Annotated in this window: 46 protein-coding genes (1 of these 46 only partly in view); 29 read left to right on the top strand and 17 right to left on the bottom strand. The window is 70.6% G+C overall.

The features are described from left to right. Positions 1-222, bottom strand: the beginning of a protein-coding gene (locus ACI2K4_RS06895) for a ribokinase (protein WP_404510282.1). Its footprint begins 684 nt before the window's first position; the window shows 222 of its 906 coding nt (coding positions 1-222); the start codon lies at positions 220-222; its stop codon lies off the left edge, out of view. A gap of 123 nt (positions 223-345) precedes the next feature. Between ACI2K4_RS06895 and ACI2K4_RS06890 the strand changes: the two genes are divergently transcribed. Next, positions 346-1,329, top strand: coding sequence for an LLM class flavin-dependent oxidoreductase (locus ACI2K4_RS06890; protein WP_404509412.1), 984 nt, complete (start codon positions 346-348; stop codon positions 1,327-1,329). A 52-nt stretch (positions 1,330-1,381) separates the two neighbouring features. Here the strand turns inward: ACI2K4_RS06890 and ACI2K4_RS06885 are convergent, their stop codons facing one another. The 3 genes from ACI2K4_RS06885 to ACI2K4_RS06875 form a co-directional block, all read right to left on the bottom strand. Beyond that, entirely contained in the window at positions 1,382-1,573 is a 192-nt protein-coding gene (locus tag ACI2K4_RS06885) for a hypothetical protein (RefSeq protein ID WP_404509411.1), read from the bottom strand. Between the two features lie 220 nt (positions 1,574-1,793). Next, positions 1,794-2,030 carry a DUF397 domain-containing protein gene (locus tag ACI2K4_RS06880; protein WP_404509409.1) on the bottom strand — a complete coding sequence of 79 codons (237 nt, stop codon included), beginning with the start codon at positions 2,028-2,030 and terminating at the stop codon, positions 1,794-1,796. Positions 2,031-2,035: 5 nt separating this feature from the next. Further along, positions 2,036-2,890, bottom strand: a complete 855-nt coding sequence (locus ACI2K4_RS06875; protein WP_404509407.1) for a helix-turn-helix domain-containing protein — start codon at positions 2,888-2,890, stop codon at positions 2,036-2,038. A gap of 484 nt (positions 2,891-3,374) precedes the next feature. On the opposite strand from ACI2K4_RS06875, the gene ACI2K4_RS06870 reads away from it, so the two are divergent. Then, entirely contained in the window at positions 3,375-3,722 is a 348-nt protein-coding gene (locus ACI2K4_RS06870) for a hypothetical protein (protein WP_404509406.1), read from the top strand. Next, positions 3,719-4,252 (top strand): hypothetical protein, encoded by a 534-nt coding sequence (locus tag ACI2K4_RS06865; protein ID WP_404509405.1) that lies wholly within the window; start codon positions 3,719-3,721, stop codon positions 4,250-4,252. Before ACI2K4_RS06870 ends, ACI2K4_RS06865 begins: the two co-directional genes overlap by 4 nt. A gap of 227 nt (positions 4,253-4,479) precedes the next feature. On the opposite strand, the gene ACI2K4_RS06860 is transcribed toward ACI2K4_RS06865, so the two are convergent. Further along, entirely contained in the window at positions 4,480-6,114 is a 1,635-nt protein-coding gene (locus tag ACI2K4_RS06860) for a cellulase family glycosylhydrolase (RefSeq protein WP_404509404.1), read from the bottom strand. A gap of 127 nt (positions 6,115-6,241) precedes the next feature. Further along, a complete protein-coding gene (locus ACI2K4_RS06855; RefSeq protein WP_404509402.1) occupies positions 6,242-7,168 on the bottom strand; it encodes an ABC transporter ATP-binding protein in 927 nt (308 codons plus the stop codon). 55 nt (positions 7,169-7,223) lie between these two features. On the opposite strand from ACI2K4_RS06855, the gene ACI2K4_RS06850 reads away from it, so the two are divergent. Both ACI2K4_RS06850 and ACI2K4_RS06845 read left to right on the top strand, forming a co-directional pair. Further along, on the top strand, positions 7,224-8,315 hold the full coding sequence (locus tag ACI2K4_RS06850) for an ATP-binding cassette domain-containing protein (RefSeq protein ID WP_404509401.1): 1,092 nt from the start codon (positions 7,224-7,226) through the stop codon (positions 8,313-8,315). After that, positions 8,312-9,316 carry an ABC transporter permease gene (locus tag ACI2K4_RS06845; protein ID WP_404509399.1) on the top strand — a complete coding sequence of 335 codons (1,005 nt, stop codon included), beginning with the start codon at positions 8,312-8,314 and terminating at the stop codon, positions 9,314-9,316. Before ACI2K4_RS06850 ends, ACI2K4_RS06845 begins: the two co-directional genes overlap by 4 nt. Before the next feature lie 60 nt (positions 9,317-9,376). Here ACI2K4_RS06845 and ACI2K4_RS06840 read toward each other — a convergent pair whose 3' ends face one another. Continuing rightward, entirely contained in the window at positions 9,377-11,065 is a 1,689-nt protein-coding gene (locus tag ACI2K4_RS06840; RefSeq protein WP_404509397.1) for an N-acetylmuramoyl-L-alanine amidase, read from the bottom strand. Positions 11,066-11,188: 123 nt separating this feature from the next. Beyond that, on the bottom strand, positions 11,189-12,364 hold the full coding sequence (locus ACI2K4_RS06835) for an ROK family protein (RefSeq protein ID WP_404509395.1): 1,176 nt from the start codon (positions 12,362-12,364) through the stop codon (positions 11,189-11,191). Positions 12,365-12,540: 176 nt separating this feature from the next. Here ACI2K4_RS06835 and ACI2K4_RS06830 point away from each other — a divergent pair, with 176 nt between their 5' ends. From ACI2K4_RS06830 to ACI2K4_RS06820, 3 genes are all read left to right on the top strand, one after another. Further along, entirely contained in the window at positions 12,541-13,992 is a 1,452-nt protein-coding gene (locus ACI2K4_RS06830) for a glycoside hydrolase family 3 N-terminal domain-containing protein (protein ID WP_404509393.1), read from the top strand. A 70-nt stretch (positions 13,993-14,062) separates the two neighbouring features. Then, a complete protein-coding gene (locus tag ACI2K4_RS06825; RefSeq protein ID WP_404509392.1) occupies positions 14,063-14,860 on the top strand; it encodes a phosphatase PAP2 family protein in 798 nt (265 codons plus the stop codon). A 366-nt stretch (positions 14,861-15,226) separates the two neighbouring features. Then, positions 15,227-16,303, top strand: a complete 1,077-nt coding sequence (locus ACI2K4_RS06820; protein WP_404509391.1) for a polysaccharide lyase family 1 protein — start codon at positions 15,227-15,229, stop codon at positions 16,301-16,303. 243 nt (positions 16,304-16,546) lie between these two features. On the opposite strand, the gene ACI2K4_RS06815 is transcribed toward ACI2K4_RS06820, so the two are convergent. Both ACI2K4_RS06815 and ACI2K4_RS06810 read right to left on the bottom strand, forming a co-directional pair. Next, entirely contained in the window at positions 16,547-17,788 is a 1,242-nt protein-coding gene (locus ACI2K4_RS06815; RefSeq protein WP_404509389.1) for an alginate lyase family protein, read from the bottom strand. 199 nt (positions 17,789-17,987) lie between these two features. After that, positions 17,988-18,650, bottom strand: coding sequence for a GNAT family N-acetyltransferase (locus tag ACI2K4_RS06810; protein WP_404509387.1), 663 nt, complete (start codon positions 18,648-18,650; stop codon positions 17,988-17,990). A gap of 122 nt (positions 18,651-18,772) precedes the next feature. Between ACI2K4_RS06810 and ACI2K4_RS06805 the strand changes: the two genes are divergently transcribed. Together ACI2K4_RS06805 and ACI2K4_RS06800 are read left to right on the top strand one after the other, a co-directional pair. Further along, complete coding sequence (locus ACI2K4_RS06805) at positions 18,773-19,531, top strand: aminoglycoside adenylyltransferase domain-containing protein (protein ID WP_404509385.1); 759 nt, start codon at positions 18,773-18,775, stop codon at positions 19,529-19,531. A 166-nt stretch (positions 19,532-19,697) separates the two neighbouring features. Beyond that, positions 19,698-21,806, top strand: a complete 2,109-nt coding sequence (locus ACI2K4_RS06800; RefSeq protein ID WP_404509384.1) for a glycogen debranching N-terminal domain-containing protein — start codon at positions 19,698-19,700, stop codon at positions 21,804-21,806. Positions 21,807-21,876: 70 nt separating this feature from the next. Here ACI2K4_RS06800 and ACI2K4_RS06795 read toward each other — a convergent pair whose 3' ends face one another. Beyond that, positions 21,877-22,641 (bottom strand): SDR family NAD(P)-dependent oxidoreductase, encoded by a 765-nt coding sequence (locus tag ACI2K4_RS06795; protein ID WP_404509383.1) that lies wholly within the window; start codon positions 22,639-22,641, stop codon positions 21,877-21,879. Positions 22,642-22,927: 286 nt separating this feature from the next. Between ACI2K4_RS06795 and ACI2K4_RS06790 the strand changes: the two genes are divergently transcribed. From ACI2K4_RS06790 to ACI2K4_RS06775, 4 genes are read left to right on the top strand one after another with little or no spacing between them, the layout of a single operon-like run. Continuing rightward, positions 22,928-23,413: a formate dehydrogenase subunit gamma gene (locus ACI2K4_RS06790; RefSeq protein WP_404509381.1), complete on the top strand. Its 486-nt coding sequence runs from the start codon at positions 22,928-22,930 to the stop codon at positions 23,411-23,413. Further along, positions 23,410-24,969, top strand: coding sequence for a formate dehydrogenase beta subunit (locus ACI2K4_RS06785; protein WP_404509380.1), 1,560 nt, complete (start codon positions 23,410-23,412; stop codon positions 24,967-24,969). Before ACI2K4_RS06790 ends, ACI2K4_RS06785 begins: the two co-directional genes overlap by 4 nt. Further along, positions 24,966-27,782, top strand: coding sequence for a formate dehydrogenase subunit alpha (gene fdhF / locus ACI2K4_RS06780; protein ID WP_404509379.1), 2,817 nt, complete (start codon positions 24,966-24,968; stop codon positions 27,780-27,782). The genes ACI2K4_RS06785 and fdhF overlap by 4 nt, the downstream gene beginning before the upstream one ends. Before the next feature lie 2 nt (positions 27,783-27,784). After that, positions 27,785-28,024, top strand: coding sequence for a formate dehydrogenase subunit delta (locus ACI2K4_RS06775; RefSeq protein ID WP_404509378.1), 240 nt, complete (start codon positions 27,785-27,787; stop codon positions 28,022-28,024). Between the two features lie 58 nt (positions 28,025-28,082). Here ACI2K4_RS06775 and ACI2K4_RS06770 read toward each other — a convergent pair whose 3' ends face one another. After that, positions 28,083-30,311 (bottom strand): MMPL family transporter, encoded by a 2,229-nt coding sequence (locus ACI2K4_RS06770; protein ID WP_404509377.1) that lies wholly within the window; start codon positions 30,309-30,311, stop codon positions 28,083-28,085. A 355-nt stretch (positions 30,312-30,666) separates the two neighbouring features. Between ACI2K4_RS06770 and ACI2K4_RS06765 the strand changes: the two genes are divergently transcribed. The 3 genes from ACI2K4_RS06765 to ACI2K4_RS06755 all read left to right on the top strand — a co-directional run bounded on the left by ACI2K4_RS06765 (position 30,667) and on the right by ACI2K4_RS06755 (position 33,382). Further along, positions 30,667-31,254: a TetR/AcrR family transcriptional regulator gene (locus tag ACI2K4_RS06765; protein ID WP_404509375.1), complete on the top strand. Its 588-nt coding sequence runs from the start codon at positions 30,667-30,669 to the stop codon at positions 31,252-31,254. Positions 31,255-31,364: 110 nt separating this feature from the next. Further along, positions 31,365-32,249: an ABC transporter ATP-binding protein gene (locus ACI2K4_RS06760; protein WP_404509373.1), complete on the top strand. Its 885-nt coding sequence runs from the start codon at positions 31,365-31,367 to the stop codon at positions 32,247-32,249. After that, positions 32,246-33,382, top strand: a complete 1,137-nt coding sequence (locus ACI2K4_RS06755) for an ABC transporter permease (RefSeq protein WP_404509372.1) — start codon at positions 32,246-32,248, stop codon at positions 33,380-33,382. The genes ACI2K4_RS06760 and ACI2K4_RS06755 overlap by 4 nt, the downstream gene beginning before the upstream one ends. Positions 33,383-33,397: 15 nt before the next feature. Here ACI2K4_RS06755 and ACI2K4_RS06750 read toward each other — a convergent pair whose 3' ends face one another. Both ACI2K4_RS06750 and ACI2K4_RS06745 read right to left on the bottom strand, forming a co-directional pair. After that, on the bottom strand, positions 33,398-34,399 hold the full coding sequence (locus ACI2K4_RS06750) for a TolB family protein (RefSeq protein WP_404509371.1): 1,002 nt from the start codon (positions 34,397-34,399) through the stop codon (positions 33,398-33,400). After that, positions 34,396-35,730 (bottom strand): MFS transporter, encoded by a 1,335-nt coding sequence (locus ACI2K4_RS06745; protein WP_404509370.1) that lies wholly within the window; start codon positions 35,728-35,730, stop codon positions 34,396-34,398. The genes ACI2K4_RS06750 and ACI2K4_RS06745 overlap by 4 nt, the downstream gene beginning before the upstream one ends. A gap of 253 nt (positions 35,731-35,983) precedes the next feature. Here ACI2K4_RS06745 and ACI2K4_RS06740 point away from each other — a divergent pair, with 253 nt between their 5' ends. Continuing rightward, positions 35,984-37,384, top strand: coding sequence for a DNRLRE domain-containing protein (locus ACI2K4_RS06740; protein WP_404509368.1), 1,401 nt, complete (start codon positions 35,984-35,986; stop codon positions 37,382-37,384). Between the two features lie 179 nt (positions 37,385-37,563). Next, a complete protein-coding gene (locus ACI2K4_RS06735) occupies positions 37,564-39,879 on the top strand; it encodes a collagen binding domain-containing protein (protein ID WP_404509367.1) in 2,316 nt (771 codons plus the stop codon). Positions 39,880-39,961: 82 nt separating this feature from the next. Here the strand turns inward: ACI2K4_RS06735 and ACI2K4_RS06730 are convergent, their stop codons facing one another. Further along, the gene (locus tag ACI2K4_RS06730) at positions 39,962-40,747 is read right to left on the bottom strand and encodes an FkbM family methyltransferase (RefSeq protein ID WP_404509365.1); all 786 of its coding nucleotides are present in this window, start codon (positions 40,745-40,747) and stop codon (positions 39,962-39,964) included. A gap of 23 nt (positions 40,748-40,770) precedes the next feature. Beyond that, positions 40,771-42,444 (bottom strand): sulfatase, encoded by a 1,674-nt coding sequence (locus ACI2K4_RS06725; protein WP_404509363.1) that lies wholly within the window; start codon positions 42,442-42,444, stop codon positions 40,771-40,773. A gap of 393 nt (positions 42,445-42,837) precedes the next feature. Here ACI2K4_RS06725 and ACI2K4_RS06720 point away from each other — a divergent pair, with 393 nt between their 5' ends. From ACI2K4_RS06720 to ACI2K4_RS06690, 7 genes are all read left to right on the top strand, one after another. Continuing rightward, the gene (locus ACI2K4_RS06720) at positions 42,838-44,082 is read left to right on the top strand and encodes a hypothetical protein (RefSeq protein ID WP_404509362.1); all 1,245 of its coding nucleotides are present in this window, start codon (positions 42,838-42,840) and stop codon (positions 44,080-44,082) included. 1 nt (position 44,083) lies between these two features. Then, a complete protein-coding gene (locus ACI2K4_RS06715) occupies positions 44,084-44,944 on the top strand; it encodes a hypothetical protein (protein WP_404509361.1) in 861 nt (286 codons plus the stop codon). A gap of 270 nt (positions 44,945-45,214) precedes the next feature. Beyond that, on the top strand, positions 45,215-45,997 hold the full coding sequence (locus ACI2K4_RS06710) for a hypothetical protein (RefSeq protein ID WP_404509360.1): 783 nt from the start codon (positions 45,215-45,217) through the stop codon (positions 45,995-45,997). 72 nt (positions 45,998-46,069) lie between these two features. Next, the gene (locus ACI2K4_RS06705) at positions 46,070-48,874 is read left to right on the top strand and encodes a WD40 repeat domain-containing protein (protein ID WP_404509358.1); all 2,805 of its coding nucleotides are present in this window, start codon (positions 46,070-46,072) and stop codon (positions 48,872-48,874) included. An 11-nt stretch (positions 48,875-48,885) separates the two neighbouring features. Beyond that, positions 48,886-49,584 (top strand): hypothetical protein, encoded by a 699-nt coding sequence (locus tag ACI2K4_RS06700; protein ID WP_404509357.1) that lies wholly within the window; start codon positions 48,886-48,888, stop codon positions 49,582-49,584. A 199-nt stretch (positions 49,585-49,783) separates the two neighbouring features. Beyond that, positions 49,784-51,010: a hypothetical protein gene (locus ACI2K4_RS06695; protein WP_404509356.1), complete on the top strand. Its 1,227-nt coding sequence runs from the start codon at positions 49,784-49,786 to the stop codon at positions 51,008-51,010. A gap of 140 nt (positions 51,011-51,150) precedes the next feature. Beyond that, positions 51,151-52,383, top strand: coding sequence for a helix-turn-helix domain-containing protein (locus ACI2K4_RS06690; protein ID WP_404509354.1), 1,233 nt, complete (start codon positions 51,151-51,153; stop codon positions 52,381-52,383). Positions 52,384-52,562: 179 nt separating this feature from the next. On the opposite strand, the gene ACI2K4_RS06685 is transcribed toward ACI2K4_RS06690, so the two are convergent. After that, complete coding sequence (locus ACI2K4_RS06685; RefSeq protein ID WP_404509352.1) at positions 52,563-53,240, bottom strand: hypothetical protein; 678 nt, start codon at positions 53,238-53,240, stop codon at positions 52,563-52,565. Between the two features lie 284 nt (positions 53,241-53,524). Between ACI2K4_RS06685 and ACI2K4_RS06680 the strand changes: the two genes are divergently transcribed. Genes ACI2K4_RS06680 through ACI2K4_RS06670 form a run of 3 tightly spaced genes read left to right on the top strand, consistent with a single transcriptional unit; the run spans position 53,525 to position 57,619 of the window. Next, positions 53,525-54,823 (top strand): hypothetical protein, encoded by a 1,299-nt coding sequence (locus ACI2K4_RS06680; protein WP_404509351.1) that lies wholly within the window; start codon positions 53,525-53,527, stop codon positions 54,821-54,823. Further along, entirely contained in the window at positions 54,810-56,552 is a 1,743-nt protein-coding gene (locus tag ACI2K4_RS06675) for a phosphoribosyltransferase (protein WP_404509349.1), read from the top strand. The genes ACI2K4_RS06680 and ACI2K4_RS06675 overlap by 14 nt, the downstream gene beginning before the upstream one ends. Then, the gene (locus tag ACI2K4_RS06670) at positions 56,549-57,619 is read left to right on the top strand and encodes a hypothetical protein (protein ID WP_404509347.1); all 1,071 of its coding nucleotides are present in this window, start codon (positions 56,549-56,551) and stop codon (positions 57,617-57,619) included. The genes ACI2K4_RS06675 and ACI2K4_RS06670 overlap by 4 nt, the downstream gene beginning before the upstream one ends. The last annotated feature ends 52 nt before the right edge of the window (positions 57,620-57,671 follow it).

The following is a 57,671-nucleotide window of genomic DNA, read 5'->3' as shown; positions in this document are numbered from 1 at the left end:
GGCCTTGAGCGTCACACCGAACGAGTCCGAGCCGATCGCGCCCAGGAACACCCCGGATGCCCCGGCCCTGGTGGCGGCGATCGCCTGGTTGGCACCCTTGCCACCGGGCACCATCACAAAATCGGTGCCGAGCACCGTCTGACCGGCCGCCGGCAGCACCGGCGTCATCGCGACCAGATCCATGTTGGCGCTGCCCACGACAACGACCCGGGGTCGACTCATCGGCACCTCCTCCTGGTCGAACCTGGTCCCCTGCTGGTCGAGCCGCTGGTCGAGCCGCCGGTCCGACACGAACCATGATTCTAGAGGCGGCGGTCGGAGCCGTTTTCTGGCAGGCTGCCGAGGATGGGAGACAGGTCAATCGGGGTCATGTACCGCTGCGACAGCCCGCCGGAGCAGCTTCCGGCGTACGCCCGACTGGTGGAGCGGCTCGGCTACGACGAGTTGTGGGTGGTCGAGGACTGCTTCTTCACGGGTGCGGTCTCGGCTGCCGCGATCGCCGCCTCGGTCACCGAGACGCTGAAGATCGGGATCGGCATCCTGCCGGCCGCGTTCCGCAACCCGGCCCTGGCCGCGATGGAGCTGACCAACCTGGAACGTGTCTTCCCCGGCCGGATCCTGCCGGGCTTCGGGCACGGCATGCCCGACTGGGTGCGCCAGGTCGGCGCCCACCACCCGTCACCGCTGGCGGTGCTCGGCGAGACGGTCAGCGCGGTACGCGCCCTGCTGGCTGGCGAGACCGTCACGGTCGACGGTCAGTACGCGAAGCTCGACGGGGTGAAACTGGAGTTCCCGCCGGCCGAGCCGCCCGTGATCTCGACCGGCGTACGCGGCGCGAAGTCGCTGCGGCTCTCCGGACGGGTGGCCGACGGCACCATCCTGGCCGAGTGCGCGAGCCCGGCGTACCTGCGCTGGGCCCGGGAGCAGATCGACGCCGGCCGGGCCGACGCCGGGCGTACCGACCCGCACCGGCTCACCGTCTACGCGTTCCTCGACTTCGACGAGGGGCGGCAGGACGCCCGTCGCGCCGTCGCCGGCCGGCTCGTCGGCGGGCCGCCGCTCTCCCCCGCCGACGACGACCTGGCCGACGAGATCGCCGCCCTGGTCTCCGCCCACCCCGAGGTGGACAAGCTCGCCGAGGCGCTACCGGAGCACTACCTCGACCGCTTCGCGGTATCCGGTACGCCCGAACAGTGTGCCGCCTCGGCGACCGCGCTCGCCGAGGCCGGCGCCGACTCCGTGGTCTTTGTTCCCCCGAACGACCCCCAACTGGCCGTCACCCAGATCACCCTGGCCGCCACCGACCTCCTCCCCCGCCTACGGGGATAACACCACCCACCCGTCCGAGCCCGAGCCACCCCCACCCGAGGGGTTGGGGTGGTTAGGGGAGGTCGGTGATCAGGAAATTGGGCAGGGCCAGGTCGGCGGCCGAGGTGAGAGGGAAGGTGCCGCCCAGCGTTTCCGGTGTCCAGCCGGCGATCAGGGCGTACCGGATCATCGCCGTCACGTCCTCGGCGACCGGATAGGGGTACGCCTCGGAGTCGGACCGTGGCGTCGACCCGGGTCGCGTCACGAGGTCGGCCTGTAGTGCGCGGCCGTTCTTGCCAGCGCCCCCAGACCCGAACCCGGATGTAGCGCAGGCTCCGTCCGCCGGGGCGGTGAGCAGACCCGATGTCGGCCTTCCAGGTGAACTCTCGCCCGTCGACGTGCAGCTTGCGCAGCCGTGATCTCACCCGTCAATGCTCGCAGTCCGGTCGAGGGACCGAGCCCGGACCGGGCGCTAGCAGCAGGGGCTAGCCGCGCTCGAACGAGGTGGACCGGACACCAGCCAGGAAGGCGGTCCACCCGGCGCCCGAGTAGACGAGAACATGACCGGAGGGGTGATGACTGTGCCGTACGGCCACCCGCCCACTGCCATCCAGGATCGGCCCCGCCTCGACACAGTTGCCACTGCCGTTGCCACTCCGGCTACTGATGTGCCAGGCCACGGCCGGCAGCTTGACCGCGGTCAGCCAGGGTCCTGCCACCATTTCGCTCACTCCAAGCGTCGTTCCAGCTCCGACAGGAACGCGAGTGCGGCTTGCTCTCGCAGTGCCACGTTGCGCAGCCGATCGTACGCCCGAACGAGGCGCTCGGCCTTATCGCCTTCCACCACCAAAGTTCCAGCGGCGGTGGCTACGCACGCGGCCGAGGGGTAGGGCTGAGCCATCCGGAAGACATCGAAGGGTCCGTCCGGGCTCGCGTGAGCACCCGCCGCAGCCGGCAACACCATGATCTCTACGTGCTGGTGCCCCGCCAGCTCACGCAGGCGACTGAGCTGCGCCCGCATCACCTCCGGTCCGCCGACCGCGCGATGCAGGGCACCTTCATCGAGGATCGCCGAGAATTTGAGACCGGCACCGACATCCAGGCGACGCTGTCGCTCGATCCGCAGCTCGACGAAGCGAGCAACCTGCGCCGTCGACGCCTCGATGTCGGCAGCGCTGATCAGCGCGTGCGCGTACTCCCGTGTCTGCAAGAGCCCAGGGATAACACCCATCTGGAACGAGTAGATCGCTGTAGCGCGGCTTTCCAGCCATACCCAGTCGATCAGCGAGCCCACAACGTCCGCGCTGAAGCCATCCCACCAGCCCTTCTGCCAGGCATCTTTGGCCATCGTGGTCAGGTCGGTTCGACGCCTCGGGTCGTCCACACCACAAATGTCGAGGTACGCGAGAACCTCCGGCACCCGAGCCGCCACGACACCCGACTCCAAGCGACTGACAGTGGACGCATTACGAGTGATGTAGTCACCAACATCCTTGAGCGTGAGCCCTGCCGTCTCCCGCATCTCACGGAGTTGCTGACCGAGCCACTGCGCTCGCAACGTCGATGCCTGTTCCCTCGCCATCGCCCCTCCACCTCTGATCCCGACCGCAAGAACAGCATGTTCCAGAATCGGGCACAGCGCAAGCTTGCGAATCCTTGAATATCTGTGCATGCTGACGGTAAGCAACGGTCACGTTGAGTGATCAACTCGAAGTAAGAGAACGGGCCGGGGTGGGTGTCGGTTTGGCGGCCACTCCCATCCCCGGCCCGCGACGAGTCGAAGGGAAGCAATCAATGGACCGCGTCCCGGGGAACGACTCCCCTTGTGTCTACCACCCACGCTCCGACGAACACAGCCCCACCTCGCCGTGGCGTTCCGTAGCAGGTGGACGCCCCTGTCCTCGTCCCGTCGACCCGGTGGTGCGCTGACCCGACAGCGCACCACCGGCTGAGCCGGGTCGGGCGTACGGCAGCAGTCGTACGGCAATGCGGCGTCCGGACACGGCAACCTGCTGCCGTGCCGGTGGTGCCGTACGCCCGACCCCGCCCAACGGGAGGGGCAGCCGATGACCGTCTACCGATCGAACAGTCAACTCTGGCGGGACGACGCGGATGCCGACGCGGCCCGCGACATCCTCGCCGCTCACGTACCCGTCGAGGAGACCGGGCTCTGCGCGGTCTGCCTGGTCACGGGGCCGTGCCCACCGGCCAACGCAGCCGCGAACCGGCTTGTCGAGCTTGGCCGACCGTTGGTGCCACCGCACGTTCCCAGGCGCAAACGTCGACCCTGGACCGACTGGCTCAGCCCGCACCGTCGCGCAGCGCCGCACCCGGCGCCGCTGCTCACCTTCGGCTGGCAACTCCGGCTCGACCCGCTCGCCGTCGATCGACGCGTGTCGGGAGCGACTTCGTGAGGAACAGTCGGCTACCGGCCGTACGGGTCGGCGACATCATTGAAGTGGACCAGGGGCACTACTGCTACGGCCTGGGCAAGCTCCTGCTCGAAGTGATCGAGATCGGGCACCGCGAACGTCACACCGACGGCCTCTGGCTCAATCTTCGCGGCACCGAGTTACGTCCCGCCGACCGGGCCCGGCTGCGCCAACGTCGCGTACTCGTCCGGCTCGACGCGGTCCGGATCCGACCGGGCTCCCTGCTGCGTCGACACCGATCCCCGACAGCCGGCCGCAACCGCTCGCCCATCGGAGCGCTGGAGCTGCCGCCGATCATCCACATCCCGACGCCACCCGAGTGGACCTGCGCGAACTGTGGCGAGGACTGGCCGTGCCCGACCCGTCGGGCCGCGATGCTCAAGAGGTACGCCGACGACCGGCGCCTGCTCTACTTCTATCTCGCCGACTGTCTCAGCGAGGCGTGCCACGATCTCGCCCACGTCCCGCCGCACGAACTGTACGCCCGCTTCATCGGCTGGGCCCGTCGCTGACCCGAGTACGACGGAGATCCACGCCACGCAATCCGTCCGGACGCCCGCCCTGAGCACAGGTACGAGCGCGTGAATCAAGAGTGCCGTGCCAGCACGAGTGCCGAGGCGAACAGCGAATGGTGGCTGTTCCACCCTGTGACTCGCCGAGCGAGACAGGGTGGAACAGGGCGGGACAGGGTGGAACAGGGCGGGACAGGGTGGAACAGCCACCGATGGGAACGGGTAGGTCAGCCGGTGGGGAAGTCGTCGGCGGTGCGGACTCGGTCGCGTACCCAGACACCGGCGGGCTTGAGGACGCCGGTGCCGGCGTACGAGGTGCCGTTGCAGGTGCCGGTGTTGAAGACCGCGCCGGAGCGGAAGTCGTCGGAGAAGTTCCAGTTCACCCAGCTTATTTTCTTGCTCGCCATCAGGTCGAGGTACGCCTGCGCCTGGGTGAAGTTGTTCGCGCCGTCACCGGAGGCGGTCTGGGTGCCGAACTCGGTGACGAACATCGGAATCCGGTCGGCGGCCCGGGACAGCGCGTTGAGGTAGGAGCTGCCGTGCGAGGCGGCGTAGAAGTGGAAGGTGTACATGATGTTGGTGGCGTTGACCGGGTTGTTGATCACCTCGGTCTCACTGGCGCCGTCGGAGAGGCCGAGCGAGGACCAGGCTCGGGTGCCGACCAGCACCACCCCGTCGGGGTCCTGCGCGCGGATCACCGGGATGATCTGCTCGGCGTACGACTTGATGCTCGACCAGCCGACGCCGTTCGGCTCGTTCGCCACCTCGTACAGGATGTTGGTCTTGTCCTTGTGCCGGCTGGCGATCTCGGTGAAGAAGGTGCGGGCCCGGCTGAGGTTGACGTTCGGGTCGCCCGGGGTGAGCATGTGCCAGTCGACGATGGCGTACATGCCGCGCGCGGTGGCGCGCTCGATGAAGTCGTGCACCCGGTCGGTGAAGCCGCGCGGGTCGGTCTCGTAGCCGCCCTCCTGGATGTACATCGAGATGCGCAGCACGTCGGCCCGCCAGTCGTTGGCGAGCGCGTCGAGCGAGTTGTTGTTGACGCACTGGGCGTACCACTGGATGCCGTGGGTGCTCATGCCGCGCAACTGGATCGGCTGGCCGTACCGGTTGCAGAGCTTGGTGCCGCAGACCCGGAGCTGGCCGTTGATCGCCGCCGGGGTGCTCCCGCCGCCGCCACCGCCGGGGGCGGTGGTCGCGCTGACCTGGTTGCTCGCCGCCGAGACGTTGCCGGCCGCGTCCCTGGCCCGGACCGTGAAGGTGTACGCGGTGGCCGCGTTGAGCCCGCCGACGGTGCCGCTGGTGCCGGTGACGGTGGTGGCGAGCGTGCCGCCCCGGTAGATCTCGTAGCCGGTCACGGCGGTGTTGTCGGTGGACGCGTTCCAGGCCAGCGAGACGCTGTTCGAGCTGACCGAGGTGCTGCGCAGGTTGCCCGGCACGCTCGGTGCCTGGGTATCGCCGCCACCACCGCCACCGGAACAGGAGGCGCCGTTGACCGTGCAGTTGGCCGGGGTGGCGGTGCCGGAGACGGTGAATCCGAAGGTGGTGCTGGCGCCCGCGCCGAGCGTGCCGTTCCAGGACTGGTTGACGAAGCTGTGCCGGTTGCCGGAGTTGGTCCGGGTCGCGTCCCAGGAGCTGCCGATGGTGGAGCCCGAGGCGAGGTCGAATTCGACCCGCCAGCCGTTGATCGTGCTGGACGTGTTGTTGCGGACGGTGAACAGCGCCTCGTAGCCGCTGCCCCAGTCCTGGGTCTTGGTGAAGCTGGCGGTCGCCGCGTACGCGCTCGGCGCGACCAGCACGGCGGACGCCACGGCCAACGCGGTGGCGGACACCAGCGTCACCAGCCGACGGACTCTGTTCATCCTGTTCCCCTGACGGTCGAATCGATATGACGATGCGCGTCGATGGAGGAACATTAAATTCAGTTAACAGTTACGTCAAGATGACGACACTTGTCCGGATTGCCGGCGCCCGCCGATGCAGTACGGGTCAGGCGGCGCGGGCGGCGAAGCGGTCGCCGACCCGTTCCACGGTGAGCGCCACCCCGAAGGTACGGGTCAGGTTGTCACCGGTGATCGTCTCGCCGAGCGGGCCCTGCGCCACCACCCCGCCCTCGCGCAGCAGCAGCGCGTGGGTGAAGCCCGGCGGGATCTCCTCGACGTGATGGGTGATCAGGACCAGCGCCGGGGCGTCGGGGTCCCGGGCCAGCGCGGCCAGCCGGGTGACCAGGTCCTCCCGCCCACCCAGGTCGAGCCCGGCCGCCGGCTCGTCGAGCAGCAGCAGCTCCGGGTCGGTCATCAGGGCACGGGCGATCTGCACCCGCTTGCGCTCGCCCTCGGAGAGGGTGCCGTACCGCCGGTCGGCCAGTCCGGCCACGCCGAACTGCTCCAGCAGGGCACGCGCCCGCGACTCGTCCATCGCGTCGTAGCTCTCCCGCCAGCGCCCGACCACGGACCAGGCGGCGGTCAGCACGACGTCGCGGACCGGCTCGTCGGACGGGATGCGCTCGGCCAGACCGGCCGTGGTCAGGCCGATCCGGGTACGCAACTCGGCCAGGTCGGTACGGCCGATCCGCTCGCCGAGGACCCGTACCGATCCGTTGGTCGGGTGGGAGCGACCGCCGGCCAGGTTGAGCAGTGTCGTCTTGCCCGCGCCGTTCGGGCCGAGCACCACCCAGCGCTCGTCCGACTCCACCCGCCAGCTCAGGTCACGCAGCAGGTGCGTGCCGGTGCGGACCACGTTCACCCCGGCGAGGGCGATCACCAGGTCGTCGTCGGCGGGGTCGCGCGTCGGGTCGGCGGCAGCCGTACCGGAGAGGTTCTGGACCAGGTCAGTAGGCACCCGTCCATCCAACCACGCACGTGTCGCGGCCCCCCACGGGCGCCGCCCTCCCCGTAGGGTGGTGCGCCGTGTCATTGATCACGCCGAGGACTCGGGAGATCCACATGAGGGAACGCGACGGGGCGGTCGAGTGAGCGCGGTCATCGAGATAGAGGGCCTGCGCAAGACGTTCCGGCAGAACCGCCAGCAGCCACGGGTCGCGTTGAACGGCTTCGACATGCTGGTCGAGACGGGTCAGGTGCACGGTTTCCTCGGCCCCAACGGCTCCGGCAAGACCACCACCCTGCGTACGCTGCTCGGCCTCGTCCGGGCCGACGCCGGTCGGATGCTGGTGCTCGGCGAACCGGCCCCCGACCGGCTGCCGGCGGTCGCGCCCCGGTTCGGCGCGATCGTGGAGAGCCCGCAGTTCTTCGGCAACTTCACCGCCCGGCGCACCCTCCGACTGCTCGCCACCGCCGGTGACGTGCCGCTGTCCCGGGTGGACGAGGTGCTGGAACGGGTCGGCCTGCGGGACCGCTCGGAGGATCGGGTGAAGGGTTACTCGCTCGGCATGAAGCAGCGGCTCGCCGTCGCCTCGGCCCTGCTCAAGAACCCGGAACTGCTGATCCTCGACGAACCGGCGAACGGGCTGGACCCGGCCGGGATCCGGGAGATGCGCGACCTGATGCGGGATCTCGCCGCCGCCGGGGTCACCGTGCTGGTCTCCAGTCACATCCTGGCCGAGATCGAACTGATCTGCGACCACGTGACCATCATCAGCCGGGGACGCCGGGTCACCGCCGGGCCGGTCGAGGCGGTGCTGGCCGGCTTCGACCGGGGCGAATACCGGGTACGGGTCGACGACCAGGGACGCGCCGCCGCGCTGATCGAGGCGGCCGGCCACGACCTGGTCGTGCACGCCGACCACCTGGTGGTCGGTCGGGTGTCCGACCCGGCCGCGCTCACCAGGGTGCTGGGCGAGCAGGACCTCTGGGTACGCGAGCTGACCCCGCTCACCCCGGACCTGGAGAGCGTCTTCCTCGAACTGACCGGCACCGTGCCGCACCCCGGCATCCCACACCAGCTCGACGACTCGGTCCTACCCCGCACACCGCGGCTGGACCATGACGAGCCGGAGGCGGACATCGAACTGGGCCGGGTGGTCCCCGCGTCGGCCGCGCCAACATCCGAGGCCGCGTTCGAGGACGTGGCGGCCAGCACCGACGAGGGGACGAAGGCGTGAATCTGGTCCAGGCCGAATTCGAGCGGCTGACCGCCCGGCGCTTCGTCCAGCTCATGCTGGCGCTGCTGGTCGCGGCGTTCGTCGTGACCGTCGCGACCACGATCGCCGGCTCGCACCGGCCCACCTCGGCCGAGATCTCCCGGGCCGAGGCGGAGGTCCAGCGTGAGATAGCCGCCGACCAGCGCCGGCTGCGTGAGTGCCGGGAGGCGTTCGGTCCGGACGCCCCGGACGAGGAGTGGCGCAAGTACCCGGCCGACTGCGACGCGCTGGTACGGCGGCAGCCCCAGATCCACGACTACCTGGCCGGGGTGTTCGTCTTCGAACAACAGGTGCCCGGACTGGTCTACTTCCTGATCACGTTCCTGGCGCTCTTCGGCTTCCTGGTCGGCGCGTCGTACATCGGGGCCGACCTGAACTCCGGCGGGATGGTCAACCTGCTGCTCTGGCGACCGCAGCGGCTGACCGTACTCGGCACCAAGCTGGGTGCCCTGCTCGGTGGCGTACTCGGGGTGTCGGTGGTGGCGTCAGTGCTCTTCGTCGGCGCGTTCTGGCTGGTGGCCGAGGTACGAGGATTCAGCGGCAACGTCGACGTGGACTTCTGGAGCGAACTCCTGCCGACCGTCGTCCGGGGCTGGGTCCTCACCCTGATGGTGAGCGCGATCGGTTTTGCCATCGCCGTGCTGGGCCGGCACACCGCCGCCGCGCTCGGTGCGGTCGCGGCGTACGCGGTGATCTGGGAGGCCGGTGGACGGATCGTGATGGAGATCGTCGACACGTCGCGCCCCGACATCTGGATGCTCTCCACCTACGTCGGCGCCTGGCTGCTCGGCCAGATCCACCTCAGCGCCCGGGACGCGGTCTGCGCCCCCACCAACTTCGGCTACTGCGAGCGGGTGCCGTACGTGTTGGGCTGGCCGATCGGGCTGGTCGTCCTGTCCCTCGTGGTCGCCGCGTTCGTGGTCGGGGCGTTCGCCGCCTTCCGCCGACGCGACCTCATCTGAGCGTCCCGGGTGTAAGGAAGGGCCCCTTGTTAACGCTATGCGTTAACAAGGGGCCCTTCCTTACACCCGGGTGAGGCGGACGGCGTCGGCGATCACGTAGCCGGTGCCGGAGGCCCAGCGGCTCACCCCGACCTTGTTCGCGTCTCCGGCGGAGAGCGTGAAGTTGCCGAGCGAGCGCCACTGTCCGCCGCCGCCGCGTTGGTCGACCCGGACGGTCTGGTTGCCGGTCGAGGTGACCACCACGTACGGGGTGGCGGCGTTGTAACCGGGGTCGCCCGGGTACCAGACCTCGACCCGGTAGCTGGCGGTGGCCGGCACGTCGAACCGGTACCAGGCGACGTCGCTCACCTCGACCGGTTCGGCGTAGCGGTAGTCGACACCCTGCCGCTGGGCCGAGTACGTCGAGGTGCCCCAGTTGGCGCTCGCGGTGAACCGGCCGGCGGTGGTGTTGTCCACCGTGGAGGTCCAGCCGCCACCACCACCGCTGCCGGTGACGTACTGCATGTAGGTGGTCCAGTTCCAGTACGGGCCGGGGTCGGTGTGGGTGGCGCCGGGGACCTGGTTGTGCCCGATGATGTGCGCCCGGTCCTTCGGGATGCCGTACCGGTCGCAGAGGTGGCGGGTGAGCGCGGCCGAGGCGCGGTACATCGCGTCGGTGAACCAGGACGCCTGGTTGACGTAGCCCTCGTGCTCGATCCCGATCGACTGGGTGTTGTACGTCCAGTTGCCGGCGTGCCAGGCGACGTCCTTGTCGCGTACGGACTGGGTGACGGCTCCGTCGGAGGAACGGAACGTGTAGTGCGCGCTCACCCCGGCGGCGGCGTTCTGGAACCAGTTGACGGTGCCGGCGTACGACCCCTGCGCCACGTGGATGATCACATAGTTGATCGGGTACGACGACTCCCGGCTGGACACCGTGTAGTTGCCGGAGTGGGCCGGCGCCCAGGCCGCGGGCGGGTAGTCGGTGCTGAGAATGCCCGCGCCTCCGGTCGGTCCGGAGCCGAGCGGCGCGACGGAGGCGTACTCGCCCCGGTGCGGCGCGACCTGGCGGGCGGGGACAGCGAACGGGGATGCCGCGTCCGCCGCCGCGCTGCCGGCCGGGGACTGAATGGCGGCCGGGGTGGCGGACCCGGTGGCGAGCAGGCCGGTCGGATCCGACTCGACGGACGGGGTGGCGAAGCCGGTGGCGAGCAGGTCGTAGACGGCGTCGGCGTAGAGCCGGGCGACCGCCGGGTCGGACGCGCCGCCGTACCGGGCCACCGGCACGTACCAGTGGTTCGGGTCGGCGCGCCGGGCGGCGTCCAGGCCGGCGGAGTCGGCGTACGAACGCAGCACCGCCGCCGCGCCGAGGATGTTCGCCCCGGTGTCGGTGCGCAGTACGGCCCGGTCCAGGCCGGTGAGGTCGGCCGCCAGGTCGAGCGTGCGTACGGTCGGGTTGCTGGTCAGGTGCAGGACGCCGTAACCGCCGGAGGCGCTCGGCGCACCGCCGTGCCCGTCCAGTCTCGTCTCGGCGTATCCCAGCGCGGCGAGCAGGTCGGCCGGCACCTGGTAACGCGCCTGCGCGCGGTCGAACGCGACGGCCAGCGCCGAGCGGGTCGGCGGATGGCCGCCGGACCCGACCCGGTCGTCCGCGTCGGTCGCGGCCACCGGCCCGGCGGCCAGCGCGGGTTGACCGGTCAGGCCGGCGGCCAGCATCAGTACGGCGCCGAGCAGGTAGCTCGCCCGCCGTAGGGGAAACCGAACAGTCACCGTCACTCCTCCCCGAACAGATCGATCTCCCTGGATCGGGACAGATCGGATGACGGCACGCTATAGCGCGACGTTCATCGATGTCCAGGTCGGTGAGGTCAACGGTAGGTGACCCTCCGGTGCTCAGCCGACGGTGGAGCCGAACACCTCGTCCCGTACCGCGTCGAGGGCGGTGCGCAGCGCGCCCCGCAGCACCGGCTCGTCGGTCAGCTCGGTCACCACCACCCTCGGCGTGACCAGGGTGATCGCGGCGACCTCGTGCTGCACCCGCTCGGCCAGCGCGCTGCCGCCGGCCTGCCCCACCTCGCCGGCCAGCACCACCAGCGGCGGGTCGAGCACCACGCAGGTGCTGGCCACCCCGAGCGCCAGCCGGCGGGCCAGTTCGTCCAGCACCGGTCCGCCCTCGGTGCCGGCGGCGATCGCGGCACGTACCGCGTCGCCGGCCGTCTGCGCCCGGAAACCGTGCTCGCGGGCGATCACCCGGACCGCGTCGGCCGCGGCGAGTTGCTGGAAGGCCGGCTTGGCCCGGCGGGAGACGTCCCGGGGGATGGTCGCGCCGGGCACCGGCAGGTAGCCGATCTCACCGGCCGCCCCGGTGCTGCCGTGGTGCAGCCGACCGCCGAGCACGATCGCCAGACCGACGCCGACCCCGACCCAGACCAGCACGAAGTCGTCCACGCCACGGGCGGCGCCGGACTGCGCCTCGGCGAGCGCGGCCAGGTTGACATCGTTCTCGAAGACGACCGGCGTGTGCAGGTCCTCCCGGAGGGCGGCGAGCAGGCCCCGGTGCCAGCGGGGCAGGTTGAACGCGAAGGTGATGTCCCCGGTGCCGGGGTCGACCAGACCGGGGGTGCCGAGCACCACCCGCCGTACGCTCGACAGCGACGCCCCGGCGCTGCTCACCGCCTGGACCACGGCGTTGTGCACCACGCCGACCGGGTCGTCGGTGTCGCGGGTGGACTGTTCCACCCGGCCGATCACCGTGCCGGTGATGTCGGCGCACGCCGCGACCACCCGGTCCGGGCCGACGTCCACCCCGACCACGTGCGCGCTGCCCGGTTCCACCGCGTAGAGCTGCGCGTTCGGCCCGCGCCCGCCGGCCTGCTCGCCGACCCGGACGACCAGCCCGCGCTCCTCCAGCCGCTCGACGAGCTGCGAGGCGGTCACCTTGGACAACCCGGTCAACTCACCGAGCTGCGCCCGAGTCAGCGGCCCCTGCGTGAGCAGCAGTTCGAGCGCGGCGCGATCGTTGAGCGCGCGGAGCAGCCGAGGCGTGCCGGGTAACCGGGTGGAAGCCATGCAGGTCCCCTAATTATTAGTAAAGTTTGTTATTAGATGAGTTAGCCTTTACCGAGTAGCCGTAGCGTAACGGCCGGTCGGTGTTCCGGCGGTAAGCCGACAGGGCACCGGTTGGTCACGAGATGGCCCCTCGGGTGCGACACTCGGACCAGGGGCGGCCGCGAAGAGGAGACAACGTGGGGATCGATCCTGGACTCCGCCGGTTGGCACTGCGTACGCTGCTCGCCGCCTTTCCGGGCAGCGCGCCGCCGGACTGGGCGCTCGGCCTGGTCGCCGACGGGTTGGCCGGTCACACCCTGTTCGGGCGTAACGTGACCGATCCCGCCCAGGTCGCGGCGAGCACCGCGGCACTGCGCGCGGTCCGCCCGGACGTCCTGATCGCGATCGACGAGGAGGGCGGCGACGTCACCCGGCTGGCCCACGCCACCGGCAGCCCGTACCCGGGCAACGCCGCCCTCGGCGCGGTCAACGACGTGGGTCTCACCCGCCGGGTCTACCAGGCGATCGGCGCCGAGCTGGCGGCGCTCGGGATCAACGTCAACCTCGCCCCCACGGTGGACGTGAACAGCGCCGACGAGAACCCGATTATCGGCACCCGCTCGTTCGGCGCCGACCCGGTCCGGGTCGCCGCGCACTCCGCCGCCGCCGTCGCCGGCCTACAGTCGGTCGGGGTGGCCGCCTGCGCCAAGCACTTCCCCGGCCACGGCGCCACCGTCGCCGACTCACACTACGAACTGCCCACCGTCGACGTGACACTGGACCTGCTCCGGGTCCGCGACCTGCCACCGTTCGCCGCCGTGGTCGCGGCCGACGCCAAGGCGATCATGACCGCGCACATCCGGGTCCCGGTGCTGACCGGCGACGGGCCGGCCACCTTCAGCCGGGCCGTCCTGGTGGACCTGCTGCGCCGGGAGTACGGCTTCACCGGTGCGGTGATCACCGACGCGCTGGAGATGAAGGGTGCGGCACTCGCCGCCGGCGGGATCGGTCCGGCCGCCGTCCGCGCGCTCGCCGCCGGGGCCGACCTGCTCTGCATCGGCGCGGACGTGGACGCCGCCCTGGTCGAGCAGGTGGCCGCCGAGATCGTCGCGGCGCTGGGTGACGGCCGGCTCTCGACCGCGCGGGTGGAGGAGGCCGCCGGCCGCGCCGACGCGCTCGCCGCCTGGACCCGGGCCGGCACGACCGCCGAGGCCGCCGCGTCTGACCTGGGGTACGCCGCCGCGAAGCGTGCGGTACGCGTCGAGGGCGTCCTCTCCGACCTGGAGAGCCCCCTGGTGCTGCAACTGGTCTCCGCCTCCAACATCGCCGAGGGGCGGGTGCCGTGGGGCCTCGGCCCGCACCTGGACGGCACCGAGAGCGTGCCGGTGGTGGCCGCCGAGACCGAGCCGACGGCCCTGACCGAGCTGGCCGGCAACCGGCCGATCGTGCTGGTCGGCCGGCACGTGCACCGGCTGGCCGGAGCGGCCGAACTGGTCGAGGCGCTGGCCGCCCGACACCCGGTGACCGTGGTCGAGATGGGTTGGCCGTCGACCTGGCGGCCGGCGGGCGTACGGGCGTTTGTCACCACGTACGGCGCCAGCCACGCCAACGGCTGGGCCGCCGCCGAGACGCTCGGCCTGGCCGGCTGACCTTCGTCAGCTCGCGACACCGACCTTCGACGCAAGACCTGGTCCACCCTCCGTTCATAGAGTGTTCACCATGACGGAGCAGCCAGCGCCAACAGCGGAGTCAGTGGAACCGACCGGCACGGCGGGCCGAGCGAGAGCCCGTCGTGCCCGTACGGGGGTGGTCCGGATCGGTGGGGCGTTGACCCTCGTGGTGGCGGGAGCCGGGCTGGTCGGCTGGCTCGCGCCCGGCGGGCTCGGCGATCCCGACCCGATCCGGATCACCGACGGCCTCTCCGCCGCCGGCTACCGCACCGTCGTCGACGCGGTGGCCGGCGCCCCGGGCTGGCTGCACCGGGCGGTCGAGCTGGCCACCGACGCCGCGCTGCTGGTCCTGCTCGGACTGCTCGCGGTGATCGGCTGGGCCGGTCACGGCCGGAACCCGCTGCTGCTGGCCGGTGCGGGGCTGACCCTGGTCGTCACGGCCGGCGCGTACGGGCTGAGCGAGGGACTGAAGCTGGTGGTGGACCAGGAGCGGCCCTGCCGGGCGCTGTCCGGGGTGGAGCCGATGGCCACCTGTCCCGCCGTCGGGGACTGGTCCTTCCCGAGCAACCACGCCACCATCGCCGCCGCGCTCGCGGTCGGCCTGGCCGTGGTCGTACCCAAACTGGCACTGGTCACCCTGCCGCTGGCCGGGGCGACGGCGCTGCTGCGGGTGGTGGCCGGCGTGCACTACCCGCACGACATCCTGGCCGGACTGACCCTGGGCGGGGTGCTGGCCGCCGGCACGGTGGCGGTCGCGACCGCGCCGACCGCGCGGCTGCTGCACGCCCTACGACTGGCACCGACACGGAAAGCGGCACCGGGACCGACACCGGGCCGGACCCGGTAGGCCGAACGTACATTTGCCGTCAAGTCCCCCGAACGGACATTTTGGACGGCTCTCGTGCGGGCTTGAAAGCACTGGCCCGGATTCGTAGCGTTACGACCACACGCGCCCGTACCGCGTCCAGAACTTCGGCCTGGGGAAGGATGCGGACCGTGGACCCGTCGGGGTCCACGGTCCGCGCCACGACTCTCGCGGGCGCCAGCGACTCGGGCCACCAACCCCTGCCCATTGACGACTCTCGCTGGCCATCCTATGGTTGGGTCAGGAAAGCGCTTTCCTCTCTCGCTCGCCGGCCCGTCCCGGTCACGGCGATCCCCCTTGCTCCGGTCCGCCGCCGGCAACGGCCCGGGCCGAGAAAGCAGCGCTTCGATGACCTCTCACCTCATCCCACCCCGCTCACCCGCCCGCACCCTCGCGCTGGTCGCCGGCATCGTCACGGTGCTGGTCGGCACGATGGTCGGCCCCGCCGCCCCGGGGCAGGCCGGGCCACCCACCGCTTCGGACAGCCCGGGTCGGCACGTCGTCCCGCGCAGCGGCTCCGCCGACGTCCAGCCGCTGGCCGACACACCGGTCGGGTTCGCCTCGGTCAACGCCCTCGGCTTCAACGGCACCACCGGCGGCGCGGGCGGCCCCACGGTCACCGTCACCACCGCCGCCGCGCTGGAGGACTACGTCGGCCGGCCGGGCCCGTACGTCATCCGGGTCGCCGGCCGGATCCAGGTCTCCGACATGCTCACCGTGGTCGCGAACAAGAGCATTCTCGGCGTGGGCAGCACCGCCGAGATCACCGGCGGCGGGCTGCAACTCGGCTCCACCACCCGGCCCGGCAACAACGTGATCATCCGCAACATCAGGTTCACCGACGCCGAGGACGACTCGATCAGCGTGACCAACAAGGCCCACCACGTCTGGATCGACCACAACGACCTCTCCGACGGGTACGACGGCCTGCTCGACATCAAACGCGAGTCGGACTACGTCACGGTTTCGTGGAACCACTTCCACCACCACAGCAAGTCGAGCCTGGTCGGACACTCCGACAACTACCCGGCCGACATCGGCAAGCTGCGGGTCACCTACCACCACAACTTCTTCGACGGCACCGACCAGCGCCACCCCCGGGTCCGCTTCGCCGATCCGGTGCACGTCTTCAACAACTACTACCGGAACAACGCGCTCTACGGGATCGCCTCCACCGAGAACGCCGGACTGATGGTGGAGGGCAACTACTTCGAGAACGTGGCGCACCCGATCTACGTCGGGTACGACAAGAGCGGTCCCGGCCGGGTGGTCGAACGGAACAACCGGTACGTCAACTCGGGTACGCCGCAGACCGCGGGCACCGTGGTCGAGCCGAGGAGCTACTACCCGTACACGGTGGACGACCCGGCGACCGTGCCGGCGACCGTCTCGGCCGGGGCCGGTGTGGGGCGGATCGGTCTCTGACCCACCGGCGGCGTACGTGTCCCCCGTGCCGGCCCGGCCGTTCAGCGTCGAGCCGGTGCTCGGCGGGGCTGACCCTGGCCCTGACCGTCGCGGTGACCGGGGTCTTCCTCGCCTACTCCAATCACCGGCACCGGCCTGTCGCTCGCCGACTGGCCGCTGCCGAACCACGAGGGGTGAGGAGCCCGGTGCGCCGGCACACCCGTGGGCGCGGGTGTGCCGGCGACTCTCCGTGGCGCCGTACGGTCAGTTGGGGTTGCCGGCGTGGGTCAGCGTCTCCCAGGCGACAAAGAGGTTGTTGCTGCCGGCCGGGCGCTGCTGCTCGGTGAGGCGTTGGGTGTTTGTCATCGCGATGCCCATCCGGTTGTTGAGCGCGTTGAAGCCGACCTCGGTGACCGGTCCGAGTCCCCTGGTCAGGCTGCCGCCGCAGAGCCAGCTCGGTACCGGCTCGCCGAGCTGGTACTTCGCGTGGAGGCCGAGCGCGTGCCGCAGCCGGTCCTGCAACTCCGGGTAGAGGTCCTGTCCCTGGTGGCGGGTGGTCTCGGCGACGTGGGCGATGGCCGAGATGCCGTAGCCGGTGTGGGTGAAGTCCCGGCAGGTCTCCTGGGACAGACCGTCCACGAAGGTGTTCTGCCCCTGCCAGTAGCTCGCCACCTCGGCCCGGGTGTCGATGGTGCTGCCGGCGGGACCCCGGGGGAAGGCACCGTCACTGGTGAGGTAGATGAAGGCGGGCACCCGGTCACGGAATTTGGCCAGGGCCCGGTCGTAGACCGCGCGGTCCTCCAGGAAGACCGAGATGCCGATGGACGCCTCCATCATGCTCAGTTCCCAGTTGCCGTTGCTGTACGTGTTGCCGTTGACGATCTCCGGCAGGTACACGTCGCGCAGCATGTTGCCGAAGCGGGTGATGTTCGCCGAGGACCAGCCGCCGTACGTGTAGCGGATGATCTCGGCGGCCCGTGGCCAGGAGGATCCGGCCCAGGCGGTCTGCAACGGGGCGTTGCTGTTGGTGTGGTCCCGGATGACCGCCGACCAGGCGTCCATGATCTGGATGGCCTTGGTGGCGTACCGGCTGTCCTGGGTGATGTACCAGGCGAGCGAGAGCGTGTACGCCGCCAGCGCGTCCTCGCGCTCGTCGGTGCAGCCGTTGTTCGGGTTCGAGTACGACCCGCACTCGACCACGGCACGCGGCTTGGCGGTCCGGCTGAGCGAGGCGTACCGGCTCGCCATCATCTGGTCGTAGGCGGCCTTCCACGGCTGGGCGTTGGCGTTGACCCGGGACCGGATGAAGTCGAGCTGTGGCCGGCTCACCAGCACACCGGGGTGGGTGAAGGTGGCGGGCGCGGCGGCCACGACGTCCCCGGTCCGGGTCGCCGCATCGGCCGTGCTGGTCTCGCGCGCGGACGCGGCCGGGGCGACCGTCATCAGCAGGGCGGTCGCGGCGGTGACCGCGAACGCCCATCTTCCGCGCCGGAATGGTTGGGACATCAGGTCCTCCTGGGGCGGGCTCGTTCGCGGGTTCGGGCTGAACCGGCGGGAGCATCGGGATTGACCGGCACCAAACTGTAAGGAGTGTTAACTAGTGTCGATACGACCATCTCGGTCGATACGTTGTCAACCCACCGCAGCCGCGTAGAAGGAACGAACCGAGCCGGTGGGGCCGGTCCGACCAGGAGAGATCCGGGGGCTACTCGGACTTGAAGACGCCGTACGACATCCAGCCGCGCGACGGAAAGCCGGCGGCCTCGGCGACCCGGGCCGAGGCCGCGTTCTCCGGCGCGTGCAGGTAGGTGGGGACCGCTCCCTCGTCGAGCACCCGCCGGGCCGCCTGCGCGACCAGTCGACGAGCCAGTCCCCTGCCCCGGGCGGCGGGCGTGGTGCCGACCGACAGTTCGTTGCCGTACCGGTCGTGGCGCTTGATTCCCACCCCGGCCAGGTACTCGCCGTCGGCGTCGCGGGCCACCAGCACGTCCCGGAAGGGACGCAGCCACGACGGCAGCGTCGGGTCGTCCGGGGCGACCCACTCACCGGCGTCGGGCAGCGACGCGGGCACCAGCGAGTACCGGAAGACCGCCGGGTACGTCCGCCAGCCCGGCTGGCCGACCGCCGAGGGCAGCGCGGCGAGCAGGTCGTCCAACGGCTTGCCAGCCAGTTCACGTACCTCGGCGAGCCGGTCCGGCGGCACCGACAGCACCATGCCGCCCGGCGCGGCCACGGCGAGCGCGGGGCGCACCTGTCCGTCCCACCCCGGCAGGGTCCGCCGCTCCGAGCCCACCACCTGCAACGGCCGTCGGGTGGGCCACTGCCCCAGCCAGCTCACCAGGTGGTGGAAGAGGCGTGTGTCGAGCATGCGGCTCCTCGCACTGCGGCCGGCGATAAGTCGCAGCGTACGCCGCGACAGCGGACACCGTTCCCGCACCGGCTCAGCTCACCCGTCGGCGCACGGGCCTGCGGGCATTACCATCTGTACTCATGTCCGTCGCTGCCCGCGCCCCCCACCGGGTGGTCGGGTATGCCCGTCAGCTCACGATGGTGCTGCACACCCTGTCCGGTTCCGATCTGGTCGGCCTCTATCTGCACGGATCGGCGGTGCTGGGCGGGTTCTCGCCGGCACTGAGCGATGTCGAGGTGCTCGCCGTGGTCGGCCAACCCGGCAACGCGGCGCGACAGTTCCGGACCGGCACCGCGCTCGGCCGTACCATCGACCGTTGCCCCGGGCGCGGCCTGGAACTGACCGTCCTCACCGCCGCCACCGCCCGCTCCCTCGGCGACTGCCCGTTCGAGGTACGGGTGACCGGCACCGCCACCGGCAGTGCCCACGTCATCCCCGGTACGGGCCATCCGGGCAACCCCGAGCTGATCGTGCACGCCGAACTCTGCCGCCGGTACGGCCTGGCGGTCAGCGGACCACCTCCGGACCGGGTCTTCGGCCCGGTCGGGGTCGAGCGGCTGCGCTGGGCGATGTGTCAGCAGCTCGACTGGGCACTGGCCCAGGGCGGCCAGGCACACGGCGTACTCAGCGCCTGCCGGGCGCTGCGCTTCGCGGCCGAGGGCAGCCTCTGCGCCAAGGTGGGTGCCGGTCGCTGGTATCTCGCCCGGCACCCGCACCATCCGCTGGTCGCCGAGGCGCTGGTGCTGCACCAGAGCGGGGACCGTCGGGACCTGTCCGGGCCGGGCGCCCGTTTCGTGGCCGAGGCCCGCGCCCGGCTCACCGGCACCGGCACCGAGTAGTCGGACTGTGGCTGCCTCGTCCGACTGTCTCAAACACCCGCTCACCAGCACGGACCCGCACTACGCTGGGTTCTAGTCCAGGCACGTCAGGCGTTCCGCTCCGCTGGAGGCGTACGTGGCAGGCGTGGTGCGTAGGCCGACCCCCGCCGACCCCATGCCTGGGCACGTGTCGGAGACCGGAGTGCCCAGCGCCGTGGTCCGGAACCTGCCGCCGGAGCTGGGTCCGGACGCGATCGCCGTGGTCGAGGGTCGCTCGTTCATGATCTCGAACGCGACCGGCGACATCCCCGACGGCACGATCGGCGGACTGGTGCACGACGACACCCGGTTCCTGAGCCGGTGGGAGCTGCGCATCGGCGGACAGCCTCTGCTCCTGCTGAGTTCCTGCACCGTCGAGGACTACTCGGCCGCCTTCTTCCTCACCAACGCCGACCTGGAGGGGATACCGGCGAACAGCATTGGTGTGCGCCGGCAGCGCTTCATCGGTGACGGCCTGCACGAACGGATCGAGCTGGAGTGCTTCGCCCAGAGGCACGTCGAGTTCGACCTCGAACTCTTGGCCGGGGCCGACTTCGCCGACCTCTTCGAGATCAAGGAATGCGTACCGGACCGCTCGGAGACCACCACCCGGCTGCACGGGGCAACCGGCGAGCACCTCGACTTCCTCTACACGAACGACACCTTCCGGGCCCGTACCCGGATCGAGGCCAGCCCGTCGGCGACCCGGACCGAGGGGGACGGGCTGGTCTGGCACCTACGCCTCGAGCCGGGCACGGTATGGCGGTGCGAGCTGACCGTCCCGCTGGAGTTCGGCGCACTACAGATCGCGCCGAAGCACCGCCGCTTCGGCGAGGTGTTCGACGACGTACGGGATGACGCGATCACCGTCTGGAGTCGTGAGTGTCCTAATCTGCGAATCGATTCGGAGTTGCTCCGCGGCGTGCTGGCGAAGTCGAGGTCGGACCTGGCCGCGCTGCGGATCGAGAAATCCGCCGGCGGGGTGCCGATCATCCTTCCCGCCGCCGGCCTTCCCTGGTTTCTCACCATCTTCGGCCGTGACTCCCTGATCACCGCGTACCAGGCGATCGCCTCCGGGCCGAGCCTGGCCAGGGGCACCCTGTTGGCGCTCGCCGCGGCCCAGGGCCGCAAGGTCGACGACTTCCGGGACGAGGAACCGGGAAAAATCCTGCACGAGATCCGCAGCGGTGAACTGACCCAGCTCCAGCTCAAGCCACACAACCCCTACTACGGTACGGCCGACGCCACCCAGCTCTGGCTCATCCTGCTCTCCGAGTACTGGCGCTGGACCAGGGACGACGAGTTCGTCAGAGGTTTCCGGGAGAACGTCGACGCGGCGCTGCGCTGGATCGACCACTACGGCGACCCGGACCGGGACGGTTACATCGAGTACGCCACCCGATCCACCCAGGGACTGGGCAACCAGTGCTGGCGCGACTCGGCCGACGGCATCAAGTTCGCCGACGGGTCGATCCCGGTGCTGCCGATCGCCACCTGCGAGATCCAGGGCTACACGTACGACGCGCGCAAACGGGTGGCGGAGCTGGCCGACGGCCCGCTGGGCGATCCGGAACTGGCGCGGCGGCAGCGGTTCCTGGCCGACGAGTTGTACGAGCGGTTCAACCGGGACTTCTGGATCGAGGAGCGCGGCGGGTACTACGCGCTCGGGCTGGACGGCGACAAGCGTCGGATCGACTCGATGACGTCGAACATGGGGCAGCTCCTGTGGAGCGGGATCGTGCCACCGGAACGGGCGATCATCCTGGCCAACCAGTTGATGTCCGAGGAGATGTTCTCCGGCTGGGGCGTCCGCACCACGTGCAGCGAGGAGCAGGCGTACAACCCGATCGGCTACCACTCCGGTACGGTCTGGCCGCACGACAACTCGCTGATCGCGCACGGCCTGGCCCGGTACGGGTTCCGGCAGGAGGCGAACCGGATCGTGATGGCGATGCTGGAGGCGGCCAGCTACTCCGACTACCGCCTGCCCGAGGCACTGTCCGGGTACGACCGCTCGTACGGCCGGGTGCCGGTGCCGTACCCGACGGCGTGCAGCCCACAGGCGTGGTCGGCGGCGGCCCCGATGCTCTTCGTCCGTACGATGCTCGGCCTCGAGGTGCGGGGCGACGAACTCGTCGCCGACCCCCGGGTGCCGCCCGAGTACGGCACCATCGCCCTCGACACGCTGACCGCCCTCGGCAAACGCTGGAACATCGTGGCAACCGCCCAACAAGCCCAAGTAACCCCCATCTCCTGAAGGAAGGGCCCCTTGTTATCGCTTTTTGTATAGGAAGGGGCCCTTCCTAACGGGTGGGGGCGGGTGGGTGTCAGCGCAGGTACGAGGCGCCGTTCAGGTCGAGGATCGCGCCGCTGGCCCAGACGGCCTCCGGTGAGGCGAGCCAGGCGACGGCGGCGGCGATCTCGGCCGGCTCGGCGATCCGCCGGAACGGGCTCTGCGCCCGGATGGCGTCACCGGTCGTGCCGTCGAGCAGCGGTGCGACCATGTCCGTGTTGACGAACCCGGGCGCGACCGCCGCGACGGCGATACCGTGTCGGGCCAGGTCGACGGCGAGCGACTGGGTCAGCGAGTGCAGACCGGCCTTGCTGGCCCCGTACGCGGGCGCGTTCGGCTCGCCCCGGAAGACGCCCCGGGAGCCGACGTTGACGATCCGCCCACCCGCCGGACCCTCCGGGCGCCCGAGCAGGTGGTGCACCACGCACCAGGTGACGTTCGCGGCGCCGTGCAGGTTGACGTCGAGCATCTCCCGCCAGTTTGCCTGCCAGTCGGCGTAGGAGTCGGCGGTGACGGGCAGTTCGACGTACCGTCCGGCGTTGTTGACCAGCAGGTCGAGCCCACCCAGCGCCGCCACCGAGGCGGTGACCACCGACTCGGCCGCGTCCGGGTCGGCGAGATCGCCGCTGACCACGGTGTGCCCGTCGCCGGGGAGCGTGTCGCGCACCGCGTGCGCCGAGGTGAGGTCGCCCCGGCAGTGCACGGCGACCCGGTAGCCCGCGCGGGCCAGCGCGGCGGCGACCGCCGCCCCGACGCCCCGTGACCCACCGGTGACCAGTGCCCGTTGCCGATCTTCCATCGGCGCAACCTCGCACATATCTCGACAAAGATCAACCTGCCAAGGCGGCGTTCGTTGAAGCATGATGGACTCCAGGAACGCCGCTTCGTCGGCAACACCCCGACCGCCCCCGGGGGCACGAACGCTGTCCACGGCACACCACGAGGACCCGTCCAGGTGTGCGGCACAGACCCCTGGTCAGCCGGCCGGCGCCGGCCGGAGCGGCAAGGCAATCGGGCCAGTATTGCATACGATATTCAGGCTACAGTATTGTAAACACGGTAGCGGTGGGCGACGTGGAGGTGGGATGGCAGTGGACGGTCCTGATGCCTCGGTCAAGGAGCGGGTGCGCGCGCTGGTCGCGGCACACCGCGGCGACCGAGGGGCGCTATTGCCGATCCTGCACCGGATCCAGGAGGAGTTCGGCTGGGTCGACCAACAGGTCGTGCCGGTGCTCGCCGCGGAGCTGAACCTGTCCCGCGCGGACGTCCACGGCGTGATCACCTTCTACTCGGACTTCCGGTCCGAGCCCGCCGGCCGCACCACGGTCAAGCTGTGCCGGGCCGAGGCGTGCCAGTCGGTCGGCGCCGAGCAGGTGGTCGCCCACGCCGAACAGGTTCTCGGCATCAAGGTCGGACAGACCACTTCGGACGGCTCGGTCACCCTCGAGCAGGTGTTCTGCCTCGGCAACTGCGCCCTCGGACCGGCCGCCCAGATCAACGGCCGGGTCCACGGCCGGGTCGACGCATCGCGGCTGGACGCGATCCTGGTCACGGAAACGGTGAACTCATGACGACCCCGGTCACGGTCTACGTACCGCGCGACTCGGCCGCGCTCTCCGTCGGCGCCGACCTGGTCGCCGCGACCGTCGAGCGCGAGGCGGCGGCCGCCGGACGGCCGGTCCGAGTCGTACGCAACGGATCGCGCGGCATGCTCTGGCTGGAGACCCTGGTCGAGGTGGAAACCGAGCGGGGCCGGATCGGCTACGGCCCGGTCCAGCCGGAGGACGTCGCCGAACTCGTCGCCGACGGGCTGCTCGACGGCGCCGAGCACGAGCTCTGCCAGGGGCCGGTCGAGGAGTTGCCCTGGCTGCGGGACCAGACCCGGCTCTGCTTCGCCCGGGTCGGTGTCACCGACCCGCTCTCCCCGCAGGACTACGTCGCGCACGGCGGCCTGGTCGGGCTGCGCCGGGCGCTGGAGCTGACCCCGGCGGAGGTGGTCGCCGAGGTGACCGAGTCGGGGCTGCGCGGGCGCGGTGGCGCCGGCTTCCCGGCCGGCATCAAGTGGAAGACGGTGCTCGACACCCCCGGGCCGCTGAAGTTCGTCTGCTGCAACGCCGACGAGGGCGACAGCGGCACGTTCGCCGACCGGATGCTGATGGAGGGTGACCCGTTCACCCTGATCGAGGGCATGACCATCGCCGCGCACGCGGTCGGCGCGACCGAGGGCTACATCTACGTCCGCTCCGAGTACCCGGACGCCGTACGCACGCTGCGGCAGGCGATCGACATCGCGCGTACGGAGGGCTGGCTGGGCGCCAACGTGCTCGGCTCGGAGGTGCGGTTCGACCTGTTCGTGCGGGTCGGCGCGGGGGCGTACATCTGCGGTGAGGAAACCGCGATGTTGGAGAGCCTCGAAGGCAAGCGCGGCATGGTCCGGGCCAAGCCGCCGATCCCGGCGATCACCGGCCTGTTCGGCAAGCCGACCGTGGTGAACAACGTGCTCACGCTCGGTTCGGTGCCGGCCATCCTGGCCGACGGGGCGGCGGCGTACCGCGACCTCGGGGTCGAGCGCTCGCGCGGCACCCAGGTGTTCCAGCTCGCCGGCAACATCGCCCGGGGCGGGGTCTTCGAGACCGCCTTCGGCATCACGCTGAGCGAGCTGATCAACACCTACGGCGGCGGCACCCGGTCCGGGCGCCCGATCCGCGCGGTCCAGGTCGGCGGCCCGCTCGGGCAGTACCTGCCGGCGTCCAACCTGGACCTGCCGATGGACTACGAGGCGTTCGCCGCAGCGGATGCGATGCTCGGGCACGGCGGTATCGTGGTCTTCGACGACACCGTGGACATGGCCTCGATGGCCCGGTTCGCGATGGAGTTCTGCGCCGAGGAGTCCTGCGGCAAGTGCACCCCCTGCCGGGTCGGTGCCGTACGCGGTGTGGAAGTGATCGACCGCATAGTGGCGGGTGAGGACCCGGACGGGAACCTGGCCCTGCTGGGTGATCTCTGTGAGCTGATGACCGAGGGATCACTGTGCGCCATGGGTGGGCTGACGCCGAATCCCGTACGCAGCGCGCTGCTGCATTTCCCCGACGACTTCACCGCCCGCTACCAGGAGGCGAAACCATGAGTCTGTTGAAGGAACACGACCTCGGCACCCCGGCCAAGCCCGGACCGGCGACGGTGTCGATCGAGGTGGACGGCATGCCGGTGACGGTGGCCGAGGGCACGTCGGTGATGCGCGCGGCGGCGGAGAGCGGCGTCGACATCCCGAAGCTCTGCGCCACCGACAGCCTGGAGGCGTTCGGCTCCTGCCGGCTCTGCCTGGTCGAGATCGACGGCCGGCGCGGCACCCCCGCCTCGTGCACCACCCCGGTCACCCCGGGGATGAAGGTACGCACCCAGACGCCGAAGCTGGAGAAGCTCCGCCAGGGCGTGATGGAGCTCTACATCTCCGATCACCCGCTGGACTGCCTGACCTGCTCGGCCAACGGCGACTGCGAGTTGCAGGACATGTCCGGGGCGGTCGGCCTGCGCCAGGTCCGGTACGGCTACGAGGGGGCCAACCACCTGGACGCGCCGAAGGACACCAGCAACCCGTACTTCGACTTCGAGTCCTCCAAGTGCATCGCCTGCTCCCGCTGCGTACGCGCCTGCGGCGAGATCCAGGGCACGTTCGCGCTGACCATCGAGGGGCGCGGGTTCGGCTCCAAGGTGAGCGCGGGCGCCGGTGAGCTGTTCATGAACTCCGAGTGCGTCTCCTGCGGCGCCTGCGTGCAGGCCTGCCCGACCGCCACGCTCCAGGAGAAGTCGGTGGTGCAGCTCGGCATGCCGAGTCGCAGCGTGATCACCACCTGCGCGTACTGCGGTGTGGGTTGCTCGTTCAAGGCCGAGCTGCGTGGCGACGAGCTGGTCCGGATGGTGCCGTACAAGGACGGCGGCGCCAACGAGGGCCACTCCTGCGTCAAGGGCCGGTTCGCCTTCGGCTACGCCACCCACCCGGACCGCCAGCTCTCGCCGATGGTCCGGGACAGCATCACCGACGAGTGGCAGAAGGTCGACTGGGACACCGCGATCAACTACGTCGCCACCCGGATGCTCGACATCCAGGCCAAGTACGGCGTCGGCGCGATCGGCGGCATCACCTCCTCGCGTACCACCAACGAGGAGGTCTACGTGGTGCAGAAGATGATCCGGGCGGCGTTCGGCAACAACAACGTCGACACCTGTGCCCGGGTCTGCCACTCCCCCACCGGCTACGGGCTGAAGCAGACCTTCGGCACCTCGGCCGGCACCCAGGACTTCCGCTCGGTGGCCCAGGCGGACGTGATCCTGGTGATCGGGGCCAACCCGACCGACGGGCACCCGGTCTTCGCCTCCCGGATGAAGCGCCGGCTGCGCGAGGGCGCGAAGCTCGTGGTGATCGACCCGCGCCGGATCGACCTGGTCCGCTCGCCGCACATCGAGGCCACCCACCACCTCCAGCTCGCCCCCGGCACCAACGTCGCCGTGGTCAACGCGCTGGCCCACGTGGTGCTCACCGAGGGCCTCTACGACCGGGCCTTCGTCGACGAGCGGTGCGAGGACTTCGAGGGCTGGGCCGAGTTCATCTCCCGGCCGGAGAACAGCCCGGAGGCGGTCGAGGAGATCACCGGAGTGCCGGCCGAGGAGCTGCGGGCCGCAGCGAGGCTCTACGCCACCGGCGGCAACGCCGCGATCTACTACGGTCTCGGCGTCACCGAGCACAGCCAGGGCTCGACCATGGTCATGGGGATGGCGAACCTGGCCATGGTGACCGGCAACATCGGTCGCGAGGGCGTCGGGGTCAACCCGCTGCGCGGGCAGAACAACGTGCAGGGCTCCTGCGACATGGGTTCGTTCCCGCACGAGCTGCCCGGTTACCGGCACGTCTCCGACGACGCCGTACGCACGGTGTTCGAGAACATGTGGGGTCGGCCGCTGCTCTCCGAGCCGGGTCTGCGGATCCCGAACATGTTCGACGCGGCGGTGGAGGGGAGCTTCCGGGCGATCTTCGTGCAGGGTGAGGACATCGCCCAGTCGGACCCGAACACCAAGCACGTCTTCGCCGCGCTCGGCGCGATGGACCTGGTCGTGGTCCAGGACCTGTTCCTGAACGAGACGGCCAAGTTCGCGCACGTCTTCCTGCCCGGCACCTCGTTCCTGGAGAAGGACGGCACCTTCACCAACGCCGAGCGCCGGATCAACCGGGTACGTCCGGTGATGGCACCGAAGACCGGCAAGCACGAGTGGGAGATCGTCTGCGAGATCGCCGAGGCGATGGGCTACCCGATGAGCTACAGCCACCCGCGCGAGATCATGGACGAGATCGCGGCGCTCACCCCGACCTTCTCCGGTGTCTCGTTCGAGAAGCTGGACAAGCTCGGCAGCGTGCAGTGGCCGTGCAACGACGCCGCCCCCGAGGGCACGCCGACGATGCACGTGGACGGCTTCGTACGCGGCAAGGGCCGGTTCGTGCAGACTCCGTTCGTGCCGACCCGGGAGCGGAGCACCCGCAAGTACCCGCTGATCCTGACCACCGGCCGAATCCTGAGCCAGTACAACGTCGGGGCGCAGACCCGGCGTACGGCGAACGTGGCGTGGCACCAGGAGGACGTACTCGAACTGCACCCGCACGACGCCGAGGTGCGGGGCATCAGCGACGGCGACGAGGTCACCCTGGCCAGCCGGGTCGGTGCCACCTCGCTGCGCGCGGTCCTCTCCGACCGGATGCCGGTCGGCGTGGTCTACACCACCTTCCACCACCCGGTGACCGGCGCCAACGTGGTCACCACGGAGAACTCCGACTGGGCCACGAACTGCCCGGAGTACAAGGTCACGGCGGTCCAGGTGGGGCTGAAGCACCCCCGTCCCGCCGCCGAGGCCGTACAGGACGAACTGCTCGAACCGGCACTGGCGGACTGACCATGTCACAGCAGCTCACCCCACCCGCGGTACGGCTGGCCAACGAGATCGCGGTGCACTTCCACCACGTACCGGCGGAGCGGGCGGCGACGGAGATCGCCGAACACATCCGCCTGTTCTGGGACCCACGGATGCGGGCCGACCTCGACCACCGGGTGGAGACGGAACCCGACGGCTTCGACCCGCTGGCGCTCGCGGCGGCCCGACTGCTCGCCGAGAAACACCGCGTCCCACCGGCATAACCCGATGGCGGAAGGCGCGCGAACCCCGGTCCAGGTTCGCGCGCCTTCCGCGTACGTCCTACCGGGCGCCGGCCCCACTCAGTTCCGGCTCGACGGCCGGGTCCGGGTGAACGGGCTGGTCGGAGCGGAGTGCCAGCCGTTCGCCCTCGACGTCGACCACCGGCAGGATCCGGCCCAACCAGCGGGGCAGCCACCAGGCGGCCCGGTCCAGCAGCGACATCACCGCCGGGACGATCGTCATCCGGACGACAAAGGCGTCCACGAGCACGCCGAAGGCAAGCGCGAAGCCGATCGACTGGATCATCACCTGGTCGCCGAAGATGAACCCGCCGAAGACGCTGATCATGATGATCGCGGCGGCGGTGACCACCCGGGCACCGTGGCGGAAGCCGGTGACGATCGCCTCCTGGGCCGACCGCCCGTGCACGTGGTCCTCCCGCATCCGGGTGACCAGGAAGACCTGGTAGTCCATGGCCAGGCCGAACAGGATGCCGATCAGCAGCACCGGCACGATGGAGCCGATCGGTGACGTCTGCTCGATGCCGAACAGCGAACCCAGCCAGCCCCACTGGAAGACCGCGACCAGGGCACCGAAGGTGGCACCGACGCTGAGCAGGAAGCCCAGGGTCGCCTTCAGTGGGACCAGGACGGAACGGAACATCACCAGCAGGATCAGGAACGCCAGGCCGACGACCAGACCCAGGTAGGGCAGGAACGCGTCGTTGATCCGGGCGGCGGCGTCGATGTTGACCGCGGTTGCCCCGGTGACGGAGACCTCGGCGCCGGTGTCGGCCCGCAGGGCCGCCTGGTGCTCGCGGATGTCGTGGACCAGGTCGGTGGTGGCCTCGTCGTTGGGGCCGGTGCCCGGTACGACGCTGAGCAGGGCGGTGCCGCCGTCGGGGCTGACCACGGGTGGGCCGACCGAGACGACGTTGGGCAGCCCCTTGATGGTGCTGCTCGCCTGCGCCGCCGCCGCGTCGACGTCGCCGCCACCCGCGTCCACCACCACCGTCAGCGGACCGTTGAAGCCGGGGCCGAACCCGACGTTGAGCAGCCCGTACGCCCGGTGCTGGGTGGTGTCGGCGGGGGCCGTACCGTCGTCCGGGAAACCGAGGCGCAGATCGGCTGCGGGCACCGCGACCAGCGCCAGCCCGAGCACGGCGAGGACCAGCACCGGCACCCGGCGGCGGGTGACGAACCGGGCCCAGCGCTCGCCCATCGGTGCCGGACCGAGGTCGGACTCCGGGTCACGGACCCGCCGCCGCGAGGTGAGCAGGCGACCCGAGGTGACCCGGCGACCGGCGAAGCCGAGCAGCGCCGGCAGCAGGGTGAGCGCGACCAGGACCGCCACCGCCACGGTGGCGGCGGCGGCCAGCCCCATCGAGCGGAGCACCGGGATGCCGACGACGGAGAGCCCGGCCAGCGCGATGATCACGGTCAGGCCGGCGAAGGCGACCGCCGAGCCGGCGGTGCCGACCGCCCGGCCGGCGGCCTCCACCGGGTCCTTGCGGACCGCGACCTCGTGCCGGTAACGGGAGACGATGAACAGCGCGTAGTCGATGCCGACGGCGATGCCGAGCATCAGCGCGAGGATCGTGCTGTTGGTGTTGATGTCGACGAACCCGCTGGCCAGGGCGATGCCGGCCAGTCCGACCAGGACCCCGACCAGCGCGGTGAGCAGCGGCAGGCCGGCGGCGAGCAGGGAGCCGAAGGTGATCGCCAGCACGACGGCGGCGATGACGATGCCGATCACCTCGCCCACGCCCGTCTCGGGCGAGGTCTGCAACGCGTCGCCGCCTATCTCGACGGTCAGCCCGGCCGCGCGGCCGACCTCGGCGGTCCGCGTCAGCGCCTCCCGGTCCGCCGTCTCCAGGGCCGGACCCTGTACGGCGTACCGGGCCTGGGCGACCGCGTACCGGCCGTCCGGTGAGATGGCGTTCACCTGGAACGGGTCGACCACCTCGACCACCTTCGACGCCCCGGCCAACTCGCCGAGCACGTCGTCGACGGCCGCGCGGTTGACCGGGTCGGTCAACGTCTGCCCCTCGGGTGCCCGGAAGACCACCCGGGCGGTGGCGCCGCTGGCGTTCGCCTGCGGGAACCGCTCGGCCAGGTGTTCGATCGCGCGCTGCGCCTCGGTGCCGGGGATGCTGAACGAGTTGGACATGGTGCCGGAGAGCGTTGCCGCGCCGACGCCGAACAGCGCCAGCACCAGGACCCAGAGCCCGGTCACCAGCCATCGCCGACGGTACGAGAACCGGCCTATCCGGTAGAGAAACGTTGCCACGAGATCCACTCCTGAGACAGATGGGGATGTCGTCCTTGTGCCCTCGCGGCAGCAAGGCGTCGTACGCGGCCGGCGGGCGCCCTCGTCGGATCAGCGGGAAAGACGCTGGCACGGTGTCGCCGGTAGGCTCTGAAGCTAGCCGATCGGCAAGGAGCGCACTAGCCGATCGGCAAGTGATGAACCTTACGATCGACTAGCTGGCACCTTGCCGATCGGCAAGCTATCGTCCTGCCGATCGGCAAGTGATTCTCGGCCGGCGAGCGGGCCACCTCCCTGCCGATCGACAAGCTGAGAGCCTGCTGAGCGGCAGGCTAGGCTTAGGGCCGCGTTCTGCCGAGCACTTCGAGGAGGAGACATGACCTCGACTCCGTCGCGTGCGCCGGTTCCCACCGAGGGCACCCGTGCCCGGCTGCTCGACGCCGCACTGGACCTGTTCACCCACTGTGGCTTCGCCGGCACGTCGCTACAGATGATCGCCGACCAGTTGAGCGTCACGAAGGCGGCCGTCTACCACCACTTCAAGACCCGCGACGAGATCCTCGCGGCGGTGGTCCGACCGGCACTCGACGACGTACGAGAGGTGATCGAGGCGGCTTCGGCGCAGCGTACGGCGACCGCGCGGGCCGAGCGGATGCTGACCGGCTGGGTGGATCTCGCCCTCAAGCACCGGGCGCTGATCACCCTGCTCCAGACCGACCCGGCGGTGAAGCCGCACCTCAAGGACGAACAGAACGCCGCGATCCTGCTGGAACAGCCGCGCGAACTGCTCGCCAGCCACCTCACCGGACCGACCCGACAGGTGAACGGCCAGGTGGCGCTGCTCGGCATCGTCATGGCGGCGTCAACGCCGGAGCTGCGCGAACTCGACGACGAGACCCTGCGCGAGTTGCTGCTCGACGTCGGCCGGAAGATCCTCGGCCTACGCCGCCCCCGGACGGCCTGAGCCGCGCCAACCGCCGGCGTCGGACGCTGACGGCGGACGATTGCACCTACGCTCAGCGGGAGATCGCCCGGGCCGCCGGCCCGGGGATCGACGAAGCAGAGGGAGGCCGCATGCTCCGCGTCGCGTCCGTGAGCCGGACGTTCGGTGACCGGCGGGTGTTGCACGACATATCGTTCGCCATCGAGGCGGGCCGGATGACCGGTTTTGTCGGCGCGAACGGCGCCGGTAAGACCACGTCGATGCGCATCATCCTCGGCGTGCTCGCAGCCGATTCGGGCGAGGTGACCTGGCACGGCGAGCCGCTCACCCGGAGCATGCGCCAGAGCTTCGGATACATGCCCGAGGAGCGTGGCCTGTATCCGAAGATGAAGGTCCGCGAGCAGCTCGTCTACCTGGGCCGGCTGCACGGGATGAGCGCCCCGGCGGCCCGGCGCAGCAGCGACGACCTGCTGGAGCAGGTGGGACTGACCGAACGGGCCGGGGACGCCCTGGACACCCTCTCGCTCGGCAACCAGCAGCGGGCCCAGATCGCCGCCGCGCTGGTGCACGACCCGATCATGCTGGTCCTGGACGAGCCGTTCTCCGGGCTCGACCCGATCGCGGTCGACGTGATCGTCCGGGTGCTGCGGGAACGGGCCGCGCGGGGCGTACCGGTCCTCTTCTCCAGTCACCAACTCGACGTCGTGGAACGGCTCTGCGACGACCTGGTGATCATCGCGGACGGTGTCATCCGGGCCGCCGGCAGCCGCGCCGACCTGCGCCGCGAGCACGCCTCGCCGCGCTACGAACTGGTCGTGGAGACCGACGCCGGATGGGTACGGGAGCTGCCCGGCGTCACCGTCGTCGACCTCGACGGGGCACGGGCGGTCGTCGACATCAACCCGCCCACGGACGACCAGGAGGTCCTGCGCCGGGCCCTGGAACGGGAGCCGGTACGCGCGTTCCGCCCGATCGTCCCCACCCTCGCCGAAATCTTCCGGGAGATCGCACGATGACGCTGACCAACCAGACCCGGCCGTCCGACGGTCCGACCACCGACACCGACGCGCCCCGGGCCACCACCTCGTACTGGCAGGCCGTCGGTTTGGTCGCCGGCCGCGAGATCAGCACCAAGCTGCGGGACAAGGCGTTCCTGTTCAGCACGGTGTTCTTCCTGTTCATCACGATCGCCGCGACCGTACTGCCGGCGCTGCTCGGCGGCGGTCCGTCGAGCGTGGCGGTGGTCGGGGCCCAGGCCGCCGAGGCGCTCGACCGGGCCGGGCTCGAGGTGACGACGGTCGCCGACGAGCAGGCGGCGCGGGCCCTGGTGCTGGACGAGGAGGTCGACGCGGCGGTTGTGGTGGACCCGACCGGGCTGCGGGTGCTGGCGCTGGACGACGCGCCGAGCGACGTGGTCAGCGCGTTGAGCAGTGCTCCCCCGGTCGAACTGCTCGACCCGCTCGCGGTGGACCCGGTGGTACGGGCGCTGATCCCGATCGCCTTCGGCATGATCTTCTTCTTCACCTCGATGACCTTCGGCGTGCAGATCGCGCAGAGCGTGACCGAGGAGAAGCAGACCCGGATCGTGGAGATCCTGGTCGCCACGGTGCCCGTACGCGCGCTGCTGGCCGGCAAGGTGATCGCGGCCAGCACCCTGGCGATCGGGCAGATCGTGCTGATCGCGATCGCCGCCCTGGTCGGCATGACGGTCACCGACAGCGGCACGATCATGTCCCAGCTCGGTCCTGCGATCGGCTGGTTCGTCCCGTTCTTCGTGGTCGGGTTCGTGCTGCTGGCGGCGATCTGGGCGGTAGCCGGGGCGCTGGTCAGCCGGCAGGAGGACATCGGCTCGGTGTCGATGCCGGTGCAGATGCTGATCCTGGTGCCGTTCTTCGCGGTCGTCTTCGGCAACGACAACAACACCCTGATGACCGTGCTGTCGTACCTTCCGTTCTCGGCCCCGACGGCCATGCCGGTACGGCTCTTCCTCGGCGAGGCGGCGTCCTGGGAACCGGTGGTGGCGCTGGTGGTCCTGCTCGCCTCGGCGGTGGCGGTGGTGCTGCTCGCCGCCCGCCTGTACGAGGGTTCGCTGTTGCGTACCAACGGTCGGACCTCGCTGGCCGCCGCCTGGCGCAACCGGGGCAACTGACGGATCGGGGCGGGGTCAGCCGGCCGGGACGAGGGTGGCCGGCGACTCCGCCTCCGGCACCAGCAGCCGGGGTGTTCCCGCCCCGTCCGCCGGGACCGACCAGACGTCCGGCCGGCCATCGGCCTGCCGCAGCGTGTACGCGACGGTCGAGTCGTCCAGCCAGGCCGCCTGGTCGTCCACGCTGTTCGTCTCCGCCAGCGGGGTGGTCGCCATGGTGGCCAGGTCGAGCACGCTGAGCCGCCAGCCCTTCGTCGGGTCACCGTCGACCGCGGACTTGTACGCGATCCTGGTGCCGTCCGGCGACAGCGACGGGCACTCGACGTTCTCCTTCAGCGTGCGGGCCGTACGCGCCGCGAAGTCGCCCTGGATCAGGTAGCGCCGCCCACCGGCCGACATGGTGGCGTAGAAGGCGTTGTCGTCGCGGGTGAACGTCACGCCCCAGAAGTTCGCGTCGACCGAGCGGAAGGACCGCCCGTCCCGGGTCACCGCGAACTCCTCCAGCGAGCTGACCAGCGTGCCGGTTCGGGTGTCCAGAATCCCGGTGCGGGTGGAGAAGCCACCGCTGTTGTACGAGTCGCCGCCGACAAACGTCGTCCAGCCGACCATGCGTCCGCTGGCCGAGACCCGGGCCCGGTTCGGCAGGCCCGGGATCGCGAACGAGCGGGTCTCCCGAAGCCGCTCGTCGAGCACCACCAGCCGGTACGCCCACTGCGACTCGGGCCGCAGGCACACACCGGTGCCGGCGGCGGCGTACGCCCGTACGCACTCGACGTCGGAGATGGTCCGCTCGCCCGTGGGATCGTCGGCCGGCACCGTGGCGAGGTGCCGGTCGGTGACGGTGAGCAGCCGTGGCCCCGGCCGCAGGTCCAGTGGCTCCCCGTGGGCCGAGGTCGGCACGGTCGGGTCGGCCGAGCCCCGGCCGGCGGCGAACCGGATGTAGCCGACCGCCACCGCGGCGAGCACCACCGCGCTGACCGAGGCCACCACGATCCGACCCCGGGCGGTGAGCGCGCTCACGAGGCCACCCGCGCACGACGCAGCGACGGTTCGGTGCCGAGCAGGACGAGGGTGGCGACCACCGCCACGCCCACGCAGGCCGCCGCGACCCGGCTCGCCACCGCCGGCCCCCAGGTCTGCCAGGCGAGGCCGAACAGGACCGACGAGACCAGGTACGCCAGCGCCTGCCCGGTCTGCACCAGCGCGATCCCGGTGGCGCGCAGCCGTTCCGGCAGCACCGGCCCGGCCAGTGCCATCAGGATGCCGTCGGTGGCCGCGTAGAAGAACCCGTACAGGGCGAGCGCCAGGCCGAGCAGCGGCCAACCGCCCACCGGCCCGAAGAGCAGCAGGTACGTCACGGTCAGCGCGACGTACCCGGCGATCATCACGGTCAGCCGGCCGAAGCGGTCGGCCAGCACGCCCAGCGGTGCCGCCAGCAGCAGGTAGGCCAGGCTGGTGCCGACCGCCAGCAGCGGAAACCAGACCACGCTCAGTTCCTCCCGGCGTTGCAGCAGCAAATAGACAAAGCCGTCGCCGATGGTGGCGAGGCCGAGCAGCCCGGCCGCCACGGTGAGCCGGCGGACGGGTCGGGCGCGCAGCAGCGCCAACGCCTCGCGCACGGTCACCGTCGGCGGGCGCGTCCCAGCCGCATCGGCGGGCGCGGTGGCGGCGGCCGGTGCCGGCGGGCGGTGGTCACGTACGAACAGGACCAGGACCACCACGGCGAGCGAGGCCAGGCAGAAGCTGGTGACAAAGACCGCGTCGTACGACTGCCCGGCTGCGGCCAGCACCGCGAGCGCGACCAGCGGTCCGAGGAAGGCCCCGACGGCGTCCATGGTCCGGTGTACGCCGAACGCCCGACCGAGCGCGTCGGGCGGGGTGGAGGCGGTGATGAGCGCGTCCCGGGGGGCGGTGCGGATGCCCTTGCCCATCCGGTCCACGGCGATCACGAACCCGATCGCCGCCATCGACCGACCGGCGGCGATCAGGCCCAGTTTCGCGACGGCGGAGAGCGCGTACCCGATGCCCGCCATCAGCTTGCGGGCACGGATCCGGTCGGCGAGGTAGCCGCCGACGACACGCAGCACCGCCGTCGCTCCGGTGTAGACGCCGTCGACCACGCCGTACGCGAGCGGGCTGAGCTGTAGTCCCAGCACCAGGTAGAGCGGGAGTACGGCGCTGACCATCTCCGAGGAGACGTCGGTGATCAGACTGACCGTACCGAGGGCGACGACGTTGCCGCTGACCAGGGCGAGCCGGCGACGGCGCCGCTGCCGGTCGGTCGGTGCCCCCTGTGCCTCGGCCGGCGGCTCGTCCCCGGTCCCGGGTCGGTCGATGGTCGACAGGTACAAGAGTCCCGCACCTCCACCCGCGTCTGTTCGTACGGACGCCGGTCGGCGTCGCCGGTGCACCAGGGTCTATCCGGCTCGACGGAGGTACAACCCGTGCCAGACACCGGCCAGGTATGTGATCGATGAACAATTCGTGTCATCGGCGGCTATGCCCACTGTGCACCTGAAAGTTCACCCGGATGCGGACGTCCCGTTCCCTTCAATTCCCTAGATTCCGACCGCCCCACCCCACTCCACACGAAGGGAACATCGGATGGGTACCCGCCACATTCGACTCGGACTGACCGCTGGCACAGCGGTGGTCCTGGTCGCGGCCACCGCCACGGCGCTGCTCACGGCGACCGGACCGGCCGCCGCCGCGACCTCCACCTTCACCCCGGTCGCCGACACGTACGTCCAGCAGGACACGCCGACGACCGGCTACGGCACGTCGAACCAGATCACCGTCGACAACTCCCCCGTACGCCGGATGTTCCTGCGCTTCACCGTGACCGGTGTGAGCGGCACGGTGACCGGCGCGAAGCTGCGGCTGCGCACGATCAGCGGCAACGACGGCAGCAACAACGGCGGCGCGTTCAAGGTGGTCTCCAGCAACACCTGGTCGGAGACCGGTACGACCTGGAACAACCAGCCCGCCATCGACGGCGCCTCGGTCGGCTCGATCGGGTCGGTCACCGCCAACGGCTGGTACGAGGTGAACGTCGCCGCCGTGGTGAAGGGCAACGGCACGTTCAGCTTCGGTGCCTCGTCCACCAGCACCGACGGTGCCTACTACGACAGCCGGGAGAGCGGGGCCGACGCACCGCAGCTCGTCATCACGACCGGCACCTCGAACCCGACCCCGACCGCCACCACCGCGCCGCCCTCGGGTGACCCGGTCCTGGTCGGCGCGGGTGACATCGCCACCTCCGGCTCCGGCGACACCGCCACCGCCGCGCTGCTCGACAACATCTCCGGGACCGTCTTCACCACCGGCGACAACGTCTACAGCAACGGCACCGCGTCCGAGTTCAACAGCTACTACCAGCCGACCTGGGGCCGCCACAAGGCGCGTACCCGGCCGTCGCCGGGCAACCACGACTACAACACGTCGGGTGCCTCCGGCTACTACAACTACTTCGGATCCGTGGCCGGACCGTCCGGCCAGGGCTACTACTCCTACAACCTGGGCAACTGGCACATCGTGTCGTTGAACTCCAACATCAGCATGTCCGCCGGTTCGGCCCAGGAGCAGTGGCTGCGCAACGACCTGGCCGCCAACCCGAAGGCGTGCACGCTGGCGTACTGGCACCACCCGTTGTTCACCTCGGGCGCCAACCACGCCCCGTCCACCTCCACCCGCCCGCTCTTCCAGGCCCTGTACGACCACAATGCCGACGTTGTTGTCACCGGGCACAACCACCAGTACGAGCGGTTCGCCCCGATGAACCCGGCCGGCACCCGGGACACCACCCGTGGCGTGCGCTCCTTCGTCGCCGGCATGGGCGGCGCCGACCACTACGGCTTCGGCACCATCCAGGCCAACAGCGAGGCGCGCAACAGCGACACGTTCGGCGTACTGAAGTTCACGCTGCACGCGAACAGTTACGACTGGCAGTTCGTGCCGGAGTCCGGCAAGACGTACAACGACAGTGGCACGAACGCCTGCCACTGAGCACCACAGCTAGTCCCGGCCGCCGCCGGTACCGCCGGCGGCCGGGACGCCGGTGGACGACTCGGAGAGATGTATTTCGGTGTCCACTGTCGTAGGGCTCGACTATGGTGCCGGCAACGGGGATTCGAAGATCAGTCAGAACCCCATGCCCTTTCCCCTTTCACCCCCAGAGGAAGAGTATGAGCAGATCACATCTGCGTGGGCTCGGTACGGTGGTCGTCGCGGCGCTCGTCGCGACCCTGTCGGTGGGCGCACCAGCGCAGGCGGCGGTCGCGACCGGCACCATCGCCGGCACGATCACCGGCAACGGCGCTCCGGCATCCGACGTCACGGTCTATGTGAGTTCCGCGGACGGCAGCTTCAACGACGCCACCACCACCAATGCCTCAGGGCAGTACGAATTGACGGGCGTCCCGGTCGCGGAGTCCGCGTACCGGCTCACGGTCGAGCCACGGGGCGGCCCACGCCAGTACATCCCGGGCAAGATCGACGAGGAGGCGGCCACCCTGTTCTCCGTCGCGGCGGACGGACGGACCGTGGCCGACGACTCGCTGCTACCGACCGGCACCATCACCGGCCGCTTCACCGACCCTGCCGGCAACGGCGTCAGCGCCTGGGTCAGCGCTCGCCCCTTCGACGGCAACGGCGTCGAGGTCGGCCTGAACACCGACGTCAACGGCGCCTACACGCTCAACGCGTGGCCGGGCACCTACCGGGTCGAGTTCTTCTTCGGCAACGGCCGACAGTGGGCGTACGGCGCCGCGACCGAGGACCGGGCGACCCCGATCCAGGTCGCCGTCGGGCAGACGGCGACGGTCAACGACGTCAGGATCGGCACCGGGACGATCACCGGCAAGCTGACCCGGGCGGACGGCTCCCCGGCCGCCGGATTCCGGGTCGGCGCCGAGAGCAACGAGAACTTCGGGTACGCCACCACCGACGACTCCGGCGCGTACCAGCTCACCGACCTGGTGCCGGGTGGCTACCGGGTCTACTTCGAGCAGTCGTCCGGGGTCCGGCAGTGGGCACCGCAGTCCCACGGCCGGGATGACGCCCGCGTGTACGACGTGACCGCCGGCTCGTCCACCACGATCGACGAGCGGTTCCTGCCGACCGGCTCGATCGCCGGCCGGTTCACCGACCAGGCAGGTCACGGCATGGGCGACGTGCAGGTGCAACTGTCGGGTACCGACGACTTCGTCACCGCCTACACCTCGGCCGACGGCGACTACCGGATCGACGGAATCTTCCCGGGTAGCTACCAGGTGTCGTTCTACCACTGGCAGACCAATCTCAGCCAGTACGCCTACGGCAAGCTGACCCAGGAGGCAGCCGACCCGATCACGGTGACGGCGGACCAGACCACCACGGTCAACGACAGTCGGCTCCCCACCGGGACCGTACGGGTGACCGCCAAGGACAGTGTGACCGGTGCGCCGATCAGCCGGTTCTCCGCATCGATCGGTAACACGTCGGGCGAGGCGACCAGCGGCAGCGCCATCCTGTCCGACGTGCCGATCGGCACGCACACCGTCTCGGCCTACGCGGCGGGTTACCGCTACGAGGACCGGGCCGCGACCGTGACCGTGGTCGCGGGAGAGCAGAGCGAGGTACAGCTCACCCTCAGCCGGCTCGCCACCATCACCACCAAGGTCACCGACCGGGCCACCGGCGCACCGGTGGCGGGGATGTGCGTGTTCGCCCGGCCAGTGAAGACCTTCTCGCTGCCGGACGGTTGCGGCGACCTCACCGACTCCACCGGAGCGATCAGCTTGCGAGTGTCCGACCCCGGCACCTACAACCTCTTTGTCCTGCCCAAGGGGAACAGCCCGTACGGCGCGCAGTGGGTCGGGCTGGACGGCGGCACCGGGGACCAGGGCGCGGCCCGTCGGGTGACCGTCGAGGCGGGCGCCAGCAAGTCCGTACCGACGATCAAGCTGGACCCGCGGGGCGTCGTCACCGGAAAGGTGACCGGCACCGACGGCCTCCCCGCGCGGGACGGATCGGTCGGCATCGTCGGTCCGGATGTCGGCGCCGGTGTCGACACCCGTTATTCGCCGGTCGCCGCCGACGGCACGTACCGGATCGACTGGCTCGGGCCGTACCAGTGGCCGTTGCAGTTCGAGGCCGCCGACCACGCGATCCAGTGGAGCGGCGGGGTCGGGAACCGGCTCAACGCGCAGCTCGTGCCGGTGGGCGTGGGCACACCCACGGTCTTCGACTACCAGCTCAAGCAGGGCGCGACCATGACGATCACGGTGCCCGGCGCGTCCGGCTGGGACCGGGCCGTGATCCGCAACTCGGTCACCCGGGACCCGATCGCGGTGGTCGACAGCCAGACCTTCGCGGCCGGGGTGCAGATCCCGGTGATCGGTTCACAGAAGGTCAAGATCGAGTTCAGTGGACGCTGGTACGGCGGTACGGACTTCGCCAGCGCCACGCTGGTCACCGTCCCCCGCTCCGGCAACGTGCAGATCGTCTACCCGGCGAGCTGACCGGCCCGACGCAGAACCAGCACGTCACACCAGTGGAGGGGCACCCGACGGGTGCCCCTCCCGCGTACCGTCACCAAATGCGTCAGGCCGTCCCGTCCGCCGGGGTCTCGTCGCCGGGCTGGCGCAGTCGGGCGTAGACGTCGCCGGAGCGGCCCAGCGGACGGTAGCGTTCGAGCAGTCGTACCAGGTCGGGCAGGTCGAGCCAGCCGTCGCTGGCGTACCGCATGGTTTCGACCGGCGAGTAGTTGTAGCGGTAGCCGGCGGCCGTGGCCCCGAGCCGGTCGACCATGTCGAGTACGGCCATCGCGGCGTCGTGTGCCGGCGGCAGGTATTCGAAGGAGAGCGCCCGCACCGGCTGGCTCAGCCCGGCCAACACGTCCGCCTCGAAACCCTCCACGTCGATCTTGCAGAAGGCCGGTGCGCCGTGGGTCGCGATGAGGTCGTCCAGGGTCGCCACCTCGACCTCGACCGAGCGGTCCCACCGCACCCGGGAAAAGCTGTGGTCGGCGGTGACGGACTTGATCCAGTCCGGCGACATGGACGAGACGGTCGGCGTGGCGGTGGACATCGCCAGACTCGCCCGCCCGGCACGCGCCCCGACCGCGCCGGGCACGATGGTGACGCCCCGGTCCCGACCGAAGAGCAGACGCAGGACGCGCAGGCAGTCGGGCTGCGGTTCGACCGCGACCACCCGGGCACCGAGCCGCCGCCAGGTACGCACCCGTCCGCCGACGTGCGCGCCGATGTCGAAGCCGATGTCGCCCGGCCCGAGGAACTCGCGGTAGAGCCGCAGCGCCCGTCGATGTTTGCTCGGTTGCCCGTGATAGATGATCAGCGATCGGGCCAGTCCCCAGGCTCGGCTCAGCATCGGCTGAACCTACCACCGAACGGTCAAAAGGCCCGCAGGAAGCGGTCGCGGAACGTGTCCATCGGCCAGACCGGAGCCTTCGGGTCCGGGTTGAGGCCGTCCTGCCAGCCCCAGTCGGAAATCCGGTCCAGCACCGCCGGATCCCGGGCCACGATCGTGATCGGCACGTCCCGGCTCGCGCCCTCACCGGTCACCAGCGGCGAGGGCTGGTGGTCACCGAGGAAGACCAGCACCAGGTTGTCGTCGCCGTACGTCTCGACGTAGGAGATGAGGCTGTTCAACGAGTACTCGATCGAGTGCCGGTAGTCGGCGCGTACCCGGGAGGTCTCCCGCGACTCGGTGTCCTCCGCGTCGGCGGTCGAGGCCATCGGCGCGAAGACCGAGCCGTCGCCGACGTCGTCCCAGTCGACCATTTCCGGAACCGGTGTCCAGGGCGCATGGCTGGAGACGAGCGGGATCTCGGCCATCAGTGGCGGCCGGTCCGTCCGGCTCCGTTCGAGCCGCTCGAAGGCCGAGAGGGTGTACTGGTCGGGCATCGGGGCGAAGCTGAACTTCGGGCCCCGGTATCCGACATCGTCGGCGCCGTAGATCTGGTCCGAGGCGAAGAAGCCGGCCTCCGGCCAGTCCTGGGTCAGGGCGGGCATCATCATCACCGTCCGCCAACCGGCGCGACGGAAGGCGCCGTTGAGCGTCGTCCGGTCACCCCTGACCAGGTCGTTGTAGCGCTGCTGGTTGTCGGCCCACACCCCGGAGAGGAGCGTGGCGTGCGCCAACCAGCTACCGCCACCGGCCGTCGGCGAGGTGAGGAAGGCGCTACGGGAGGCGAACCCGGCCGCGCGCAACCGGCCGGTCCCGGCGTCGAGCAGCGCGTCGACCCGGGGCGCGAGCTCCGGATCCTCGACCGCGACCCGCCCGTAACTCTCGACGAAGGAGACGACCACGTCCTTTCCGCGTAACCCGGTCAGCAACCGGTCGGCGGGGGTGTCCCGGAACGCGTCGTCGGCGGTCTGCGCGGCGAACACCTCGTGGTCGCGCAGACCCGCCCGCACCTGGACCGCGCGGTCGTGGGCCGCGCTCGCCACGGTGTCGGCGGCGATCGGCACGCCCGGCACGATGTGCGCGCCGAGCACCGCGCAGGCGGCCCAGGCCAGGGTGAGGACCGCGACGGTACGCGTGGCGGTGCGCTCGTGCGCGACCACGATCCGGGCCACCCGCAGCACCGCGAGGGTGACAAGAACCAGCACGACGAGAACGAGCAGCACGGCGGCGACCACGGCCGCGATCGCGGCGGCCCGCCCGTACGACTCGGTGAGGAAGTCCGTGCCGGCCCGGAGGAAGGTCCAGTCGAGGATCGGGTCGAAGGGGCGGGCGAGGACCATGAAGAACCCGACGTCGACGATCTTCAGGACGAGGAGCAGACCGAGCAGCGCACCGGCCAGCACCGCGACCACCCGTCTCGGCCGGGCCGGCAGGACGAGGAGCAGCGCGGTGCCGAGCAGCGCCTCGATCGGGATGCGGACGAAGGCGTACGGGGTGAGGCGGCCGAGCTGGTTCGGCGCGAGGATGGCGATCAGCACCAGTAGGCAGGCGGTCGCCGTGGTCGTACCGGCAAGCACAAAACGCCAGCGGGGTCGAGCCGCGTCGCCGACCGACGTCGCCCGCTCCTGGTGACCCTCCGTGTCAGACTTGGCGTTCATGTGTAGCCGACCGGCCAATTGACGGCAGCGGGTGAGGATCGACATTCCGCAGGGCCTCCTGTACGCGACATGGTGCCGGTCCGACCAACGGGCCTTCACCCGTATCCGGCCACCCAGCTTCGTGAACAGTGCATACGTAGTCTGCCCCCACCCGGGACCCGGGTCCGATGCTGGGGTGGACGCGGCCTCGCGACAGCGTCGACTCGCCGTGGTCCATCGCTGGCACACCGGCTGTCTCGTCGCGCACGGTGACCAACCGTGGGAGGCGTCGGCGGACTTCACCGACCTGCTCCGCTGGACAACGCCCACCAGACTGGATCCCGTCGCAGCACAAGCAGCCAGCTCGCCACGATGTCCGCGTCCGCGCGGCACCGAGATGTCGGAGGACAGCGAATGCTCTCGCCGGTCCTGGAGATATACGTCGTGTGGCACCCCGGCGACCGCGCAGGGCAGCCGATAGCCGACGAACTGGTACGGCACTTCCACGGCTCCCGCTTCACCGGTCTGCTCGGCGGGGCGGTGGAGGTGTACGTACGCAACCACGGGTGGCGCGGACCCGACGACGCACCCAGGCCGATCCCGATGCCACGCGTACCGTCGGAGCGGGGGCTGCCCCAGGCCCGGTTCACCGCGGTCGTACCGCTGCTCGACTACGAGTTCGCGCACGCGGTGGAGCCACGCCACGGCCCCTGGCACCGGTACGCCCTCGACATCCTCGCTGGCCAGCGGGGCGACCCCGGCCGGGTGGCGATCTTCCCGCTGGTGCTGCACAAGGGGGCCGTCGAGGAGACCGAACTCGGCCGGCTGCTGAACCGCTTCCACGGCATCGACCGGGGACCGCGACCGGCCGACGAGCCCGAGTCGGAGCGTCGCTGCCGCGATCTGTCCCAGGGCATCGCACAGTTCGCCGGTGGCACGGCCGGTGGGCGGCTCACGGTGTTCATCAGCCACACCAACCAGCCGGGGCAGCGCGAGCAGAGCACCGTACGGGAGCTGATCAGCCTGGTCCGGTCGACCATCGGCGGGACCCGGCTCGATGACTTCTTCTCCACCAGCGACCTCCAGGTCGGCACGGACTGGGGGGACGCGTTACGGGCCAACGCGGCGTCGAGCGCGCTGCTCGCGCTCCGTACGGATCGCTACGCGAGCCGGGCGTGGTGTCAACGGGAGATGCTGATCGCGAAGTGCGCCGGGATGCCCATCGTGATCCTGGACGCGCTGAACGAGGGTGAGGAGCGCGGGTCGTTCCTGATGGACCACGTGCCCCGGGTGCCGGTCCGACGTCAGCACGGCCAGTGGCTCGAGCCGGACATCCGTCGCGGGGTGAACCTGCTGGTCGACGAGTGTCTGAAGCGGACGCTCTGGCTACGACAGCGAGATCTGACCGACACCGCCTCCGAACTCGACGTCGCCTGGTGGGCACCGCACGCACCGGAGCCGGCGACGTTCGCCGCGTGGCTGACGGAGGTACGCGGCAAGGACCCGTCGGCGCTGGCCGGGCCCGTACGCATCCTGCATCCCGATCCACCTCTCGGGCCGGACGAGCGGCTGGTGCTCGACCAGATCGCGGCGGCCAGTGGGATCGAGGAACCGCTGGACATCCTCACGCCCCGCTCGCTCGCGGCCCGAGGAGGCTGACGTGTCGACCACCCCGCTCCTGCCTGTCGATTCGCTGGCCGGCGTACGGCTGGGCATCTCCGTCTCGGAGTCCACCGACCTTGCCCGGTTGGGTCTACTCGAAACGCACCTCCGGCTCGCGCTCGGCGAGCTGACCAGGACGGTGCTGCTGACCGGCGGCTCCCTGCTCTACGGCGGGCGCCTCGCCCCGGATGGCTACGCCACCTTCGTCGCCACCGAGTTGCACCGCCACACCCGCCGCGACCGGCCGTTGGAACTCTGCCTCGCCTGGCACGAGCACCGCCGGATGACACTGTCCGACCTGGAGAGGTTCCGCCAGGAGCTGGGGTTGGTGGGACGGCTTGTCTGCCTCGATCCGAACGGTGTCCCGATCGCTCCGGCGGACGGTCGGGGCGAGCCGCCCGAGCCCGTGACCGAGCCTCGGGATCGACACCGGGCACTGACCGGGTTGCGGCACTTCATGCGTGACCGGCAGCACGGGCGGGTGTTCGTCGGTGGCCGGCGGTACGGGTTCGAGGGCTCGACCCCGGGCCTGATGGAGGAGTCTCTGGTCGCGCTGCGCGCCGGTCAGCCGATCTACCTGGCCGGCGGCTTCGGCGGTGTCACCTCCGACATCGCCCGGCTGCTCGGCGTGGACGACGGTGACTGGCTGCCCCCAGACCCGCGGGAGCCGTCGCCGGAGCCGGGTTTCCTCGCCGGGTGCGACCTGTTGCGGGAGCTGACCTCGGCACCGGGCTGGAGCGGGCTGGCCAACGGCCTGAGCGACGAGGAGAACGGCTGGCTGGCGGTGACACACCGACCGAGCGACATCGCGACTCTGGTGGGCCTCGGGCTGGGCCGGCTCAACAGCGCCGCCGGCTGACAACGGCGGTCCGGGGGCGCTCGGTGGGCGTCGCGCTCTCACCGGGTCGCATCGTCCCCTTCCCGGGACACCGGCCGTTCGGCGCCGGCCGACCACCGTACGTCGGCGATCGGGCGCCCCAGCGGCCCGTTCGGACGGACTCCGCCAACGGGCAACGGACAACACTGCCCGTGCCCGACCGCTCGCTCCCATCATGGTGGTGCCGGGCGGGACGGGCACCACGCCTATGACGAGGCGGTGGTCGTTGACCCCCGTCCGGGGGAGGGCACAATGAGCGCCACGCCGAGATTACGCGGCCTGATCCTGACGACGGTCGCCGTTGTCGTGGTGGCCGCCTGTGGTTCCCCCGACGAGCCGGAGCCCGAGGCGGTGGCGCCGGCCCCGTCGGTCACCAGCCTGACGCCGACCACACCGCCACCGACCACGTCGGCGCCTAGCCCGACCTCCGCCGCGCCGTCCCCGAGCGACACCGAGCGCGACGAGCCCGAGCCGGAGCCGGAGGAGGAGCCGCAGGACGAGGAGTTGGACGGGACCTGGGAGGGAACCGTCACCATCTCGGTGGACTACTTCGCGCCGTGCAGTGCCAGCTTCGACTGGATCGAGGTTGGCTCGCAGTCGTATCGCCAGCCGGCGCAGGTAGCGGTGAACGCGCCGCAGCAGGACGACGGGAACAACTTCCAACTCTCCATCTCGACCTCCCGGCAGACCACCGAGGCCGGCTTCACCATGGTCTCCAGCGGTCGGTTCAACACCAGCTCCGGCCCGCTCACGCTGACCTACTGGGACCTGACCGAGAACGACGGCCGCATCTCCGGACGGCTGGTCGACACCCACTCCGCCGAGGGCGTTGCGCAGAACCTGTTCTACACGAACAAACGCCTGGACCCGTGCAGCGATCGGTTGGGCAGCGTGCTCGTACCGCTGTTGATGGATGTCGGCACGACCATCTCCGGTCGGCTCGGCGACCGCGACGGCTCCCTGCGGGTCGAGGGCCGGACCACCGACTGGCTGCGCGGCTACCGGCTCGACTTCGACCTCGACCGGGTCGACTGACCGGATCCCCGACGGGCGGTCCCGCTCGCGGAAACGATCGATTTGGGGGATCGCGTGTCACTGGTCCGACGAATGCTCACCCGACTCCGCCGGCCGCCCCTGCTCGAAGCCTGGCACCGGTCCGGCAGGCGGCGATACGAGCGCGGCGACTCGGCCCGGGAGATTCGGCGCCTGATCCGGGAGGCCGGCGACGGGTACGCGTACCACCTGTTCCTGTCCCACGTGCGAAACCCGGACGCCGTCACCGCGCAGCGCGTACGTCGCCGGCTGCAACGGGTGGCCCGACGCTGGTGGGAACGCCGGCAGATGAGCGTCTTCCTCGACGTGGACCGGATCGCCGCGGACACCGACCTGGCCGGGGTCATCCGAACGGGACTGCGTACCTCGGCCGGACTGGTCCTGCTTGCCCGACCGCTCTCGGCGAAGTCCCACTGGGTGACGGAGGAGTTGCGCTGGTGGCGGGAGAACCGCACCGAACGTCCGATCATCGTACGGACCGGCGGTGAGATCCACTGGGACGGCGCGGCCGGCGACTTCGACTGGCCGCGCACCACGGCGCTGTCGCGTGAGGTCTTCGCCGGCTGGTACGACACCGAACCGCTCTGGGTGGACCTGGCCCGCCCGGAGCAGGTTGACCGGGCAGCGGTGGCCGTCGCCGCGTCGCTCCTGCGGATGGAGCCGATCACGCTCGCCGGTGAGGAGCGCCGACGACAGCACCGTCAGCTCGCGCTCGCCGCGACGGCGGTCCTGCTGGTGGCGGCGCTCGGCGCGACCTCGCTGGTCTACGCGGACTCGGCGTCGCGGGCCCGTGCCCGGGCCGCGATCGAGGCCCAGGACAGGACCGCCGAGCAACTCGTCCGCGCCGCGCAGACAGCCGGGGTACGCACGGACGTGGCACTGCTGCTGCACTCGGCGGCGTACCGGGTGGCGCCCGGACGGCAGGCGCACACCCTGTGGCAGCGGGCGATGACGTACCCGGGTCTACGCCGCGTGCTGAGAATGCCGCCGGACGTGACGGTGGACACCGTACGCGAGGTGGCGTTCAGCCCGGACGGCCGCTGGCTGGCCGCGGCGACCAGCCTGCGCGGCGGCATCGGCGCGGCCGGCACGAGCAGCGCCGACGGGAGCCTGCCGCGATCGGCCGTGCTGCTCTGGCCGGCGTCCGGTGACGGGATCGGCACACCGGTGCCGGTGCCGGCCGGTGCGGTCGCCGCCACCAGCCTGGCCTACACACCGGACGGGACGGCGCTCGCCGTGGGCGACCCGAGGGGAGCGGTCACCCTGGTCGGCGTGCCGTCGAACACGACGCGGCAGCCGCCGGTGCTGGCGACGCTTCCCGCGCCGGCCGGGTCGGGGTTGCCGGAGGTCGACCGGTTGTCCTTCGCCCCGGACGGCCGCAGCGTCGCGGTCAGCCACGCCGACGGTACGACCCGGGTGTGGGACCGGCACACGGCGCGCCCGCTCACCTCATTCGGCGGACGCCGAACGGTCTTCGCCCCGGCGGGAGCGACCATCAGCACCCTGGCTCCGGACGGACGGGTCGTCGTCCGACGGACCAGCGACTACGCCGTGGCCAGCACGATCACGCTGCCCGACGTGGCGGAGATCGCGTACCGGCCCGACGGCCGGCAACTGGTGCTCGGCACCGAAGCCGGGACACCCGGGGTGTGGCTCGCGGACCTGCCCGCCGGGCGCCCGAGGCCGGTGTCGGGCACGTTGCCGGGGACGGTGCTCGGGCTCGGCGACGGCGACGTACTGACCAACGACAGCGGGGTCGTGGTCACCGACGCCGGCACGGCCACGCCCCGGACAGGGTGGCGTCCGCCGGGCATGTCGATCCGCTCTCTGGCGTTCCGGCCGGGCGGCACGGTGTACGCGGCGGCCGGCCACTGGCTCGACCAGTCCCTCCGTGGCGGCATCACGCTCTGGGACGCCGACCCGACCGCTGTCCCGGTCACCCGGGTCTCCGCCGTCACCGCACCGGGCAACGGGACGCCGCAGCCGGGCATGCTCGCCTCCACCGCCCTGTCGACCAGCCCGGACGGCCGACTGGCCGCCGGGGTCAACGGACGCCAGGTGACGGTCTGGTCGACCGTGGACGGTACGGCCCGCCACCTGACCTTCCCGGTCACGGCCATCGCCCCCGCGCCGGACGGCGGGCCCCCGGGCCGACTGGCGTTCAGCTCGGACAGCGCGACCCTGGCGGTGACCGGGCCGGACGGCAGCGTAACCGCGCTGGCCACCGGGCCCGACGACACGGGGCCGCTGAGGGCCCGGTCGAGGCTGGTGCCGGGGACACCGGCGCGGGACCTGGCCTTCGGCCCCGACGGCGACGTACTGGCCGTGGCAACCGGCGACGGCGTACAGCTCTGGGACCTGGCGAGGCAGCGGCTGGTCCGCACGCTCACCCACCCCGAACCGCCCGCCGACGTCACGGCGGTCGCGTTTGACCGAGCCGGCCGCCTGTTCGCCACGGACGGTCGGCGGCTGGTCCAGTGGGACGTACGCGATGGCAGGGCGTACCCGTTGCCCGCCCTGGACGGGGCGTTCCGGCTCACCCGGCTCGCCGTGGCACCCGGTGGCACGCTGCTGGCCGGTACGACCGACGGCGGCACGATCGTGCTGTGGGACCTGGCCGCCGGCCGCCGCCTGGACTCCGTACTGACCGCACCGGTGCCGGTCCGGTCGCTGACGTTCGGCGGTGCCGGCGGGCTCACCCTGAGCGCGACCGGATCCACGGTCGTCCAGTGGAACCTCGATCCCGAACCCGTTCTGGAGTGGATATGCGACGTGGTACAGCGCGACCTGGAGACGGCGGAGTGGCAGACGTACGGCGCCGGCGCCAAACCCCGGGTCTGCCCGGCCCCGCCCCGGTGACGTCCGAACAGATGCCGTCGCCCGTGCCCGCGCCGGACCGCGCGACCCGCGGGCGACGCCTCGGGTGGCGGCTCTGGGCGCTCGCCGCGGTGGTCGTGCTCGGTGCCGGGTGTGGGCGGCCCGGGCCGGTCGCGGAACCCACGGCCCGGGGACCGTCGTCCACGAGCCCGACCGCGCCGGTGGCGGCCCCGGCCGAGACCGACCTGGCCGCGCTGCTGGTCCGGCCGCCCGGACTCACCGACGTGCCCGGCGACCCGCTCTCCGGACCGATCGGCCGGCACGACGTGGGTCGGGTCTTCGTCGACCACCCGGACGACCCGGCGACGGTGCTCGGGCACGGCTTTGTCGCCGGGCACGTGAACGGCTGGAAGTCGCCACCGCCCGGTTTCGACCCGACCGCGACGACGATCCCGGCCACCACCGTCGTGATCGCGATGGTGTTGCGCTTCGACACGGTCCCGAACGCCGACGCGGTGCTGGCCCACTTCGAGCGGCACAGCCGGGAGGACGGTTACCTCCCGTTCCCGGTACCGGCCGTGCTCGCCGGCGGTTACGGTTTCCAGATCGGCCCGCAGGCCGGTATCACCAGCCGAAGCGTCACCTGGCGGCACGGCTCCGACCTGTTCCAGATCACCGCCCAGTATTCGGACCCGCCGGGCACGACGGAGCAGGTGGTCGAGCTGGCACTGACCCAGGAGCGGGCGCTGTGACCCGGACGGCGACCCGTCGTGGCCCGGTCCAGCCAGCGTTCGGTGCCACCCGAGGTCGACGCCGGGTCACGGACGTCGCGATCGGCCGACTCGGCCGACAGCCGTCGGGCCAGAATTGTTAGGCCGCCGGCCGGCGCGGGAACCATGCCCCACACCTGTTGTCCGGGACGCTTCCGCACGACAACAACGGCCGGGAGTGATGTCCATGCAGGAGCCGGGCGAGGTGCTGGTGGTCCAGCCGGGCGTCGAGCTACCACGGTGGTGGCACGCGAGTGTCTTCCTCGCCGGCCCGACCACGGGCTCGACCGTGCTGCTGCCCTGGCAGGAGGAGGCCGTTGACACGCTGCGCCGGCTCTGGACCGGCCCCGGCCGGTTGGTGGTCTTCGTTCCCCGCCTCGGCGACGGAGCCGAGCCGGTGGACGGCGACGACTGGTCGGGAGCCCGGGTCGACCAGTCCGACATCGTGCTGTTCTGGCTGGCCGAGGACGACCACCCGGTGTCCCGCAGTGTCACGCACGTACTGCTGGGCAGTTGCGAGAGCACCGGGCGGGTGGTGCTCGGCCTGCCGGCGCACGATCCACAAGGCGGCTACCTGCGTCATCGCGCCGAGCGACGGCGCATTCCGGTCGCTACGAGCATCGCGGCGACCGTCGGGCACGCGCTGTCACTGATCGGCTCCGGCGCCCGCCGGGACGACACGCACCGGGAAATCCCGCTGACGCTGTGGCGTACCGACAGCTTCCGGCACTGGCTCGACACAAAGGAGCACTCCGGCCACCGGCTGCAACACGCCCGGGTCACCTGGAACCTCCTGCCTCGGCCACACGGCGACGTCTTCCTCTGGGCGGTACGCCCGCACATCTTGATCAACTCCGAGGACCGGGTCAAGAAGAACGAGATCGTGATCGGCCGGACCGACGTGGCGAGCGTGGTCGCGTACCGGCCGGGCGCGACCCTGCTGGAGACCGAGATCGCGCTGGTCCGCGAGTTCCGGTCACCGGCGGCGACCAGCGACGGGTACGTGCACGAGCTGCCCGGCGGTAGTCAGCTCGACGACGCGCCGCCGGTACAGGTCGCCGCGACCGAGTTCGAGGAGGAGACCGGCCTGCCGCTCGACCCGGCCCGGCTGCGCCCACACGGCGTACGGCAGCCGGTCGGCGCGCTCTGCGCACACCGGCAGCACCTGTTCAGCGCCGAACTGGACGAGGAGGAGATCAGCCGACTCCGTTCGACGGCCGGCACCTTCGGCCTGGCCGACGAGGGCGAACGGACGACGGTGGAGGTCCGCACCTACCGGGAGATCCTGTCCGACCGGCTCGTCGACTGGACCACACTGGGCCTGCTCTCGGCCGCGTTCGCGGAAGTGTTCGCCCAACGCGGGACGGGGAGCGGCCGACGTGGGACCGAGGGGCGGTCGGTCGGCTGAGACGGCATCGAGGAACGTGCCGCAGGCCCCGGGCCTGACACCCGAGGTGGTCGGGTGCGCCCGCGCTCTAGGCTGGACCCGGGGAGGCGGGCCAGCACGACCGATGAGCGGCGGGCCAGATGACAGGTTTCGGCACGGAGATGCAACGCCTACGTCTCGTCGCGGGCATGAGCCTGGGCGAGTTGTCGCGGCGGATCTACTACAGCAAGGGTCACCTCAGCAAGGTCGAGAACGGACGTCGGGGTCCGAGCCCCGAACTGGCCCGCGCCTGTGACGCGCTGCTCGACGGTGGCGGCGCCCTGGTACGCCTGGCGACGCCGCCGGAACAGAACGCCGCGACGGCCCTCGCGGAGATCGGTCTCGGCACCGGCGCCTGGCGCCTGGAGCTACGCCCGGACGGGTCGGGCACGGTCCAGATCGGCGAGCAGAGTCTGCCGCTGCCGACGGCCGGTGACCGGACGGCCGACATGGAGAGCGTCTTCGACGCCGTACGACGCTGGGGCCGGGTCGCCTCGCCCGCCGCGGTGCTGCCGGTCCTGATCGCACAGTTGCACGTGGTACGCGCCGCGGCGGCCGGCACGACCGGACCGGTGCGGGTGCGGCACATGGCACTGGCCGCCCGGATGAGCGAGTTCGCCGGCTGGATGGCGCAGGAGGCCGGTGACTCGCCCGCCGCCCTGTGGTGGACCGATCTCGCCGCCCGGCTCGCCGAGGAGGCGGGCATGGCGCAGATGTCCGACCACGTGCTGATCCGGCGCGCGCTGGTCACGATGTACGACAGACAGCCGGCCCAGACGATCGCACTGGCCGAGCGTGCCCGGTCCCGTCCCGGAGCGTCGCCCCGGATACGGTGGCTCGCCGCGCTGCGCGAGGCACAGGGGTACGCGCTCGCCGGTGACCAGAGCGGCTGCCTGGCCGCGCTGGACCGGGCGCGGGAACTGGCCGCACTCGTACCCCCGGCGGTGGACACCCGGCTCGGGCCGGAGACACCGATGGACCTGCACGCGGTGACGACCGCCTGGTGTCTCTACGACCTCGGCCACTTTGCCGCGTCGGCGACATTGTTCGACCAGGAGGTGCCGCGCATCCCGACCGAGTCGACCCGCTCGTACGCCCGGTTCGCCACTCGCCGGGTGTTGGCGCATGCCTCGGCCGGCAACGTCGACCGGGTCTGCGAGCTGTTGCCGGAGGTGCTCGACCAGGCCGAGCGGGCGGACTCGGCGACGGTCCGGGCCGAACTGCGTGCGCTGGCTCGCACCACCCTGCGGTGGGCCGGCCACGCCGACATACAGCGGCTGCGGCCCCGGCTCACCGCCGAACTGGCCCGCTCTCCCGGCGGTTACGCGGCGGCATCGGCCGGCACCGGGCGCTGATCGCTCCCGCCCTGGAGTGGCGCGACACTCACGACGGATGATCGAGCATTCTGACCGGATTCGGGCTGACCCAGGTGATGCGCAGCCGCCCCGGCGTGCCCCGGTGCAGCGAATGCTCGAACGGCGGCTCGAATCACGCACCGGACGGTGGTGACGCCGCAATTCTGGGCACCCGCTTGTCAGACCGGAAAAGAGTTTCCCGTTGCCTCTTCCACTTCCGACCGGGTACGCGATCGACACGACTGTCGAGCTTCTCCGTCGGCCGCGCCCGTGGCGGGTGAAACGGTCGTGGCGGAGCCGTCGTCACCGGACGCGTGCCGGTGCACCTGGAGGTCGGCATAGATGATGATCTGGGCTCCGAGCACCCCGACGGCGACGAGTTCGATGACCGAGACCGCGACAACCCAGACGTCCGTGACGCCGGCCGCCCAGACGACCACGATCGCGGCGAGCGGGGACGCACAGAATGTCGCTAGGTCGACAGCGAGTTGGAGCAGCTTGCGGGATCTGCGGCGGACGTCGGCGCGATGGGCGAACTCCCAACCGAAGACCGGAACCTCGGAGCGGGTCATCGCCAGGAGTGACGGAATGAGCTCTTCGCGGATGTAACGGCTGATCGCAGAGACCTTCTCGTCGTTGACCAAGTATGTCCAGCCGAGCACCACCGACACCGGCGGCAGAAGGAGCAGCAAATAGGGCCGACCTGGGCTTTGCAGCACTGCGGCGATCACCGCGGCCATCGATCCCAGGGAGGCGTAGAGCAGATTGTCCCGGAATCCAATCCGGGTGTTCTGCTCCTCCTTCAAACGTTCGTACTCCGCGACGAGCAGGGTGCCCGGCGTGATCTCGGTGTTCACGATCAACCTCTCTCGCGGTCACGCCGTCGGGGTCACGGATCATGTACAAACCCGCACTCCCATCACCCTAACGTCGGCGTCCAAGTCGGACGCATGCCCGTTGCCGTCTCAGTCATTCGGACACTGTCGGACGTGGATCGGTGTTGAGACATCTTTCGACCTTCACACATGGTGACGACGCTGCTACGTTACCTGCGAACTCGCCCGTGACGGCAGTGGAGCGAGCGCCGTACAGCCGTACAGACGATCACGATCACCGCTATCCGCAGTGAGGTGGTAAGACGATGACCGGCAAGGCGACCCAGCCGGCGATCCTCGGCCAGCCCTTCCTGGTGAGCCGGCTGACCCAGGCTGCCCGCCTGGTCGGTCCGTTGGTTCTGAAAGGGCTCGGTCCGATGGTGGTCAACGCGCTGCGGCGCGAACCCGAGGCCCATCGCGAGACCGACGCGTCCCGTACGCCAACGGCCTCGGGCTACGTGCTGTTGATCAGCGGCGACGTGGGGGTCGAGCACCTCCAGCGGGCGTGGGACGACGCGGGACCACGGTGGACCGGTGAACGGGTCTGCCAGCTCGACCTGTCGGATTGCCGATTCGGCGACGTGGCCAGCCTGGTCTACCTCATCGCGCGGCTGCTCGAACGAGAGCGTCATGGGCCCCGGCAGACCTCGGTCCGGCTACCCACCGCCACCGAAGCACTGAATTTCCTGTGGCAGTTCAATTTTCACAATGCCCTCACCGAGGCGCTCGACCGGCCGCTCTCGGAAATCCTGACGCCGGACAGCGTGGTCCGTCTCGCGCTGACCAAGAGGTCGGGCCCACCCACCTCGACGGGCACTCGCCCGACCCTGCCCGCGAATCAGTTCCCGGTCGAAGCGCTACTCATCGGGTCGAGCACCCGTCACGTCCAGGCGGTGCAGTACGCACACCGGTGGCTGTCCAGGCACGTCCTGTCCGCGCTCAACCGTGACCTGGCCGGCGCCGGATCGCAGGTGGCCCGTGCGGTCGTGCTCGAAGCGCTCATGGCGGCCTCGACGTCGAGTGGTAGACGGAGGGCGCTCGTCGCCGCGTACTACGGGCTCGGGCCCGCAGCCCGACCGTGTCTGCAGATCGTCATCTGGTGGGACGAGGCGACACGGTCGACGGACCCGCCGGCCGGAGAGCGCGGTGTCCGACCCGTCCCGCCCATCCGACCCGCGATCCCCGTCGATCCCCTCAAGGCTGACGCGACAAAGATGCTGGCGCTGGCGACGGAGCAGCGTGGCGTCACGGCGCCCGATCTCCGCGGCGCACCCCCCTGGCAGCCGTTGGCGTCACCGCCCACGGTCTTCGCCGACGCCGTCACCCAGAGGTTCGCCGGTCGCCTGGACGTCTACCACAGCGTCCTCCGGATGATCCTCGAACCACCCAAGTCACCATCGGGCACGGACGTCACCCCGGCGGTCTCGCGCGTGAACTGGTCCCGGACAACTCGATTTCCTGGCAACCTGCTCGTGGTCACGATTCCCTTCGCCGGGCAGCCTGGTTCCGGCCGAACAGAAGACGCCGAGCGAGCAGAGCCATGGTTCGGACATGACCGGCGGTAGCTTCGGCCTGGCCCGCTTCGGCCTCGGCTCGGGCGAGGAACCGAGCGAGATCCACCTCAGGTTCTACCACCGGGTCGCCGAACTGGTGCTGGGCGGCACCGTCGTACACACGGTGGGTCTCAGTGAATTCCGAACGGTGGAGACCGGCACCGTGCTCGAAATCGACGCGGCCATCTACCAACCCCTCTTCCAGTCGCTCAAGGAGATCCCACCGGACGTGGATCTCGGCATACTCGACCTCTCGGTGATTACCAAGAAGGTCAACAGCGAACTGTTCCTGCGCCCCGGGACCATGCACCACATCGGCTCGGCGATCGTCACTGCGATCGAGTCCGGGGGATGGACCCGGCGACAGCTGGTGATCCTCCTACCGCCGGAGCCGGCCAGGTCGGAGAAGCTGCGCCAAGCGCTCGACCCCTACATGGGCGAGAGCAGGATCGTGATCCTCAGCGACGACGGCGACTCGTCGTGGTCGGGAATCGACCCGAGCGACTACCGGGGCGCGCTGGCCGGCGTGACCACTCGGCCGATCGACGGCCTCGATGCAAAACTCATCACCCGCCTGGGCTGGTTCCGGCCACACGAGAACAACGGCGACACCTGGGTGCTCCGGCACTACTTCGACGCGCAGAAAGCCAATGACGAGCTCGGCGAGTTGCTCGACGCGTATGTCGGGGCGCGCCGGCCCGACCTGGTCGCCTACCACGAGTCCGCCTCCGACTGGCTCGCCGCCCCGTTACAGGGATGCTGCATCAGGGCCGACTCGCTGCCGATGCTCTCCGTGGCGGATTGGACCGATCCGGAGCGGGATGTGTGGAGCTACCGGGGGCGGTCCGTGCTGCTCGTCGTGCCGCTGATGCACCGCGGAGTCTCCCTGCTGAACAAGATAGCCGCGATCGAGGACCGCCTCGCTCCACGCGAGCTACGGATACTGGCTGTCCTCTCTGCGGAGGGGAGCAAGCGGATGTTTGGCAGTCGACGGATCGGAAACCGCGCGGGCCGCATGTACGAGGTCGACTACTTCCTCTCCGTACAGCAGGTCTCCGAGGCGGCCTCTGCCTGCCGATTCGGTGTCTTCGGCGAGACCCGACAGTATGCGGAGCTGACCGACTCGCTGACCACGGGTGAGTTCTGGGAGTTGGTCCGGCTCTGCGGCAGCAAGCCAGAGGAAAACGTCCCGGACCGCCGCAAAGGCTACAACGTGGTGCCCGACCTGCCCGCGATGCTCGATCGGTACGGCAACTGGCTGACCGACAAACTGTGGCGGTCGATCCAGCGGCAGACCGCGACCGTGGGACAGGACCTGGTCCTCGTCTGTCCGGACGGCGAACGGGGTTCGCGGAAGGTCTCGCAGCGGCTGTCGCTCTGGAGCGGGGCACGGGTCATACGCATTCCTCGCGACGTGATCGAATTGGTGGCGAACGGGACGCCGCCGGAGCAGGTATGCGACCGGGCGCTTCCGTGGTGTCGGGAACTCGCCTCGGTCGCCCGACGGGAAGTTGTGCTGACAGACGAGTTTGTCGGTGACGGCGAGACCATGAGGGCGATGGAGCGAATCGTCGTGGCGATGAACCTGTCGGTGACCACCGTCTGCGCGCTCGTCGATTTCGCGCCGGACGACGTGCAGAGCCGCCACTCGCTCTATTCCTGGCGTCCGCAGGAGGAGAGTCTGCGGGTGCCGAAACCTCGGCTAGCGGTGGAGGGCATGTCCGGAGCAGGTCGGCCATGAGTCGCAAGCCCTCCGAGAAGGACGTACTGGCGCTACTCGCACTGATGCGGGACGAGCATGACAACGACGTACTCTCGATCATGCTGGACGACCTCGTCTGGTCGGTGGCGAAGCTCGACCACCGCTTCCGTGCCCGGGTTCTTGTGCACGCCGCCGCGACGGTGGGTACCCGGCGGATGACCCCGACGCTCGCACGGGAGGTCTTCCAGCAGCTCGACGACTGGCCGGTGGAACGGGGATCGGTCGACTTCGCGGTGGTCACCGTGAAGGACACCGAGTTCGACGCGGCGAAGGTCGCCTTCGGCATCGACCTGTTGAGTGACTCGGACCACAGCTGGCGTGGTGCTTCGTTCTACGAGGTCACGCTGGAACGCCCCGGCAAGCGCGCACTCAAGGGAGTCGTCACCACCTGTGGGGAGGGCGGCAATCAGCAGATGGCCGCCTTCCTGCACACCGTGCTGTCGGTCTACACCGTGCGGCTGTGCTGCCTGGTCGGGATGGCGGCCGGGCAGGAGAAGGAGGTCGACCTCGGCGATGTGGTGTTCGCCGAGCGGGTCACCGACTACGGGCTGAAGATCACCACCACGGACGGCGACCAGCGCGAGTTGCCACAGTTCACGCCGGACCCCGCGATCCGGCGCGAGATGAGTTCGTTCCATCCGGAGCGACTCGGCTGGCACGACGATCTGGCCCAGCAGATCGCCAAGGCCGTCGAACGGGTGCCCATGCTGCGCATGCCACAGTCGTTCATCCCATCGGAGTACCGTCCCCGCTTTTTCCGCAAGACCATTCTGGCCGCCGACGAGCTGATCGAGGACGGTTCCATCCGGGTGCGGGCCAGTACCGCCGGCCCCGCCCGCCGAACCGGCGCCTTGGAGATGGAGGGGACGGGATTCGCCCGGGCCAACCAGGAGGCGAAAGTGCCGTGGCTGGTCGTACGCGGGATCGCTGACTTCGGCCACTCCGACCGGTCAAAGGACTGGCAGCTTGTCAGCACCGTGGCGGCGGCCAGCGCCCTGCGGTTGTGGTTGAGATCGTGCAAGTTCCTGGCCGATGACGCCTCGTGAGGACCAGCGGACGGAAAGGGCTCTGGCCCCGGGCTGAGCCGGGGCCAGAGCC

It is taken from the genome of Micromonospora sp. NPDC050397 (assembly GCF_044901685.1).
In the GTDB taxonomy this organism is placed as follows: domain Bacteria; phylum Actinomycetota; class Actinomycetes; order Mycobacteriales; family Micromonosporaceae; genus Micromonospora_G.
The sequence above is the reverse complement of the archived record's forward strand: the minus strand, read 5'-3'. Positions and strand labels throughout refer to the sequence as shown.

Bases quoted from the DNA above. Each gene is read 5' to 3' on its own strand.
- ACI2K4_RS06890 (WP_404509412.1), top strand. From the start codon at position 346: ATGGGAGACAGGTCAATCGGGGTCATGTACCGCTGCGACAGCCCGCCG.
- ACI2K4_RS06880 (WP_404509409.1), bottom strand. From the start codon at position 2,030: ATGGTGGCAGGACCCTGGCTGACCGCGGTCAAGCTGCCGGCCGTGGCC.
- ACI2K4_RS06875 (WP_404509407.1), bottom strand. From the start codon at position 2,890: ATGGCGAGGGAACAGGCATCGACGTTGCGAGCGCAGTGGCTCGGTCAG.
- ACI2K4_RS06870 (WP_404509406.1), top strand. From the start codon at position 3,375: ATGACCGTCTACCGATCGAACAGTCAACTCTGGCGGGACGACGCGGAT.
- ACI2K4_RS06860 (WP_404509404.1), bottom strand. From the start codon at position 6,114: ATGAACAGAGTCCGTCGGCTGGTGACGCTGGTGTCCGCCACCGCGTTG.
- ACI2K4_RS06855 (WP_404509402.1), bottom strand. From the start codon at position 7,168: ATGACACGGCGCACCACCCTACGGGGAGGGCGGCGCCCGTGGGGGGCC.
- ACI2K4_RS06835 (WP_404509395.1), bottom strand. From the start codon at position 12,364: ATGGCTTCCACCCGGTTACCCGGCACGCCTCGGCTGCTCCGCGCGCTC.
- ACI2K4_RS06825 (WP_404509392.1), top strand. From the start codon at position 14,063: ATGACGGAGCAGCCAGCGCCAACAGCGGAGTCAGTGGAACCGACCGGC.
- ACI2K4_RS06820 (WP_404509391.1), top strand. From the start codon at position 15,227: ATGACCTCTCACCTCATCCCACCCCGCTCACCCGCCCGCACCCTCGCG.
- ACI2K4_RS06815 (WP_404509389.1), bottom strand. From the start codon at position 17,788: ATGTCCCAACCATTCCGGCGCGGAAGATGGGCGTTCGCGGTCACCGCC.
- ACI2K4_RS06810 (WP_404509387.1), bottom strand. From the start codon at position 18,650: ATGCTCGACACACGCCTCTTCCACCACCTGGTGAGCTGGCTGGGGCAG.
- ACI2K4_RS06805 (WP_404509385.1), top strand. From the start codon at position 18,773: ATGTCCGTCGCTGCCCGCGCCCCCCACCGGGTGGTCGGGTATGCCCGT.
- ACI2K4_RS06795 (WP_404509383.1), bottom strand. From the start codon at position 22,641: ATGGAAGATCGGCAACGGGCACTGGTCACCGGTGGGTCACGGGGCGTC.
- ACI2K4_RS06790 (WP_404509381.1), top strand. From the start codon at position 22,928: ATGGCAGTGGACGGTCCTGATGCCTCGGTCAAGGAGCGGGTGCGCGCG.
- ACI2K4_RS06785 (WP_404509380.1), top strand. From the start codon at position 23,410: ATGACGACCCCGGTCACGGTCTACGTACCGCGCGACTCGGCCGCGCTC.
- fdhF (WP_404509379.1), top strand. From the start codon at position 24,966: ATGAGTCTGTTGAAGGAACACGACCTCGGCACCCCGGCCAAGCCCGGA.
- ACI2K4_RS06775 (WP_404509378.1), top strand. From the start codon at position 27,785: ATGTCACAGCAGCTCACCCCACCCGCGGTACGGCTGGCCAACGAGATC.
- ACI2K4_RS06765 (WP_404509375.1), top strand. From the start codon at position 30,667: ATGACCTCGACTCCGTCGCGTGCGCCGGTTCCCACCGAGGGCACCCGT.
- ACI2K4_RS06760 (WP_404509373.1), top strand. From the start codon at position 31,365: ATGCTCCGCGTCGCGTCCGTGAGCCGGACGTTCGGTGACCGGCGGGTG.
- ACI2K4_RS06755 (WP_404509372.1), top strand. From the start codon at position 32,246: ATGACGCTGACCAACCAGACCCGGCCGTCCGACGGTCCGACCACCGAC.
- ACI2K4_RS06740 (WP_404509368.1), top strand. From the start codon at position 35,984: ATGGGTACCCGCCACATTCGACTCGGACTGACCGCTGGCACAGCGGTG.
- ACI2K4_RS06735 (WP_404509367.1), top strand. From the start codon at position 37,564: ATGAGCAGATCACATCTGCGTGGGCTCGGTACGGTGGTCGTCGCGGCG.
- ACI2K4_RS06730 (WP_404509365.1), bottom strand. From the start codon at position 40,747: ATGCTGAGCCGAGCCTGGGGACTGGCCCGATCGCTGATCATCTATCAC.
- ACI2K4_RS06725 (WP_404509363.1), bottom strand. From the start codon at position 42,444: ATGAACGCCAAGTCTGACACGGAGGGTCACCAGGAGCGGGCGACGTCG.
- ACI2K4_RS06720 (WP_404509362.1), top strand. From the start codon at position 42,838: ATGCTCTCGCCGGTCCTGGAGATATACGTCGTGTGGCACCCCGGCGAC.
- ACI2K4_RS06710 (WP_404509360.1), top strand. From the start codon at position 45,215: ATGAGCGCCACGCCGAGATTACGCGGCCTGATCCTGACGACGGTCGCC.
- ACI2K4_RS06705 (WP_404509358.1), top strand. From the start codon at position 46,070: ATGCTCACCCGACTCCGCCGGCCGCCCCTGCTCGAAGCCTGGCACCGG.
- ACI2K4_RS06700 (WP_404509357.1), top strand. From the start codon at position 48,886: ATGCCGTCGCCCGTGCCCGCGCCGGACCGCGCGACCCGCGGGCGACGC.
- ACI2K4_RS06695 (WP_404509356.1), top strand. From the start codon at position 49,784: ATGTCCATGCAGGAGCCGGGCGAGGTGCTGGTGGTCCAGCCGGGCGTC.
- ACI2K4_RS06690 (WP_404509354.1), top strand. From the start codon at position 51,151: ATGCAACGCCTACGTCTCGTCGCGGGCATGAGCCTGGGCGAGTTGTCG.
- ACI2K4_RS06680 (WP_404509351.1), top strand. From the start codon at position 53,525: ATGACCGGCAAGGCGACCCAGCCGGCGATCCTCGGCCAGCCCTTCCTG.
- ACI2K4_RS06675 (WP_404509349.1), top strand. From the start codon at position 54,810: ATGACCGGCGGTAGCTTCGGCCTGGCCCGCTTCGGCCTCGGCTCGGGC.
- ACI2K4_RS06670 (WP_404509347.1), top strand. From the start codon at position 56,549: ATGAGTCGCAAGCCCTCCGAGAAGGACGTACTGGCGCTACTCGCACTG.